The organism is Nocardia sp. NPDC050717 (assembly GCF_040654275.1).
Lineage (GTDB): Bacteria > Actinomycetota > Actinomycetes > Mycobacteriales > Mycobacteriaceae > Nocardia.
The window spans coordinates 970,085-1,027,755 of sequence record NZ_JBFAHR010000001.1; the positions used below are offsets into that span (position 1 = coordinate 970,085).

At 71.6% G+C, this 57,671-nt stretch carries 46 protein-coding genes (2 of these 46 running past the window's edge); 23 read left to right on the forward strand and 23 right to left on the reverse strand.

Translation table 11 applies throughout. The features are described from left to right. The 3 genes in view from AB0H56_RS04610 to AB0H56_RS04620 are tightly spaced (each overlapping or abutting the next) and all read right to left on the reverse strand, a layout consistent with a single transcriptional unit that may run on beyond the window. Positions 1 to 677 carry the 5' portion of an ABC transporter permease gene (locus AB0H56_RS04610; protein ID WP_357157064.1) on the reverse strand. The gene continues 109 nt to the left of window position 1, outside the view, so only the first 677 of its 786 coding nucleotides appear in the window; its start codon is at positions 675 to 677; its stop codon lies beyond the left edge, outside the window. Beyond that, complete coding sequence (locus tag AB0H56_RS04615) at positions 674 to 1,645, reverse strand: ATP-binding cassette domain-containing protein (RefSeq protein ID WP_357157067.1); 972 nt, start codon at positions 1,643 to 1,645, stop codon at positions 674 to 676. Before AB0H56_RS04615 ends, AB0H56_RS04610 begins: the two co-directional genes overlap by 4 nt. Continuing rightward, complete coding sequence (locus tag AB0H56_RS04620) at positions 1,642 to 2,361, reverse strand: hypothetical protein (RefSeq protein WP_357157070.1); 720 nt, start codon at positions 2,359 to 2,361, stop codon at positions 1,642 to 1,644. Before AB0H56_RS04620 ends, AB0H56_RS04615 begins: the two co-directional genes overlap by 4 nt. A 143-nt stretch (positions 2,362 to 2,504) precedes the next feature. Between AB0H56_RS04620 and AB0H56_RS04625 the strand changes: the two genes are divergently transcribed. Both AB0H56_RS04625 and AB0H56_RS04630 read left to right on the forward strand, forming a co-directional pair. After that, on the forward strand, positions 2,505 to 3,299 hold the full coding sequence (locus AB0H56_RS04625; protein WP_357157073.1) for an enoyl-CoA hydratase/isomerase family protein: 795 nt from the start codon (positions 2,505 to 2,507) through the stop codon (positions 3,297 to 3,299). Positions 3,300 to 3,382: 83 nt separating this feature from the next. Next, complete coding sequence (locus AB0H56_RS04630; RefSeq protein WP_357157076.1) at positions 3,383 to 4,642, forward strand: AMP-binding protein; 1,260 nt, start codon at positions 3,383 to 3,385, stop codon at positions 4,640 to 4,642. A gap of 1 nt (position 4,643) precedes the next feature. On the opposite strand, the gene AB0H56_RS04635 is transcribed toward AB0H56_RS04630, so the two are convergent. After that, the gene (locus AB0H56_RS04635) at positions 4,644 to 5,390 is read right to left on the reverse strand and encodes a tyrosine-protein phosphatase (RefSeq protein WP_357157079.1); all 747 of its coding nucleotides are present in this window, start codon (positions 5,388 to 5,390) and stop codon (positions 4,644 to 4,646) included. Positions 5,391 to 5,786: 396 nt separating this feature from the next. Here AB0H56_RS04635 and AB0H56_RS04640 point away from each other — a divergent pair, with 396 nt between their 5' ends. Continuing rightward, entirely contained in the window at positions 5,787 to 6,266 is a 480-nt protein-coding gene (locus AB0H56_RS04640; RefSeq protein WP_233000480.1) for a TetR family transcriptional regulator, read from the forward strand. Positions 6,267 to 6,313: 47 nt separating this feature from the next. Further along, positions 6,314 to 7,492, forward strand: coding sequence for an alanine racemase (locus AB0H56_RS04645; protein ID WP_357157083.1), 1,179 nt, complete (start codon positions 6,314 to 6,316; stop codon positions 7,490 to 7,492). 161 nt (positions 7,493 to 7,653) lie between these two features. Here AB0H56_RS04645 and AB0H56_RS04650 read toward each other — a convergent pair whose 3' ends face one another. Next, complete coding sequence (locus AB0H56_RS04650; RefSeq protein WP_357157086.1) at positions 7,654 to 8,274, reverse strand: phosphoribosyltransferase family protein; 621 nt, start codon at positions 8,272 to 8,274, stop codon at positions 7,654 to 7,656. A gap of 11 nt (positions 8,275 to 8,285) precedes the next feature. After that, a complete protein-coding gene (locus tag AB0H56_RS04655; RefSeq protein ID WP_357157089.1) occupies positions 8,286 to 9,155 on the reverse strand; it encodes a carbon-nitrogen hydrolase family protein in 870 nt (289 codons plus the stop codon). Positions 9,156 to 9,217: 62 nt separating this feature from the next. On the opposite strand from AB0H56_RS04655, the gene AB0H56_RS04660 reads away from it, so the two are divergent. Continuing rightward, on the forward strand, positions 9,218 to 11,020 hold the full coding sequence (locus AB0H56_RS04660; RefSeq protein ID WP_357157092.1) for a DEAD/DEAH box helicase: 1,803 nt from the start codon (positions 9,218 to 9,220) through the stop codon (positions 11,018 to 11,020). Positions 11,021 to 11,112: 92 nt separating this feature from the next. Then, a complete protein-coding gene (locus tag AB0H56_RS04665; RefSeq protein ID WP_357157095.1) occupies positions 11,113 to 15,123 on the forward strand; it encodes an AAA domain-containing protein in 4,011 nt (1,336 codons plus the stop codon). 7 nt (positions 15,124 to 15,130) lie between these two features. Here AB0H56_RS04665 and AB0H56_RS04670 read toward each other — a convergent pair whose 3' ends face one another. Further along, positions 15,131 to 16,060 (reverse strand): zinc-binding dehydrogenase, encoded by a 930-nt coding sequence (locus AB0H56_RS04670; RefSeq protein ID WP_357157098.1) that lies wholly within the window; start codon positions 16,058 to 16,060, stop codon positions 15,131 to 15,133. A gap of 108 nt (positions 16,061 to 16,168) precedes the next feature. Here AB0H56_RS04670 and AB0H56_RS04675 point away from each other — a divergent pair, with 108 nt between their 5' ends. Then, positions 16,169 to 16,813: a TetR family transcriptional regulator gene (locus AB0H56_RS04675; protein ID WP_357157101.1), complete on the forward strand. Its 645-nt coding sequence runs from the start codon at positions 16,169 to 16,171 to the stop codon at positions 16,811 to 16,813. A 180-nt stretch (positions 16,814 to 16,993) separates the two neighbouring features. On the opposite strand, the gene AB0H56_RS04680 is transcribed toward AB0H56_RS04675, so the two are convergent. Genes AB0H56_RS04680 through AB0H56_RS04695 form a run of 4 tightly spaced genes read right to left on the reverse strand, consistent with a single transcriptional unit; the run spans position 16,994 to position 20,416 of the window. Then, on the reverse strand, positions 16,994 to 17,698 hold the full coding sequence (locus tag AB0H56_RS04680) for an ESX secretion-associated protein EspG (RefSeq protein WP_357157104.1): 705 nt from the start codon (positions 17,696 to 17,698) through the stop codon (positions 16,994 to 16,996). Next, positions 17,695 to 19,404, reverse strand: a complete 1,710-nt coding sequence (locus AB0H56_RS04685) for a WXG100 family type VII secretion target (RefSeq protein WP_357157106.1) — start codon at positions 19,402 to 19,404, stop codon at positions 17,695 to 17,697. Before AB0H56_RS04685 ends, AB0H56_RS04680 begins: the two co-directional genes overlap by 4 nt. After that, complete coding sequence (locus AB0H56_RS04690; RefSeq protein ID WP_357157109.1) at positions 19,397 to 19,795, reverse strand: hypothetical protein; 399 nt, start codon at positions 19,793 to 19,795, stop codon at positions 19,397 to 19,399. Before AB0H56_RS04690 ends, AB0H56_RS04685 begins: the two co-directional genes overlap by 8 nt. 18 nt (positions 19,796 to 19,813) lie before the next feature. Further along, complete coding sequence (locus AB0H56_RS04695) at positions 19,814 to 20,416, reverse strand: alpha/beta fold hydrolase (protein ID WP_357157112.1); 603 nt, start codon at positions 20,414 to 20,416, stop codon at positions 19,814 to 19,816. Between the two features lie 171 nt (positions 20,417 to 20,587). On the opposite strand from AB0H56_RS04695, the gene AB0H56_RS04700 reads away from it, so the two are divergent. Next, the gene (locus AB0H56_RS04700) at positions 20,588 to 21,502 is read left to right on the forward strand and encodes a hypothetical protein (RefSeq protein ID WP_357157115.1); all 915 of its coding nucleotides are present in this window, start codon (positions 20,588 to 20,590) and stop codon (positions 21,500 to 21,502) included. 177 nt (positions 21,503 to 21,679) lie between these two features. On the opposite strand, the gene AB0H56_RS04705 is transcribed toward AB0H56_RS04700, so the two are convergent. Continuing rightward, positions 21,680 to 22,498 (reverse strand): hypothetical protein, encoded by an 819-nt coding sequence (locus AB0H56_RS04705; protein ID WP_357157118.1) that lies wholly within the window; start codon positions 22,496 to 22,498, stop codon positions 21,680 to 21,682. Between the two features lie 201 nt (positions 22,499 to 22,699). Between AB0H56_RS04705 and AB0H56_RS04710 the strand changes: the two genes are divergently transcribed. Both AB0H56_RS04710 and AB0H56_RS04715 read left to right on the forward strand, forming a co-directional pair. After that, entirely contained in the window at positions 22,700 to 23,872 is a 1,173-nt protein-coding gene (locus AB0H56_RS04710) for an acyl-CoA dehydrogenase family protein (protein ID WP_233000464.1), read from the forward strand. Positions 23,873 to 23,881: 9 nt separating this feature from the next. Beyond that, positions 23,882 to 25,009, forward strand: coding sequence for an acyl-CoA dehydrogenase family protein (locus tag AB0H56_RS04715; RefSeq protein WP_357157122.1), 1,128 nt, complete (start codon positions 23,882 to 23,884; stop codon positions 25,007 to 25,009). A gap of 51 nt (positions 25,010 to 25,060) precedes the next feature. Here the strand turns inward: AB0H56_RS04715 and AB0H56_RS04720 are convergent, their stop codons facing one another. Further along, positions 25,061 to 25,657, reverse strand: coding sequence for a hypothetical protein (locus AB0H56_RS04720; protein WP_357157125.1), 597 nt, complete (start codon positions 25,655 to 25,657; stop codon positions 25,061 to 25,063). A gap of 254 nt (positions 25,658 to 25,911) precedes the next feature. Between AB0H56_RS04720 and AB0H56_RS04725 the strand changes: the two genes are divergently transcribed. Together AB0H56_RS04725 and AB0H56_RS04730 are read left to right on the forward strand one after the other, a co-directional pair. After that, entirely contained in the window at positions 25,912 to 26,199 is a 288-nt protein-coding gene (locus AB0H56_RS04725; RefSeq protein WP_357157128.1) for a hypothetical protein, read from the forward strand. A gap of 53 nt (positions 26,200 to 26,252) precedes the next feature. Further along, on the forward strand, positions 26,253 to 27,089 hold the full coding sequence (locus AB0H56_RS04730) for a GNAT family N-acetyltransferase (RefSeq protein WP_357157131.1): 837 nt from the start codon (positions 26,253 to 26,255) through the stop codon (positions 27,087 to 27,089). On the opposite strand, the gene AB0H56_RS04735 is transcribed toward AB0H56_RS04730, so the two are convergent. From AB0H56_RS04735 to AB0H56_RS04745, 3 genes are all read right to left on the reverse strand, one after another. Next, a complete protein-coding gene (locus tag AB0H56_RS04735) occupies positions 27,086 to 29,128 on the reverse strand; it encodes a protein kinase (RefSeq protein ID WP_357157134.1) in 2,043 nt (680 codons plus the stop codon). The two genes, AB0H56_RS04730 and AB0H56_RS04735, sit on opposite strands and share 4 nt — an antisense overlap. A gap of 2 nt (positions 29,129 to 29,130) precedes the next feature. After that, a complete protein-coding gene (locus AB0H56_RS04740; protein WP_357157137.1) occupies positions 29,131 to 30,930 on the reverse strand; it encodes a serine/threonine-protein kinase in 1,800 nt (599 codons plus the stop codon). A gap of 161 nt (positions 30,931 to 31,091) precedes the next feature. Next, positions 31,092 to 32,231, reverse strand: coding sequence for a serine/threonine-protein kinase (locus AB0H56_RS04745; RefSeq protein ID WP_357157141.1), 1,140 nt, complete (start codon positions 32,229 to 32,231; stop codon positions 31,092 to 31,094). A gap of 119 nt (positions 32,232 to 32,350) precedes the next feature. Here AB0H56_RS04745 and AB0H56_RS04750 point away from each other — a divergent pair, with 119 nt between their 5' ends. From AB0H56_RS04750 to AB0H56_RS04775, 6 genes are all read left to right on the forward strand, one after another. Next, a complete protein-coding gene (locus AB0H56_RS04750) occupies positions 32,351 to 33,121 on the forward strand; it encodes a deoxyribonuclease IV (protein ID WP_357157143.1) in 771 nt (256 codons plus the stop codon). A gap of 99 nt (positions 33,122 to 33,220) precedes the next feature. Beyond that, entirely contained in the window at positions 33,221 to 34,153 is a 933-nt protein-coding gene (locus AB0H56_RS04755) for a TauD/TfdA family dioxygenase (protein ID WP_357157146.1), read from the forward strand. A gap of 154 nt (positions 34,154 to 34,307) precedes the next feature. Continuing rightward, positions 34,308 to 35,519: a CaiB/BaiF CoA-transferase family protein gene (locus AB0H56_RS04760; protein WP_357157149.1), complete on the forward strand. Its 1,212-nt coding sequence runs from the start codon at positions 34,308 to 34,310 to the stop codon at positions 35,517 to 35,519. A 160-nt stretch (positions 35,520 to 35,679) separates the two neighbouring features. Then, positions 35,680 to 36,600 carry a hydroxymethylglutaryl-CoA lyase gene (locus AB0H56_RS04765; RefSeq protein ID WP_357157152.1) on the forward strand — a complete coding sequence of 307 codons (921 nt, stop codon included), beginning with the start codon at positions 35,680 to 35,682 and terminating at the stop codon, positions 36,598 to 36,600. A gap of 49 nt (positions 36,601 to 36,649) precedes the next feature. Further along, positions 36,650 to 37,426, forward strand: a complete 777-nt coding sequence (locus AB0H56_RS04770) for an ABC transporter ATP-binding protein (protein ID WP_357157155.1) — start codon at positions 36,650 to 36,652, stop codon at positions 37,424 to 37,426. Beyond that, entirely contained in the window at positions 37,423 to 39,954 is a 2,532-nt protein-coding gene (locus tag AB0H56_RS04775; RefSeq protein WP_357157158.1) for an FtsX-like permease family protein, read from the forward strand. The genes AB0H56_RS04770 and AB0H56_RS04775 overlap by 4 nt, the downstream gene beginning before the upstream one ends. A gap of 154 nt (positions 39,955 to 40,108) precedes the next feature. Here the strand turns inward: AB0H56_RS04775 and AB0H56_RS04780 are convergent, their stop codons facing one another. The 5 genes from AB0H56_RS04780 to AB0H56_RS04800 all read right to left on the reverse strand — a co-directional run bounded on the left by AB0H56_RS04780 (position 40,109) and on the right by AB0H56_RS04800 (position 50,844). Continuing rightward, positions 40,109 to 42,736, reverse strand: coding sequence for an ADP-ribosylglycohydrolase family protein (locus AB0H56_RS04780; protein WP_357157161.1), 2,628 nt, complete (start codon positions 42,734 to 42,736; stop codon positions 40,109 to 40,111). A 55-nt stretch (positions 42,737 to 42,791) separates the two neighbouring features. After that, on the reverse strand, positions 42,792 to 43,955 hold the full coding sequence (locus AB0H56_RS04785; RefSeq protein ID WP_357157164.1) for a VWA domain-containing protein: 1,164 nt from the start codon (positions 43,953 to 43,955) through the stop codon (positions 42,792 to 42,794). A 187-nt stretch (positions 43,956 to 44,142) separates the two neighbouring features. Continuing rightward, complete coding sequence (locus AB0H56_RS04790) at positions 44,143 to 46,506, reverse strand: DUF5682 family protein (protein ID WP_357157167.1); 2,364 nt, start codon at positions 46,504 to 46,506, stop codon at positions 44,143 to 44,145. Positions 46,507 to 46,858: 352 nt separating this feature from the next. Continuing rightward, positions 46,859 to 47,959, reverse strand: a complete 1,101-nt coding sequence (locus AB0H56_RS04795; RefSeq protein ID WP_357157170.1) for an AAA family ATPase — start codon at positions 47,957 to 47,959, stop codon at positions 46,859 to 46,861. Further along, positions 47,956 to 50,844 carry an SWIM zinc finger family protein gene (locus tag AB0H56_RS04800; RefSeq protein ID WP_357157173.1) on the reverse strand — a complete coding sequence of 963 codons (2,889 nt, stop codon included), beginning with the start codon at positions 50,842 to 50,844 and terminating at the stop codon, positions 47,956 to 47,958. Before AB0H56_RS04800 ends, AB0H56_RS04795 begins: the two co-directional genes overlap by 4 nt. 423 nt (positions 50,845 to 51,267) lie before the next feature. Between AB0H56_RS04800 and AB0H56_RS04805 the strand changes: the two genes are divergently transcribed. The 4 genes from AB0H56_RS04805 (at position 51,268) to AB0H56_RS04820 (ending at position 55,241) form a co-directional block, all read left to right on the forward strand. Continuing rightward, entirely contained in the window at positions 51,268 to 53,841 is a 2,574-nt protein-coding gene (locus AB0H56_RS04805; RefSeq protein WP_357157176.1) for an AAA family ATPase, read from the forward strand. Positions 53,842 to 54,094: 253 nt separating this feature from the next. Next, positions 54,095 to 54,520 (forward strand): hypothetical protein, encoded by a 426-nt coding sequence (locus AB0H56_RS04810; RefSeq protein ID WP_357157179.1) that lies wholly within the window; start codon positions 54,095 to 54,097, stop codon positions 54,518 to 54,520. A gap of 34 nt (positions 54,521 to 54,554) precedes the next feature. Then, positions 54,555 to 54,953, forward strand: a complete 399-nt coding sequence (locus AB0H56_RS04815) for a YchJ family protein (RefSeq protein ID WP_357157182.1) — start codon at positions 54,555 to 54,557, stop codon at positions 54,951 to 54,953. 12 nt (positions 54,954 to 54,965) lie between these two features. Further along, a complete protein-coding gene (locus AB0H56_RS04820) occupies positions 54,966 to 55,241 on the forward strand; it encodes a SelT/SelW/SelH family protein (protein ID WP_357157185.1) in 276 nt (91 codons plus the stop codon). 9 nt (positions 55,242 to 55,250) lie between these two features. On the opposite strand, the gene AB0H56_RS04825 is transcribed toward AB0H56_RS04820, so the two are convergent. Then, complete coding sequence (locus tag AB0H56_RS04825) at positions 55,251 to 55,475, reverse strand: zinc ribbon domain-containing protein (protein WP_357157188.1); 225 nt, start codon at positions 55,473 to 55,475, stop codon at positions 55,251 to 55,253. Positions 55,476 to 55,821: 346 nt separating this feature from the next. On the opposite strand from AB0H56_RS04825, the gene AB0H56_RS04830 reads away from it, so the two are divergent. Beyond that, a complete protein-coding gene (locus AB0H56_RS04830) occupies positions 55,822 to 57,399 on the forward strand; it encodes a carboxylesterase/lipase family protein (protein ID WP_357157191.1) in 1,578 nt (525 codons plus the stop codon). A 32-nt stretch (positions 57,400 to 57,431) separates the two neighbouring features. Here the strand turns inward: AB0H56_RS04830 and AB0H56_RS04835 are convergent, their stop codons facing one another. Beyond that, positions 57,432 to 57,671, reverse strand: the end of a protein-coding gene (locus AB0H56_RS04835) for a cytochrome P450 (protein WP_357157194.1). The gene runs 1,089 nt beyond the window's last position; only the last 240 of its 1,329 coding nucleotides appear in the window; the start codon falls outside the window, past its right edge — the gene reads right to left on this strand; its stop codon occupies positions 57,432 to 57,434.

Genomic DNA, 57,671 nt, shown 5'->3' on the forward strand with positions numbered 1-57,671 from the left:
GCGAAGGAGCCGGCGCTCACCCCCGCGACGGTCGCCGCGACCGGCAGCACCGCGGCGAAGCCACCGGCCCCGGAGCCCTTGGCCACCAGCCAGACCAGCGGTTCCAGCACGAACGCCCAGCCGAGGATCAGCCACAGCGCACTGTTGACCGTGCGGGTGAGCAGCCCGATCCCGGCGCCGAGCACCGCCCAGCACATGGCCACCAACAGACCGGCGCCGAGCACCTCGAGCAGGGTCCAGCCGAATTCGAACTTGCCGCGGGCGGCGACGACGAGCGCCAGCAGGCTCGCCAGCTCGGCGGCCAGCGCGATCGCGAACGCGTACCCGGCGAGCGCGACGTATTTGGCGGTGACCAGACGATCGCGGTCCGGCGCGAACAGCACGGTCAGCGCCATGGTCTTGCGGCGGTACTCGCCGCCGGTTGCGGCGATGCCGAGCAGCGCGGACACCACGAAGGTCGCGATCAGGCCGAGGTAGAGCCCGATCGTCGCCGCGCCGGTGGCGGGCTGGCCCTTCGGATCGATCGGTCCGGCCATCAGCCCGGTGATCAGCGTCGCGACCAGTGCCAGCACGACGGGTGCGCCGAGCAGGAGCCGGGACTGGCGCACGGCGAGTACCTTGCGCGCCTCGGACTCGATGCCGGGGACGAGGTCGGCGGGCAGCACGGAGGAGGTCATCGTGGCATCCCGGGGGAGGTCGGGGCCGGGGCGAACACGGCGGGAGCCGCCGGTGTTGTCGGCCTGGTGTGCCGGTGGCGGCGCGGTTTGGTCAGCGAGGCGAGCACCCGGTCGGGGTGGATCGGGTCGGTGACGACGCTCGCGATGCGCACCTGCGCGGTCTCGGCGATGGAACGGATGGTCGCTTCGCTCGCCTCGGCGACCGCGAGGCGTCCGTCGGGCCGCATCACGGCGTCGGTGAAGCCGCGCGCTGCCAGCGCGGTGGCCAGCGCGATCGAGGGTGACGCCGCGACGACGAGCCGGTCGGGATGGCCGCGGCGCAGCTTCGTCGGGGTGCCCTGCCAGACGACAGCGCCCTCGCTCAGCACCACCAGTTGATCCGCGCTCGCCACCACATCGGCGAGCTTGTCCGAGCTCACCAGCACGGTGCCGCCGCGGGCGGTGTGGCGGCGCAGCAGGTCGTGCAGCCAGCCGCGTTCGAACGGCTCGGCGCCGACGAACGGATCGTCGAGCACCAGCAGCGGGGGATCGGCGAGCAGCGCGGTCGCCAGGGCGAGCCGGGTCTGCTGACCCGGCTGCAACCCGGCGATGACGGTGTCGGCCACCGCCGCGAGCCCGGTCTCGCCGAGCACCGCGTCGACGCGCCGCCGCGACACCCCGGCCACCGGCGCGTAGCACCGCAGATGGTCGTGGACGGTGCGCGCCGGATGCAGGCCACGTGGATTGAGGACCGCGCCGATCCGCCGCGGGCCCGAGCCGGGCAGGTCGATCTCGACGGTCCCGCTGCTCGGCCGCTGGAGGCCGAGGATCATCCGCAGCAGGGTCGACTTGCCCGCGCCGGTCGGGCCGACGAGCGCGGTCACCGTCCCGGCCGCCACGGCGAAGTCGACCGCGCGCACGGCGTCGACCAGGTCGAACTGCTTGCCGACGCCTCGCACCCGCACGGCGTCGCCGCGGCCCGCGCTCACGGCTTCTTCGCCGGGGCGGCGTCGATGGCGGGCAGCGGGTCGGCGTCGATCACCCGGTGCAGCGGCGTCGGCCAGACCGCGGGCGCGGGCCCGAAGGCCTTGCGCGCGTTGTCGATCGTCACCTTGCCCAGCGCGCGGTTGCCCGCGCCGCCGATGGCCGCGCCGATGCCCGCGGGCAGGATCTTGCCCGCCATCAGCGCGGCGCGCTTGGTGATGAAGCGCTTGATGAACTGCTGCAGCAGCCGGTTGTTGATCGCGGCCATGCCGGGGACCTTGTTGGCGAGGGCGCCCGCCCAGTTCTTGGACGAGGTGCCGAGGCCCTTCTGCACGATCGCCATGCCCGCGTCACCGAGGACGACGGCCAGCACCATCGCGCGCCTGGCCTCCTTGTCCTCCGGCTCGATGCCGTGCACATAGGCCTCGGCGAGGGTGAACAGGGCCGAGGCCTCCATGAAGAACGCCGTCTCGGCGCCGACCGCGCCGAGCGCGGCCAGGGTGCCGACACCGGGCACGGCGGCGGTCGCGCCGACCGCGGCGCCACTGCCGGTGACGGCGAGCAGGTACTGCTTCTCCAGCCGCTCCACGATCTGGGCCGGGTTCTCACCGGGATGACGCTCACGCAGGAATTCGACATAGCGCCGCACGGCGGGCGCCTGCAGTTTCGAACCGGTGTCGAGTACATCGACCACGGCCTTCTCGATCGCTTTGTTGAACACGGCGTCGTCCTCCTCATCGCCTGAGACGAAACGAACTGTAGGGCACCGTGGTCCCCGACAGCTCATCTTGCCAACGAGTACCGACACCTCTCTGGTTCCGCTGTGTGGGCGCGGTCTCGTTCCGCCGGTTCTAGGCTGACGGCATGAGTGAAACGAACCCGACCCGCCTCACCCGCGAGTTCACCGCCGCCGGTGCCGAGATCGCCACCATCACCCTCGCCCACCCGCCGCTGAACCTGTTCGACCGCGCGCTCATGGACTCGCTGATCGCCGATATCGCCGCCGTGAGCAAGCAGCCGCCGCGGGCCGTGCTGATCAAGGCCGAGGGCAAGGTGGTCTCCGGCGGCGTCGACGTCAACGTCTTCGACGGGCTCAGCGTCGAGCAGGGGGCGCAGCTGTGGCGTGACCTGTTCGGCCAGATCATCCACCCGCTCGAGGCGCTGCCGTGCCCGGTGGTGTTCGCCGCGCACGGGCTCACCCTCACCGCGGCCTTCGAAATCTCGCTGGCCTGCGACATCATCCTGGCCGCGCCGAAGGCCAAGTTCGGGCTGGTCGAGACGGTCGTCGGGCTGACGCCGTCGATGGGCGGCCCGCAGCGCCTGGCCGAGCGCGCCGGTTCCGGTCGCGCCCGCGAGTTCGTGATGACCGGCGACCTCTACGACGCCGCGACCATGGCCGAGTGGGGCGTGGTCAACGCCGTGCACGAGGACCTCGAGGCCGCGACCACCGCGCTGCTCACCCGCCTGGCCGAGGGCCCGACCCGCGCGCACGCCGCGACCAAGCAGATCATCGAGGCCTGGCGCTCCGGTGGTGTGGCGCACGCGGATTCGGTGACGCCCGAGGTCTCCGGCGAGCTGTTCGAGACCGCCGACCTGCGCGGCGCGGTGCGCAGTTTCCTCGAGGTCGGGCCCGGTAAGGCGACCTATCGCGGCGAATGACCCGCCCGAGTGACTGACAGCGCTGTGATCCACGTCATATAGTCGGTGGTGCGGTACCGCATCGACGTACGTGGAGGTCGGGGATGGGTCAGAACGAGAACGAGCAGGGCGCGACCATCATCGAGTTCCCCACCAAGGGTGCGGCCGGGCGGCTGACCAGGGGTTCCGACGGCATCCTGCGCTACGGCGATCTCAATCCGGCCCTGACCGAGCTGCTCGATCTGCGTGTCCACACGTTCACCGGCCGCGAGGCGGTGGTCGAGGTCGGCGGCCCGCGCCTGACCTACCGCGAACTGTGGCACAGCGCCTCGCGCATCGCGGGCGGCCTGCAGGATCACGGCATCGGCTACGGCGATCGGGTCGCGGTGCACATGCCGACGAGCGCGCGCTGGGTGCAGGCCTTCCTCGGCGCGCTGCTCTCCGGCGCCGTGCCGGTGCTCGTCCCCGATACGCTGCCCGCCGCGATCGCCGAGCGCGTGATCGCCGACAGCAGTGCCGATTTCGTGCTCGGCCCCGACGGGCCGCTGCCCGACAGCGCCGCCTACATCGACGACGGCGCGGCCCTGGCCGACCCCGCGCTGCTCTGCTACACCGGCACCGCGGTACGGCAGCCGGTGCCGACCGGTGTGGAGCTGACCAACGAGAACCTGCTCTCGGCGGTGTCTTCGGTGGTCGGCGCGCTGGATCTGCCCGCCGACGGTGTCCGCAATCTGATGCTGCTGCCCCTGGCGCACGCCAGCGGCTGCGTCGATCAGCTGCTGCCGACCTTCGCGGTCGGCGGCACCGTCGTGCTGGCGCCGCGCCCGCACCGCCTCGCCGATGTCCTCGCCGCCGAGCGGATCGACACCGTCTCGGCCACCCCGCGCATCCTGGCGGGGCTGCTGCCCGAACTCGTCGGCAGCGACGCCGGGCGCGGCGTCCGGCGGATCAGCAAGGCCTGTCATCGCTCCGAGCGGGCCGCCGCCGCGGCGCCCGCCTCGCTCACCGCGGCGCTGCGCGAGCAGTTCCCCGCCGCGCGGCAGTGGTCGGTGTGGGGTGCCACCGAGACCAGCGGCATCGGCCTGATGGTCGACGACACCGACCGGGCAGAATCCGGATCGACCCTCGGATTCGCCTTCGGCGGTACCGAATTGGCGCTCGCGGGGCCGCAGGCGCCGGCGGGTCGCGGCGAATTGCTGTGTCGCGGACCGAATGTCAGCAGGCGGTACTGGAACGATCCCGGCGCCTCGGCGGTGCGGTTCAGCGGAACGTGGTTCCACACCGGCAATCTGGTGAGCATCGACGCCGACGGACTGGTCAGCGCGGTGCTGCCGGTCCGTCAGCGCCGGGTCAGCGGGCTCTGACTCAGAGCAGCCGGGCGCGCAGGGCGGCGCGCAGCGCGCCGGTGAGCCCGATCGCGCGCAGGTACCCCTCGGTGTCGCCGTAGCTCTCGCGCACCGTGGTGTCGGCGGTGCGCAGGTAGTCGACCTGCACGCCGAGCAGGTCGTCGGAGAGTTCGGCGCCCGCCGCGATCTTGGGCTCGAGCATCGTGCGCAGCGGCTCGACGGCGGCGTTGCTGGCCAGGTAGTCGGTGTAGACGTCGTCCTCGGTGACGCCGACCGCGCGCAGCAGGGTGGCCACCGCCCAGCCGGTGCGGTCCTTGCCTGCCGCGCAGTGCACCAGCGCGGCGCCGTCACCCTCGACGAGGGAGTTCGCGAGCCGGATGATCGCCTCGCTCGCCTCCGGCATCACCGGGAAAGCCCGGTACACCTCGATCATGTGGTCGCGCGCGGAGACGGCCTCCTCGGCCTCGTGCGGCGGGGCCTCGCCCATCCTGGAGTCGAACGGGGTGACGTGCAGGCGCACGCCCTCGGGGAGCGAGTCGTGGCCGATGTGGTCGATCTCGGGCAGGCCGCGCAGGTCGTGCACATCGGTGACGCGCAGCGCGCGCAGGGTGTCGTGCCCCTTCGCGTCGAGACCGCTCAGCTGGGCCGAGCGCAACAGCACGCCGGATCGGGTGATCGCGCCGTCGGCGGCACGGAGTCCGCCCACATCGCGGAAATTGAAGGTGCCGCTCAGGGCGAACTGATCGGCGGGAGGCGAGAGAGTCACTCGACCAGGTTATCGGCGCGATTGTCGCCGCCGCGCCCGAGTTCGCCGTTCCGACACGCACTGTGTTGTGTCCGTTTCGCCGGGTGCCACTGTGCCTTCGCCCACAGGAAGTGGCCGGACCTGCGGTGACTTGTAGTATTGATCGGTAGTCCGACTGCGGCCTGGGGCGCCGAAGTCGCCGAATGGACAAATTCAAGCCGTATGGTCGGTTTTACATAAGGTCGCATTCGGGTAACAAAACAATCTTTCAGTCTGAAAAGGGCGGCTGAACCAGTTCGTGAATCCAGAAAACCTTCTAAGATCGAGCTTGTTGGATAGGTTGATCCGCATCCGGACGATCTCTCCGCGAAGCTCGCACCGCCGCGGGCAGCGAAATTTGTTGCCGAGGAGTTGTCGTTGAGCGCCAGTCGTGAACTTTCCGAAACCTCGCTGCGACCTGCTGTATGCCAGGCCGTCGAGGAGGCGGCCGCGAGCTCGGACGCCACCGGCGTACGGGCACTGCGGGTACTGCTGCATGCCGGGCTCAGTGCGTATTGGCCGCTGGTGAAGGCCGCGCCCGACCGTCAGGTCGCCGCCTACGAGGCCGCGCTGCAGACCCTGCGGCAGCGGTGGTCGCCCGGCGGCGAGACCATCGGCGATCCCACCGCCGCGACGATGTTCCAGCGGATGGACGACGAGGCCATCAGCTTCCTCGGGCTGTCCGCCCGGCTCTCCGGTACCGAGTGGCTCGAACCGCTGGATTCGGTTGCCACCTATATGGTTTCGGTCATCCACGGCGCGGTGCTGCGCTGGCTGGCCGACGGCAACGACGAGACCACCCTGGTCGTCATCGACGACCTGGTCGGCTGCTTGACGCTCAAGGCCGTCGAGGCCTGACCGCGCCAATGCTGGACGACTGACCAGATAGGTGGTTCAGTAGTCGGGTGACCCACACGACATCGCTGCCCGCTCTGCACGCGGCGACCGCCGAACTCGACCCGCCGCTGGCCGCGGTCGACCTCGCCGCGCTCGACGCCAACGCCGCCGACCTGGTCCGCCGCGCGAACGGGGTCGCGGTCCGGGTCGCCAGCAAGTCGGTGCGCTGCCGCGCGGTGCTCGAGCGGGTCCTCGGTACCGGGCTCACCGCCCAGGGCGGATTCGCCGGCATCATGGCGTACTCGCTGCGGGAGGCCATCTGGCTGGCCCGCCTCGGCGCCCGCGACATCCTGCTCGGCTATCCCGTCCTCGACCGGGCCGCGCTGGCCGAACTCGCGGCCGCGCCGAGCTTGCTCAGCGCGATCACCCTGATGATCGACGACGTCGCCCAGCTCGACCTCACCCGCGCCGCCCTCGGGACCGACACCGTCCACCCGCGCGTCTGCCTCGATGTCGACGCCGCGCTGCGCATCGGCCCGCTGCATCTGGGCACCCGCCGTTCGCCGGTGCGCACACCCGACCAGGCCGCGGTGCTGGCCACCGAGGCGCGCAAGCGCGGCTTCGAGGTGGTCGGCGTGATGACCTACGAGGCCCAGATCGCGGGCCTGCCCGACAGCAATCCCGCCGTGCGGGTGGTCAAGCGCCTGTCGGCGATCGAGATCGGCCGCAGGCGCACCCTGGTGCTCGACGCGGTCCGCATGGTGGCCGGGCCGCTCGAGATCGTCAACAGTGGCGGTACCGGGTCGATCGAGGTCTCCATCTCCGATCCGGACGTCACCGAGGTGACCGCGGGCTCGGGCCTGTACGTGCCGACCCTGTTCGACCACTACCGGTCCTTCACGCCGCGCCCGGCGCTGTTCTTCGCTACGCCGGTCCTGCGCAAGCCGACCCCGAGCATCGCCACGGTCTTCGCCGGCGGCTACATCGCCTCCGGCCCCGCCGGGCCGAGCCGGGTCCCGCTGCCGGTCTGGCCCGCGGGACTGAAGCTGCTCGGCGCCGAAGGAGCGGGCGAGGTGCAGACCCCGCTCGCGGGCGGGGCCGAACTCGAGATCGGCGACCGCGTCTGGTTCCGCCACGCCAAGGCGGGCGAGCTGTGCGAGCGCTTCGCCGAGATCCACCTCGTCGACGAATCCGGTTCGCGCACAACGGTCCCCACCTACCGCGGCGAAGGCCAATGCTTCGGCTGACCTTTCCCTGTCAGCCGCGAAGCCGGTCGACGGCGAGGACGTGACCGCTCGGCGGTGACAGCGCCAGCAGCGCCGCAGCCGCCGCGGCACCGAACACCGCGCTTCGACCCCGCCGCGCTCAACCGCCACACCCGGCGCTGTCACGTCGTGTACGAGGAGGACTAGGTCAGCAGCTGGGTGACCTCGTTGTCGCTGAGCTGGTGGAAGTCGGTGTAGGCCATGCCGACGCCGCCGAGTTCGGCCGGTGTCCACAGGCAGACGAGTTCGTCGCATTCGCGCCGGACGCGGCGGGCGGCCTCGGGGGAGGACACCGGCATCGCCACCACCAGGCGCTCGGGCCGCTGGGCGCGGGCGACGCGGCACGCGGCCACGACGGTCGCGCCGGTCGCCATGCCGTCGTCGACGATCACCACGGTGCGCCCGGTGAGCGGGATGGGCTCGGTGGTTCGCAGCGCGGCCTGGCGACGGGCCAATTCGGCGCGTTCGGCCCGTTCGACCTCGTCGAAGGCCGCCTCGGTGACGCCGCCACGCTCGATGACGTCCCGGTTGAGCACCAGCACGCCGGTCTCGCCGAGCGCGGCCATCGCCAGCTCGGGTTGCCAGGGCAGGCCCAGTTTCCGGACCAGCAGCACGTCCAGCTCACCGCCGATCTCGGCGGCGACCGCGGCCGCGACCGGCACACCGCCGCGCGGCAGCCCGAGCACCAGGGGACGCGTGTCCCGCAGGTGTTCGAGGGCCGTGCCGAGGACGCGGCCCGCCGCTGCGCGATCCGGATAGACCATCGCCTCGAACGCTACTCCGCCACGGGCAGCGGCGACACGCGCTCGGTGATCTCGAAACGGCGCAGGGCGAGGCTCGGATTGGCGGTGCGGACCCTGGCCACGTGCGCCGGGTCCACCGTCGCGGTGAGCACGCCCGGCTCGTCGCCGAGTTCGGCGAGCACGCTGCCCGCCGGGTCGACGATCATCGACGCGCCCGCACCGCGCGGCGCGCACTGATCGGCCGCCGCCACGTAGATCGTGTTCTCGATCGCGCGGGCGCGCAGCAGCGTCGTCCACTGGTCGACCTTGGCCGGGCCGGGAATCCACTGCGCGGGCAGCAGCAACACCTGGGCGCCCGCCGCGGCGACACGCCGACATCCCTCCGGGAAACGAAGATCGAAACAGGTCTGCATGCCGAAGATCACACCGTCGACGGTGAAAGTCGCGGGCGCGACGAGCGGCCCGGCCTCGACCACGTCCGATTCCTTGTGACCGAACGCGTCGTACAGGTGGACCTTGCGATAGACCGCGACGCGCGCGCCGTCGGGCCCGTGGGCGACGAGCGTGTTGCTGATCCTGGTCGCCTCCGGCGACGGCCGCTCGACGACGCCTGCCACCAGATACACCCCGAATTCGGCTGCGAGCGCGCTCAGTCCGCTGGTGAACGGGCCGTCGAGGGGTTCGGCGATCGCCACCACCCGCTCGTCGAGGCGGGTCACCGCGTACATCGAGTACTCGGGGGCGAGCACCACCCGCGCACCTGCCTCGGCGGCCCGGCGGAGGTGTTCGCGCAGCGTCGTCAGATTGGCCGCCGGATCGGTCTCCGGGGCGAACTGGACGACCGAGATGGGCACCTCGGCGGGCGCCGGTTCCTGATGTGCTGACCCGTTCTGCAGTTGCATAGGTCTCACCGTATTCACCCGGTGGCCGGGACAGCTACCGCCAGGCAGTAAACTGCTGGTCAATGAGTACCAATGAGGTCGACAGCGTTCCTGCCGACGACGACAGGCACGAAGAAGGCCCGACTTTCGCCGATCTCGGGATCGATGACCGCGTCCTCGCGGCCATCGCCGATGTGGGCTACGAGTCGCCGTCCCCGATCCAGGCGGCGACCATTCCTCCGTTGCTGTCCGGCGCCGATGTCGTCGGCCTCGCGCAGACCGGCACCGGCAAGACCGCGGCCTTCGCGATCCCGATCCTGATGGGTCTGGACACCGCGCAGAAGAAGCCGAGCGCGCTGGTGCTCGCGCCGACCCGTGAGCTCGCCATCCAGGTCGCCGAGGCCTTCGGCAAGTACTCCTCGCACATCCCCGGCCTGCACGTGCTGCCCATCTACGGCGGCCAGAGCTACGGCGTGCAGCTGTCGGGCCTGCGCCGCGGCGCGCACGTCGTCGTCGGCACGCCGGGTCGTGTGATCGACCACCTGGAGAAGGGCACGCTGGACCTGTCGCAGCTGCGCTACCTGGTGCTCGACGAGGCCGACGAGATGCTCAAGATGGGCTTCCAGGAAGACGTCGAGCGCATCCTGCGCGACACGCCGAACGACAAGCAGGTCGCGCTGTTCTCCGCGACCATGCCCGGCGCGATCCGCAAGATCTCCAAGCAGTACCTGAACGAGCCGGTCGAGATCACGGTCAAGTCGAAGACGCAGACCAACACCAACATCACCCAGCGCTACGTGCAGGTCTCGCACCAGCGCAAGCTCGACGCCCTGACCCGCGTGCTCGAGGTCGAGGACTTCGAGGCGATGATCATCTTCGTCCGCACCAAGCAGGCCACCGAGGAGCTGGCCGAGAAGCTGCGCTCGCGTGGTTTCTCCGCCGCGGCGATCAACGGTGACATCGCGCAGAACCAGCGTGAGCGCACCATCGGTCAGCTGAAGTCGGGCGCGCTCGACATCCTGGTCGCCACCGACGTGGCCGCGCGTGGTCTCGACGTGGAGCGCATCTCACACGTCGTCAACTACGACATCCCGCACGACACCGAGTCCTACGTGCACCGCATCGGCCGCACCGGCCGCGCGGGCCGCTCCGGTCAGGCGCTGCTGTTCGTCGCGCCGCGCGAGCGGCACCTGCTCAAGTCGATCGAGCGCGCCACCCGGCACCCGCTCATCGAGATGCAGCTGCCCAGCGTGGACGACGTGAACGCGACCCGCGTCACCAAGTTCGGCGACATGATCACCGAGAACCTGTCCTCGGACAATGTGGCGCTGTTCCGCAAGCTGATCGAGGATTACGAGGCCGAGCACAACACGCCGCTGGTCGACATCGCGGCCGCGCTGGCCGTCGGCGGCTTCGACGGCGACAACTTCTTCATGGAGCCCGAGCCGGAGCCCGCGCCGCGTCGCGAGCGCGACCGGGATCGGGACCGCGAGCGGGCCCCGCGCCGCTACGACGACGAGGACCGTGGCAGCCGCGGCCCCTCCTTCTCCCGGGAGACCGGCCAGGAGCTGGCGACCTACCGGATCAGCGTCGGCAAGCGGCACCGCGTGGTGCCGGGCGCGATCGTCGGCGCCATCGCCAACGAGGGCGGACTGCGCCGCAGCGACTTCGGGCACATCAGCATCCGGCCCGACTACAGCCTCGTCGAGCTGCCCGCCGACCTGCCGCACGAGACGCTGGAAGCGTTGCGCCGCACCAGGATCAGCGGCGTGCTGATCCAGCTGCAGCCCGATCAGGGCCCGCCGGCGCAGCGGCTGAACGCGCGCGGTCCGCGGCGGGATCGGGACTTCCGGCCGCGCACGGAGCGGCGCAAGCCGCGATCCTGAGCGCCGGGGCTGCTCGGCGTTTGCTCGACATGTTCGCCGGGCGCGCCCTGGACGCGCGCCGTGCTGGTTAAGGTGTTTGCCGTCGGGTGTGCGTGAACACAGCAGGAGGGCCGCGGTTGTTCGTCTCCGGTGATCGGGTGATCGGTGCCGTCGGCGACCTCGTGCGCGCGGCGGACTGCGAATTCGCGCTGCTGCGCGCCGTCGACGCCGCCCTCGGCAACCTGCCAGGCGTCGCCGAGACCGCGCTGCCGCTCGTTCGCGCGGCCGAGGTGTCCCCGGAGGTGCTCCGCCGGTACGGCGATGCCCTGGTCCGCATCGAGGCGCCGGACGCGCCCGGCGCCGTCCCCGCCGCGCGCATCGCCGCACTCACCGCGGCCGCCGAACAGACCATCGCCGCCGTGCGGGCGGGTGCCGCCGCCATCCATGGCGCGGTGTTCTTCGACGGTCGATTCGCCTGCGGGGTGGATCTTCTGGTCCGTGATGCGGCCACCGGTCGATACATGCTGTGCGCCGGGGCCGGTGGCCCTGTCGGCGTGCCCGCCGGTGATCGGCCGCGTGCGTACGGCGAGCCGGGTGATGCCGGGTACTCGCCGGAGGGTGAACAGCGTGCCGCCGCGCTGTCGACCGCCGCGCGCGCGTACCCCGCGGGGGAGACGGTCACCGCCGATCGGGACACCGAACGTGTCGGTGGGTTCGGGTCCGGGGACGTCGATCGGTCGGCGCAGGGGACGGCGGGGCAGTTTTCAGCCGACGTCGACGAGGCGGCGGCCGGTGGAGACGGTGCCGTGTCGGCTCCCAGCGCGGCGGAGGCCTGGGTCGACGGCGCCTCTTCGGCCGATCCGAGGGTGATGCGGCGTGAACTGGCGGCGGGCCGGACGCCGTTCGAGCGGGCGACCGCGTCGGTCGGTGTGCGCGAAGCCGATTCGGCGCGGATCGTGACGCGGGCGCGCCTCGGGATCGCCGCCTGCGCGCAGCTGCTCGCCGCCGCGGGCGTCGAGGTGGACGCGTGGGCGTCGCTGTCCACGGCGGCGGGGGAACAGCGCGTGCGGGCCGACGAGCTGGCGCCGGTGTATCTGGCGCGGCGGGGCCGGCTGGAGCGGATCGTCGAGGAGAAGTCGATCGAGCTGCTGCCGGTGCAGTGGGGTGACCCGCGGTATCTGGCGTGTGGCCGGTGCGCGCGGTGTCGCGACGCGGTGCGCACCGCGCGGGACCTGTTGCTGGTCGCGGGGATTCGGCCGACCCAGCGCGCCAGGCTGCGTGAGGCGGGCGTGCTGACCATCGACCGGCTCGCCACCACCACGACCCCCGTCACCGGTCTCACCCCGCGCACGGTGACCTCCCTGCGGCGCCAGGCCGAGATCCAGTTGCAGCGGGAGCGCACCGGCGCACCGGCTTTCGCCCTGCGCGACGCCACCGCGCTCGGCGCCCTGCCCGCACCGTCGGCGGGTGACCTCGCCCTGCTCGTCGACCTCGACGCCCGCGGTGCCGTCGCCACCGTGGAGCTGGCCGACGCGCGTTCGGTCGTCTACCAGCCTGTCCTGTCCGGCGCCGTCGAGACCGAGGTGCTCGACGAACTCCTCGACATCATCGGCGAGCACCGCGCGATCGACCCGAATGTGCGCGTGTACCACTACGGTTCGGGCGTGCGCACGGCCCTGCTCGACTGGGCGGGGCGCCTCGGCACCGGCGCCGACCTGCTCGACGAGCTCCTCGCCGACGGTGCCTTGGTCGACCTGGCCCCGATCGTGCGCACCGCCCTGTTGATCGGCGAACAGTCCTACGACCTCGACGGTCTCACCGCGCTCCTGCCCAGGTCCGCCGGCTCCACCGAGGCGGTTCCGGATGATTCGGCGCTCGGTCGGGTCGCGCCGACCGGGCACGCCCCTTCGCGCGAGGCCGCAGTCGGACCGGATGGAGCAACGGCATTCGAACTTGCGGCGAACGCTCTGGGCGACCCGGCCGGTCCGGCAGCGCTACCCGGCCCGGGTGGGTCAGCGGGGGCGGGTGTGTCATCCGGCCCGGTGGGCGTGGGAGCGGCGGCCGATGCGGGGGTGTCGTCCCGTTCTGTCCATGGTGCGGCAGCGCACGGGATTCCCGGGTCGGCGGAACCGACCGGCGCGATCACACCCGACGATCACTACCCGGCGGACTGGTCCGGGCGGGCCGGACGTGTACTCGCGCTGCGTGATTGGTTGCTCGAGCGGGCGGACGAGGCCGGGATCGAGGTGCCGGGCAGCCGGTTCGTGGTGGCCGAGTCGGATGTGCCGCCGTCGCTGCGGACCGGGTCGCTGGAAGCCGCGCTCGCCGAATTCGCGGCGGGCGCCACCGGCGAGGCCGCGCGAGCCGCCGCGGTGACGGCCGCGGTGCTCGGGTATCACCGCAGGGAGCGCCAGCCGCGGTGGTGGGCGCACATCGATCGGCTCGGACATCCGGTCGGGGAGTGGGCCGACTCGCCCGGCGTTCTCGTGGCCGAATGGGGCACCGTCGACACCAAATGGCATCGCACGCCGCAACTTCCGACGATGCGGCGGTATCTCACGCTCACCGGCAGGCTCGGCACCGGCGCCACGCTCACCCCGGGCACCCAGATGGTGACCATCTACGACGGCGCCGCCGCGGCGGGCATGACCCAGGCACTCGGCCGCCGCGCCACCGCCACGGCCACCGTGCTCGGCTGCGCGGTCGACGCGAACTTCGACGACACCGTCCGCCTCGAAGAGCTGCTGCCCGCGGGCTGCCCGCCCTACGACGACCTGCCCGCCGCCATCGCCCCCGGCCCGCCCGACGGCGAGGCCGAGATCGACGCGGCGCTGGAGTTCACGGCCCAGGACCTGCTGATGACGCTGCCCGGCGTCCCCGAGACCGCGGTCTTCGACCTGCTGCTGCGGCGCCCGCCCCGGCTGCGCGACGGTATGGCGCTGCCCGAGGTGCACGGTGACGTGGCGGCCGCGCTGGCAGGCGCGGTCGGCGCGCTCGACGCCTCGTACCTGGCCGTGCACGGCCCGCCCGGCACTGGCAAGACCGGCACCACCGGCCGCGCGATCGAGCGGCTCGTCACCCGGCACCGGTGGCGGATCGGCGTCGTCGCGCAGTCGCACGCGGTGATCGAGCGGATCTTCGACGCCGTCGTCGACGCCGGGCTGCTGCCCGAGCTGGTGGCCAAGAAGGATGTGGCCTCGGTGGGCCCGGAATGGTCGGCGATCGATGCCGAGCGGTATCCGCGCTTCCTCGACAACGCGGTCAACGGCTGCGTGATCGGTGGCACCACCGCCGATTTCGTCGACGAGAACCTCATCGCGCCCGGCGCGCTCGACCTGCTGGTGATCGCCGACGCGGGCGCGAGCTCGCTGGCCGACACCGTCGCCGTCGCGGTGAGCGCCCGCAACCTGCTGCTGATCGGTGACCCGGTTCCGGCGCGCGCGCAGGCCGCGCACCCCGAACCCGTCCAGGTGTCGGCGCTGGAATGGCTGTGCGACGGCGCCGCCACCCTGCCCGAGGAGCGCGGCTACTTCCTCGACCGCACCTGGCGGATGCACCCCGCGCTGTGTGACCCGGTGTCGGCGAGCTGCTACGACGGCCGCCTGCGATCCAGCGAAACCATCACGCTCGCACGGGATCTGGCCGGGATCGCGCCCGGGGTGAGCACCGTGCTGGTCGAGCACCGTGGCAGCGCCACCGAATCCGACGCCGAGGCGCGGGAGGTGGTGCGCCGGGTGCGCGCCCTGCTCGGCGAGACCTGGACCTCCGGTGGCCAGGCCAGAAGGCTGCACCCGCACGACGTGTTCGTCGTCGCGCCCTACGCAGCCCAGGTCGCCCGCATCCGAACCCTGTTGGCGCGCGCCAAGATCGAGGACGTGCTCGTCGGCACCCCCGATCGGTTCCGTGGGCGCGAGGCTGCCGTGGTCGTGCTGTCGATGACCACCTCCACCCCGGCCGATGCCCCCTTCGGCATGCGAACCCTGCTGTCGCGCACCATGATCCACGCGACCCTGTGCCGCGCCATGTGGAAGGCCATCGTCATCCGCTCGCCCCTGCTCACCGAATACCTGCCGGACACACCGGAAGAACTCGACGCCCTGGCCGCCTTCCTGCGGCTGAGCTAGCAGGCCCTCACCGCAGATCCAGCACGGCCTTTCCGTCCAGGCCGCCCGCCAGCAGCGCCTCGATCGCCTCGTCCGCGCGGGTCCAGTCGCCGCGCCAGGCGATGCTCGGGTCGAGCTCGCCGGTGGCGACACGGTCGGCCAGCCAGCTCAGATCGGGGCCGAGGTGGGCGCAGGAGAGCAGGAAGAACGTGGTGAGCGTGCGGTCGTGGCGGCCCTGGTCGCCGAACAGCGCACCGTACGGGAAGGTCTCGCCCGACTCGGCCGCGTGGCCGACCGCGACCAGCGTGCCGCCCTCGCTGAGTCGCGTATACCCCTCGACCAGCGTGGAACCGCCCACCATGTCGATGATCCCGTCGACCTCGGCGGACAGATCGGCCGGACCGGCGACGACCTCGTCGGCGCCCAGCGCGCGCAGCGCGGCACCGCGACCCTCGGGGTCCGCGCTCGTCGCGACGACGTGGGCGCCGCCACGCGCGGCCAGCTGCACGGCGTAGCGCCCGACGCCGCCACTCGCCCCGATGATCAGCACGCGCCGTCCCAGGATCGGGCCGAGCCGGTGCAGCGCGCGGAGCGCGGTCGCGCCGGCCACCGGGATGGTGCTGATGGCGCCGGGGTCGGCGCCCGCGGGCATCACGCCGAGCAGCTCGGTGTCCACCGCGCGCAGCCGCGCCCACCCGCCGCTCTCGCCGAGGGTGACGACCGGGGTGCCGACCGGAGGTCCTGACCCGTCGGCGGCCGCCCGCACGACGGTTCCCGCGGCGTCCCAGCCGAGGACCGCGCCGTCGGGGGCGGCGGCCAGACCGAAGCGCACCTCGCCGCTGTTGAGCGAGGTCGCCGACACCTCGACGAGGGCTTGATGAGGAGCCGGGACGGGGTCCGGCACCTCACCGAGCCGTAGCCCGGAGGGGGTGGAGTGGTCGACGACCAGTGCACGCATGGGACAACGCCTTTCAACGGAGGATCGCCCCAGAATCTGCCACTGAGTGGCAAATGGTGTCAAGGGGCGAAAGCCGCCGAAGGGCGATGTCCGGTTAGACTGGCCGACATGGTTGATGCCGAGGCACGCCCACTGCCGTTGCGCGAACGCAAGAAGCAGCGGACCAGGCAGGCGCTGGTCGACACCGCGCTGGAGCTGTTCACGGCGCGCGGATTCGACCACACGACCCTCGACGAACTCTGCGATGCCGTCGAAGTCTCCAAGCGCACGTTCTTCCGCACCTTCGCCAGCAAGGAAGACGTGGCCATGGCGCCGCTACAGGACCTGTGGACGGCCTTCCTCGACGAACTCGCCGGCGCCGATCCCGGCGCGGGCACCCTGCTGACCACGTTGCAGGACGCCGTGCTCACGGTCGTGGCCCGCATGCCCGCCGACGGCTGGGCCGAACGCGCCGTGCTGAGTCACCGTCTCGCGCACGACACCCCGTCGATGAGCGCGCACAATCTGCAGTTCTGCGACCGCACGGTCCGCACTGCCCTCGAACTCCTGCGCGAGCGATACGACCTCGACCCCGCCACCGACCAGCGCCCGCGGCTGGCATTGGACATCCTCATCGCCGCGTTCCACTGTGCCCTCGAAACATGGAGTGCGCGAAGCGCTCCCGCCGATGCCGCGATGCTCACCGCGGACCTGCGCGACGCCTTTGCTGCGATACCCGCTGCGCTCACCCTGACCCCGCGGGCGGCTCGCTGAGCGGTCCGCGGACTCCGGCGGCACGGAATTCGGGAGTGCGCGGCCCCGGCGACCGGCTCGGCGGCTGCTGAGCGACCGGCTGCCATCGAAACCGCGATGCTCCGTGGCAGCGCCGTCCGGACGTTCGCACTCTGCGGGGCGGCCGTATTCGCGGGGCGAGGCCGAGGCTGTCCGGGCTGGTCAGACGTTGCGGAGCAGTGTGCGCAGCCAGTCGGCCGCGCAGTCCGGGGTGGCGGGAGCGATGTCGACGCGGTGGGCCGAATGCACCAGGTATCGCCCGTCGCCGGTGACATCGATCCAGGACAGGACGCCGGTGGGTGATTCGCTCGTGCCGGCGCCGACGAGGATCTGGCCGATGCCGGTCCGCGCCCGCTGGAGCAGGCGCCGGATCCGGGCGGCGTCGGACGGGCCGGCGACCGGGGCGGTGACCAGGTCGCGGCTGTCCTCGCGCACCCTGGTCGCGAGTGCGGAGAGCCGGTCGCCCGTGCCCGGCCGGTGCGCCGGAATGCGCGAGAACACTTGGGCGGCGAAGCGTTTCGTACTGCCGACCTGGACGTGCACCGTGCCGCCCCGGTCCTCGGCGCTGCCCGGTTCCTGGACGGCGAGCACCGCCACGTCACCGGTGACCGCGCCGAGAATCCGGACGGGTGCGGCGGCCCGACCGCACACCTCCACCCGGATCTCCGGCTTGGCGAGCACCCGCAGGGCCGCCGAGAGGTCGGCGTCGAGCACCCGCGCGCACCAGGCGTCGAGTGCGGGTTGCTGGGCGGCGAGCTCGGCGGTGTCGCGAGCCGAGGCGCGGACCGCCAGCGGGTACGGGATCCGGTCGCCGTCGGTGCGCGCCCAGGACAGTGCGAACTGATCCGGGGTGAGGTGCCAGTTCACTCCCGGCCGGTCCACTCACCGAGCACGGCGGGGCTGGTCGGCTCCATCTTGCCGATCAGGGCGTTCACTTCGTCGGCGGGCTCGAGGTAGGTCGGCTCCTCGTCGAGGTAGCGCAGGAAGTCGTCATCGTCGTCTTCCTCGTCCTCGTCCTGCCTGGGCTGCGGACGCGGGCCACCGGGCGGCCTGGTGTGGTCGGCGGCCACCATCGCGCCGCCCATCATCCCGCCGATCGCCCCGGCGCTCATCCCCGCCGCTGCCTCCCCGCTCGCCCCGACCGCGTCCTGCCGACCTTCGGCGGCGGCCTGCGAGGTCTCCGTGCCGCCGGAGTTGGCGCTGCTCGTCTGGGGTGCGCCGAGTGTTCCCGAAGACGACCCGGCTGCCGCGGATTGCGTTGCCGCGCCGGACGCTTCGCTGCCGCTGCCGCTGCCGCTGCCGCTGCCGCTGCCGCTGCCGCTGCCGCTGCCGCTGCCGCTGCCGCTGCCGCTGGCGTTTCCGCTGCCGCTGGCGTTTCCGCTGCCGCTGCCGCTGCCGCTGCCGCTGGCGTTTCCGCTGCCGCTGCCGCTGCCGCTGCCGCTGCCGCTGCCGCTGCCGTTGGCGTTTCCGGTGTCGCCGGCGTTGCCGCTGCCGTGGGGGCTGGCGTTGACGCCGTCGTTGCCGCTGGTGGCGGCGCCGCCGGCGCCGTTGATGACGTTGACTGTTCCGTCGGTGTCGCCGTTCGGCGCGCCGGAAATCGGTGTCGTACTACCGGTTCCGGTGGACGATCGGTTGGTGGAAGTGCGGACGCGGCGGGCGTGTGGGTCCGTCGCGGGGAGGTGTTCCGCTGGAGCGATCGAGGTCGCGGCCGCCGGACCGCCGGTCTGTGCGACCGGTGCGGCGGCGCTCGGCATCGCGCCGGTGGGCAGGACCTGCGCGGCCGCTGCGGCGGCACTGCCCGGAGACGCGTGAACCGTCGCCGCGGTGGTGGCTCCGTCGGTCTGGATGCCCGCCGCTGCCGTCGCGTCGGCACCGATGTCCTCGGATGCGGTAGCGGCGGGGTTTCCCGCGACGGGAACGGCGTCGTCGGACGCGGACGCGCCCGCCACCGCGGCGGCGGCAGGAACGCCTGCCGTCACCCCGAGACCAGCGGTCGGCACACCCGCACCCCCGACTGTCGCGATGTCCGGAAACGCCGGTACCCCGGACCCGGTCGGCACGAAGGCCCCGGCGTAGATCGTCTCCATCGCCTGCACCGCGTCCAAGCGCGCGTTCTCGGCCTGCCGCACGATCGCGGCATTGGTGCCCGCTTGCTCGGCGTCGATCAGCGCGGCGGACGGGTCGGGCTGCGCCGCAGTGGGTTCGGCGACGGCGGCGCGCACCGATTCGGCCGCGTCGCCCGCCTGGCTCAGGCGCACACCGACCGCGGTCAGCACATCGGCGATCTTCCTGCCCGCCTGCTCGAAGTCGCGGACCGCGTCGACGGCCTGCTGGGCGGCGGCGCCGCGCCAGCCGTCGGCGATGGCGGCCCTGATCTCGCCGTGCGCGTTCTCCACCTCGTCGCCGAGCCCGGTGGACGTCGACAGGAACAGCTGACCCGCGTTGCTCAGCGCCGCCGGGTCGAGCTGCCGGACGGCCTGATAGATCTCGGCGTGCGAGAGGTTGTCGAAGACCTCGACGACGGGCACGTAGTCGGGATCGGTGCCGGGCGCGCGGCCGGAGATGCTACGCATGGCTCCCACCCGGCACCTCGAGCGCGGCGACCGAGTCCGACAGCGCGCGGTCGCCTTCCTGGTATGCCGCGCCCGCCGCGCGGAACACCGCGGCCAGCTCCCTGGCGGTGCTCGCGTAGGTGCGCAGCTGCGTCAGCGCGTCGGCCGCCTTGCCCTCGAAGCCGGTGCGCAGCGCGCTGCCCGAGGGGAGCCCGCCGAAGCCGGGAATCACCTCGGTGGCGCCGAGCGCGAGCAGCTGGGCGTCCACCGCGTCGGCGAGCCGCTCGTAGCGCTGGGCGCACCGTTCCGGCGCGCCGTCGGCGACCAGCAGGCCGTCGATCCACAGCCCGCCCTCGTCCACGGCCTGGCCGAGCGCCGCCGTATTCGGCAGTCCCGTTCGATTCGGTTGCACCGGTTCCCCCTTCATCGTTCATCGCACGGTGGCGACGACCCACTCCGCGATATCGGCCGCCACCCGCTGCTGCACCGGTTCGTGCAACAGGTCGTGCCCGGCGTCGGCGTACTCGCGCAAATCTACCGATCCGTGCCGCGCTGTCCATAGCCGGATCACATCGATGGGCGCCCGCCGATCGTCCACGCCGTGCACCGCGAGCACCGGCAGGCGCGGCGGCGGCGCGATCTCGGCGGCGCGGCGCGGCGTCCCGCAGACGACGAGTCCGCCCAGGTCATCGGGGTTCCCGGTGGCGACGGCGAGCGCGGTGACCGCGCCGAGCGAATGTCCCATCAGCACCGGCCGGGTGCCCGCACCGACCTCGGCGAGCAGCCCGCGCGCATCGGCGGCGAGCTCGTCGACGGTGCCGGGGGCGTCCGGGTCGCCCTCGCTCAGACCCTGCCCCGACGTGTCGAGGGTCAACAACTCGATCCGCGCTGTCCGCTCCAGCGCCGCGGCGAAGCGGTGGTAGTGCCCGCTGTGCTGACCCGTGCCCGGCAGCAGGACCACCGTGGCGGCCGGGGCATCGACCGACCAGCGCCGGTAGTGCAGCCGTCCGCGGGCGCTGTCGAAGTAGGGCACCCCCCGATTATTACCGCCGGCCGAATCGTCCTGCGCGACAAGGGCGCGACCGCACGCGATCGTTGTGGTCGCGGCCAGGCGGGGCGCCCGCGCATTCGGACAAACCACTACCCGGCGGTAGCCGTTAGACTTTCGCGCGTCGAGCCGGGTCAACAAGAGTCGAGGTCTTCCATGTCGTCGTTCCGCCGTTGCGTCGCCCACGTTGCCGTCGGCGCGGCCCTCGTCACCACCGTCTCCCTCGGCACCGGCACCGCGAACGCCGCCCCGGCCACGAATTGTGGGCGGGCGAGCCAGGATGTGGCGATCCGTTCCACCGTCCCGCTGCTGGACTGGTCGGAGAACTTCGGTATCGACGGCAACGGCGATCTCTGGGTCTCGCGGGTCCTGCGCGGCGAGATACAACGGTATGACCGCGACGGCCGCCTGACCGCCACGGTGGAGGTGGCTGCCCCCGGCGCGGTCCGGCTAGGGCCGGACGGGCTGCTCTATGTCGTCACCGGCAATTCGCCGCTGGCCGGTTCGGGCGGCATCGTCCGCTTCGACCCCGCCGCCGCGAATCCCACGCCGACGCCGTTCGCCACCGGCTTCCCTCAGCCCAACGGCGCCGCCTTCGACGACGACGGCAACCTCTACGTGACCACCGCCAACGGCGTGCATCGCCTGCGCCGCGACGGCAGCGAGGACATGGACTGGTGGGCGGCGGTATCCGTCGACGGCCCCAATGGTGTTGTCGTCTCCGGTGATTCGGTCTACGTGACCGCCAACTACGTCCCCGTCGGCGGTGCCCCCGTCGGCCGGGTGCTGCGCCTGTCGCGCACGAATCCGGCCGAGGCCACCCCGATCGCCGACCTGACCTCGTTCGGTGCCCTGTCCGATTTCGTCGACGACCTGGTGGTGCGCGACGGGGATCTGTACGTCACCACGCTGGCCGGGCACCTCGTGCGCGTCGACCCGAAGACCGGCGCCACCTGCACGGTGCTCGCGACCCAGCCGCTGACCGCGGTCGTCGCCGATCCCACCGATTCCTCGGCGCTGCTGGCGGGTTCGGAGGAAGGCACCGTCCTTCGTATCCGGCCGAGCAACTGATCCTGGGGCGCCCAGCGGACTTCGAGTGGGCGCCGTGGCATCGGGCTCGGCACGGAGTACGCGTGTCGGCGGCGGCCGTTCCCGCTGCGCACACGGCGGATCGGGGCATCCGGTTCGCCGATGCGGCCGGGGCCGGGCAGCGGCGCGCGGCCGTTACCGGTGCGCCGTGACGGTGCGTCAGCCGCCGACGGTGACCGCGGACGGCGCCGGCGGGGGAGCCGGCTGCGAGGTCTGCGCGGGCGCGGGCGCCGGAGCCGGTGCGGGAGCGGGGGTTTCGGGTGCGGCCGCCTTGGGCGCGCCACCGTTGGCCTCACCCGAGCCGGGGTTGGCGGCCTGCGGTTCGGGCGCGGGCGGAGCCGCCGGGGCCGGCGTGGCCTCGACGGGCAGGTCGGGGACGACGAAGGTGCCGACGGTCGGCGTCATCACGCAGCGCGCGCCCGGGTAGTCGATCGTGCCCCACATGGAGGCGACCACGGTGCCCGCGCCGCTGTGCACGGTCTTCGACAGCGAGGGCGAGCCGAACTCGGTCAGGTCGTCGAGCGGGACGATGCCGCTCTGCCCGGTGTTCACGTTCACCCAGGCCACGTTCAGGCCGGAGGACAGCGCGAAACCGGTGTGTCGCGGGCTCGCGCTGAAGCGGATGTCGCCGGGAGTCAGGCTCGTCTCGGTGCGCGGGCCGGGGCCCTCGAAGGTGGCGGCGGCGATGATCGTGGTGATCGGGCCGTTGCTGCCACAGCCGAACGTGGGGGCGGCGTAGGAGAACGGGATGAACTGCGCCGAGATGTCGCGCAGGGTGTCGGAGCCGACCATCTTCGTGAAGCTGTCGAGCGCGCCGACGCCCGCCTTGGCGGCGGTGTCCTCGCCGGCGACGTGCGTCAGGTGGGTGATGGCGTCATCGATCGGGGCCGCGCTCGCGGTCGTCGCCAGCAGTGCCAGCGCGCCCATGCTCGCCGCGGCGACCGCCGCTGCCCTGCCTGCGATGGATCTGCCGTTCACCCGTAACTCCTCGGTGGCTGCTCTCACGCCGGTGCCCCGGCCCGTCTGGGAAGGTACCAGGTCCGTGTCCGGGTCGCCGTGTCACCGGCGGGCGTGCCGTCGTGGGCACGGCGGCACGGACAAGTGTGATGTAGTCGACACTGCGGCTTACCCGGGGGTAGGTTTTTTGTCGACGGCTACCAACCACGCTGGGAGACCCGGATGAAGATAGCCCTTTCCCCTGAAGAGGTCGCCTTCCGCGACGAGCTCCGGCATTTCTACACGACCGAGATCCCGGTCGAGATCCGTGACCGCGTGAAGTACGGGCACGAGCTGTCCCGTGACGACATCGTCACCGCCAACAAGATCCTCAACGACCACGGCCTGGCCGTGCCCAACTGGCCGGTGGCCTGGGGCGGCAAGGACTGGACGCCGATGCAGCGCCACCTGTGGCTCGACGAGATGCAGCTGGCCTCGGTGCCGGAGCCGCTCACCTTCAACGCCTCCATGGTCGGCCCGGTGATCGCCCAGTTCGGTTCCGAGGAGCTCAAGCAGCGCTTCCTCCCGCCCACCGCCGCGCTCGACATCTGGTGGTGCCAGGGCTTCTCCGAGCCCGACGCCGGTTCCGACCTCGCCTCGCTGCGTACCACCGCGGTGCGCGACGGCGATTCCTACATCGTCAACGGCCAGAAGATCTGGACCACGCTCGGCCAGTACGCCGACTGGATCTTCTGCCTGGTGCGCACCGACCCGAACGCGCCCAAGAAGCAGGCGGGCATCTCCTTCCTGCTCTTCGACGTGAAGTCGCCCGGTGTCACCATGCGCCCGATCAAGCTGATCGACGGCAGCTACGAGGTGAACGAGGTGTTCTTCGAGAACGTCCGGGTACCCGCCGACCAGCTCGTCGGCGAGGAGAACCAGGGCTGGACCTACGCCAAGTTCCTGCTCGGCAACGAGCGCACCTCGATCACCGGCGTCGGCAAGACGAAGGTCAAGATCGGGCTCGCCAAGGACTACGCGCGCCAGACCAGGACGGGCCACGGCACCCTGATGGAGGACCCGGTGTTCGCCGCCAGGGTCGCCGAACTGGAGAACGAACTGCTCGCGCTGGAACTGACCCAGCTGCGCGTGGTCTCCAATTCCGCCGACGGTAAGCCGAATCCGGCCTCCTCGGTGCTCAAGCTCAAGGGCACCGAACTGCAGCAGGCGGCCACCGAACTGCTGCTCGAGATCGCGGGCGCCGACGCGCTCCCGGTCGAGGCCGACGGCATCGCCTCGCCCGGCTGGGCCCAGCACGCCGGACCCGGCTATCTGAACTATCGCAAGGTCACCATCTACGGAGGCTCGAGCGAGGTCCAGCGCTCGATCATTTCCTCCACGATCCTCGGATTGTGAGGCGCTGACATGGATCTCCAACTCACCGAAGAACAGACGATGCTGCGGGACACGGTGCGCGAACTGCTGCACCGGTCCTACGACAGCGAGGCGCTGACCAAGATCGGCGACACCGACCTCGGCTGGAACCGCACCGTCTGGAAGCAGCTGGCCGACCTCGGCGTGCTCGGCCTGACCATCGACGAGGACGACGGCGGGGTCGGCGCCGGCCCCGTCGAGGCGATGCTGGTGCAGGAGGAACTCGGCCGCGCCCTTGCCCCGGAACCGGTGCTCGACGCGGTCGTCGTCCCGGCCGAGCTGCTGCGGCTCACCGGCAGCGCGGAGCAGCGTTCCCGGCTGCTGCCCGCCCTGGCCGCCGGCGAGACGCTGCTGGCCTTCGCCCACGACGAACCAGGGCAGCGCTGGCCGTCCACCGAGGTCACCACGGCCGCGAACGCCCAGGGCGACGGTTACGCGCTCAGTGGGGTGAAGAACCCCGTTCTGCGCGGCGACTGCGCCGACGAGCTGATCGTCAGCGCGGTGCTGCCCGGCGGCGGGGTCGGCCTGCTGCTGGTCGATCCGAACGGGGCGGGCGTGCGCAAGACCACCTACCGCACCTTCGACGGCAGGCGCGCCGCCCAGTTCGAATTCGACGGCGCCGCAGGTGAACTGCTCGGCGACACCGTCGACGCCGCCGAGCAGATCGCCCTGGCCCAGGGCCACGCGCAGGTGGCGCTGTGCGCGGAGGCGGTGGGCGCGATGGAGATCGCGCTGACCCTGACCGCCGAATACCTCAGGACCCGCAAGCAGTTCGGGGTCACGCTGTCGAAGTTCCAGACGCTCACCCAGCGCGCGGCCGACTGCTACGTCTCACTCGAACTGGCCCGCAGCATGAGCCTTTTCGCGACGGCGGCGCTGGCCGACGGCGGCAACGATCCGGTGGTGGCTTCCCGCGCCCGGCTGCAGGTCGGCCGATCGGCCGATCACATCGAGCGCGAGGCGATCCAGATGCACGGCGGTATCGGCGTCACCGCGGAGTATCCGGTGAGCCACTACGTCGCCCGGCTCACCGCGATCGGGCAGACGCTCGGCGGTGCGCTGGAACATCGGCGGGTGCTCGCCGATCGCGTCGGCGATTACGACCTGCCGGAGCTGTAGGGCCGAGCGGTGATGGTGCGTGCCCCGGCGGGGGTGCGCACCATCGCTGTGTCAGCCGGCCTCGACGGTGGTCGGCGGCTCGGCGGTGGTCGGCTCGACCGGAGTGGTGGTCGGGACGGCGCGGTCGTGCGACTGCGTCGTCGGCAGGTCGGGCTCGGTGGTCTCGGTGGTTTCCTCGACCTCGGGGTCGACGGTGGGACGGGTGGTGCGCGGCGGGGTGGTGAACGTGGGCCGCGGCCGGGTGGTGGTCGTGCGCGGCGCTGTCGTCGTCGAGTGATCCTCGGTGGTCGTCTCGGCGGGGCGCGACTCGGTGGTGGCGGCCTCGGGCGGCGCGGACTCGGTGGACTCGCCCTCGGGCGGCCGTTCCGAGGGCGAGGTCTCGGTGGAGCTGAGGCTGAACGGTTTCCGCGGCGACATGTACGGCGCGATCCGCCAGGTGGGTGACGGCGGGATCGGCACCCGGGTCGTGGTCGATGTCGTCTCGTCGGCGACCGGGCTCGGCGCGGCGGCGAGATTCGCACGCAGGGGCGGTGGCGGGACATAGACATCCTGCTGTCCCACACCGCAGGCGCCGATGACGATCAAACCGAGCGACACCGCGCCAACAGCGATTGCCGGACCCACGATCTTGGCCCTGCTGTCATCCATCGCGTGCACTCCTCGTCGACTTCGAGTCGCCTCACAGTAGTGCAGGAGTGGCGAAAGATAGCATTTTAAATGCTCATGAGTCAGATATCGGATTGATTTCGTCAGCGTGTCGCGGGGACGTGTCGCGCGCGATCGGCGTCGCCGGGTCGTAGCGTGTGTGAGCAAAGTTACGCATGAGACGCCCGGAACGAGACCCCTGACGCGCGAAGTCTGCGCGACGCAAGAATCTGATCGGCGTCACCGAGGAGAATCTGATGGGAGCTTACTCGACACCCCGGCTGGAACCCGCAGCGGCGAACGGTGATTCGGTCGCGGCGGCAAATGTTCAGCACGCACTGTCGAACCCGCCGGGCAATCGCGCTGTCGCGGTCGTCGCGCGGGTCATGGGCTGGTTGTTCTTCGTCGGCGGACTCGTCGGCGCCGGGCTCGGTATCGCGGGCCTGCACGTGGAGGTCACTGTCGCGGGCCTGATCCTGGCCTGCACCGCGGGATTGATCCTGCTGAAGCTGCGCACCGACCGCGAGGCGCTCGGGAAGGGCTGAACCGCAGCACAATTCGAGTGCGATCCGCCCGTTCCGGGCCTACCGTCGATGCCATGCGGATCGATATCACCGGAGACGCGGCCGAGTTCCTGACCGCCGCCGAGGCCTTCCTGCGGCGCGACCCGTTGCGGCACACGGTGATCGCGACCGGCGTCGCCAACATGCTCGCCGGCCGAGCCGCCGGGATCAGGTACCTGACGGTGCGCGACGACAGCGGCACGGTCGTCGGCGCCGCCACCAGCGCCAACGGTGGCCGGATCTATCTCGGGGAGCTGCCGGCGGGCAGCGTCGACGCCGTGGCCGACGCCTTCACGGCCGAGACCGCCGGACCGACCAGTGTCGAAGGCGACCACGTCGACGCGGCGGCCTTCGCGCGCCGGTGGTCCAGCGGCACCGGCGGGTCCGCGTCGGCGCTGTACTCGGCGCGGCTGTTCCGGCTCGGCACCCTGACCGTGCCGCCCGCCGCGGGGAAGCCGCGCCTCGCCACCACCGACGACCTCGCGCTGTGCTGGTCTTTCGCCCAGGAGTTCTACCGCGAGATCGGCGACCCGCCGCACCTGGACGAGAACGCCATCCGGCAGCGCGTCGAGGCCGGGTTCTGGTGGCTGTGGGAGCACGGCGGCGAGGCGGTCGCGCTGGCCGCCCGGCAGGCGCAGGTCCTCGGGTGGGCCAGAATCGGGCCGGTGTACACGCCTCCGCAACACCGTGGCAACGGGTTCGCGAGCGCGCTGACGGCCGCCGTCTCCGGCGTCATCCGGGCCGAGGGCGGCGATGCCTGCCTGTTCACCGACCTGGCGAATCCGACCTCGAACAAGATCTACCAGGCCATCGGATACGAGGCGGTCCGCGACTTCACCTACTTCACCCTGACGCGGGCCGACGCGCGCTAGACCAGCGGCGCGCGCTGCCACCACTCGAGCATCTGCGCCTCGTCGGCGATGAAGCCGCGGCTGTACATGAGCACGGCCGCGCGGTCCGGGTCGGCGTCGAAGCGGGTGACCATGCGCGGCGAGAGCGGCTGGCTGTCGTGCAGCACGAAATTCGTGTAGCCGTGGCCGGTGTGGGTCGCCGCGCGGGCGTCGTTGGCGGGCAGGGCGTCGACGGCCCGCGCCGCCTCGGCCTGCGAGGGGTAGAGGAAGAACTCGTAGATCGCCTTGTTGCCGCCGCCGAAGCAGTGCCACATGACCAACCAGTCGCCCATGTCGGCGTCGTCGGTATCGCGGCTGGCGGTGGTGCGGTCGTAGGCGAAGCAGCCCGCGCCGTCCAGGCCCGAACCCGCGTGCACGAGGGTGCTCGCGGTGGTGGCGGGCAGCATGGCCGGGAACGCGGCGCTGAGGGTGGCCGCGTTGGCGCCGATGATCTGGCGATCGGTCGTCGGCTTGGTGGTGGTCGTCGGTCGCCGGGCGGCCGTGGTGGTGGGCGTGGGTGTTTCGCTCGTGGTCGCACCGGCGGCCATGGTGTCATCCGGGGTGGTCAGCTGGCCGAAGATCAGCCAGCCGACCATTCCGAACAGCACCAGCGCCGCCGCCCACCCCGCTGGCGTCGCCTTCCACCGCGAATGCCGGTCGCGCCCGAGATAGTCGTCGGCCACACTCGAGCGGCGCTCACCCCGATCCGCCGCGTCCCGCGGCCGTCCCGTCCCGATACCTGGACCCGGCCGCGGCACACTCCACGGCACCGGCGAGGGCTCGCCCCACGGATGCCGCGGCTCCCCGGGGACGAACGGCTGGGCGCCAACCCCTGCGGCCGCCGGCGCGTCGTCTCGCGATGCCCGCGGCATTTCGGGCGCCGCCGGCTGTCCCCAGGCGGCCTGCGATGCGCCCGGTGTCGGCGGCTGGCCTGATGCGGCCTGGGGTGTCCCCGGTGTCGACGGCTGTCCCCAGGCGGCCTGCGATGCGCCCGGTGTCGGCGGCTGACCTGATGCGGCCTGGGGTATGCCCGGTGCCGACGGTGAACCGGTGGTGAGCCAGGGATTCGGAGTTCGCTGGTCCGGGCCGGTGAGCGGCATCGCCGCGAGCGGATAGCCGGGGGCCGGGGTGTACGGGGAGTCGGAGGGGTAGGTCCTGGTGGGCGAGGACGGCGGGAACGGTTGCGCGGCAGTGGGATCCGTCAGGGCTCGCGCGGCGGCCGCGGCGAAGTCGGCGCACGTGGGGAAGCGCTCGGCCGGGCGCTTGGCCATGCCGCGCGCGATGACGGCGTCGAGGGCGGGCGGCAGGTCAGGGCGCAGGGCACTCGCGCGGGGTGGCGGCTGCTGGAGGTGGCCCTGGATGACCGCGACGGGGTTGCCCGCCTCGAACGGGGTGGCGCCGGTGAGCAGCCGGAACAGGGTGCAGGCCAGGGAGTACTGATCGGCCCGGCCGTCGAGGGCGATGCCGGACAGCTGCTCAGGGGACGCGAAAGCCAGGGTGGCCGTGAAGGTTCCGGTCTGGGTGAGCTTGGCGGCCTTGTCGTCGTGCAGCCGCGCGATACCGAAATCGGTGAGATACACCCGCTCGCCGCCGTCGACCGGTTCGAGCAGGATGTTCGCCGGTTTCACATCGCGGTGCAGCACGCCCCTGCTGTGCGCGAAGTCCAGCGCGGCCGCCGTCTCGGCGACGATGCGCACCGCTCTGGCCGCGTCGACGGGTGGCGTCAGCGAGGCCGCGTCGGAGCCGTCGATGTAGCGCATCGAGATCCACAGCTGCTCGTCCTCGACGCCGCGGTCGTACACGGTGACGATGTTCGGATGCTCCAGCTGCGCGACCAGGTCGGCCTCGCGTTCGAACCTGGCCCTGATCTCGGTGTCGAAGAACAGTTCCCGGTTCAGCAGCTTCATCGCGGTGCGCCGCGGCAGCCGGGGGTGCCGGGCCAGATACACCGAGCCCATGCCGCCGCGGCCGAGCAGCCGCTCGATGGTGTAGCCGGCGAAGACGCCGCTCTCGTCGATCATCCTCAGTTCAGCGGGGCGGAACGCCACCAGCGCAACAACTCGTCGGCCTCGCCGTAGCCGTCGGTGAACATCAGGAACTGGGCGCGGTCGGGATCGCCGGTGAACTGGGTGATGATCTTGTTGCCGTTGTCGGTGAACTTGTAGTTGGTGTACTGCTTGCCGCCGTTGGTGTCGACCGACTTGGTGTTGGTGGGCAGCCCGTTGATCACCGCCTGCACATCGGCGGCCGAGTTGTAGACGTAGATCCGGTAGAACGGGTCGTTGCCGTTGGCACCGCCACCGTCGTAGCAGCGCCACTGCCAGGCCCAGGCCCCGAAGTCGGGGTCGCCCTCGTTGGCCGAGGGTGTGTAGCTGGAATCGGTCTCCCAGCAGGAGGCGCCGTTGTAGCCGATGTCGCCGTCGGTGTTGGCGGGCACCATCCGGCTGAACTCGGCGCTGATCGCGTCGGCGTTCGGGGTGACGTGCTTGCCCGCGGCCGTCGACGTCGTCGTCGAGGTCCCGCCGCCACCGGAATCACCGCCGCTGAGCGCGACACCGACCACGACCAGCAGCACCACCACGACCAGGGCGACGATGATGCCGACGATCAGCCCGGTATTGGACTTCGACGGCGGGCGCGGCCCCTGCGGGTACTGCGCGAAGTTGCTCGACGGCGGACGTGGCGGCGACGGCGGAGTGGGGTACTGCGGTCGCGACTGCTGGGTATAGGGGTGCTGCGTCGCGGCGCCACCGGTGAGCTGCTGGTTCGGCATCGGACCCGCGGTCATCGGACCCTGGGTGCGCATCGGCCCACCGGTCATCGGACCCTGGGTGGCAGTGTGCATCGGGCCGCCCGTCATCGGGTTCTGGTTGGCCACGGGATACGGCGAGCCGGTCTGCGGGATCGCGCCGCCGGTCGTCGGGCGCTGGCCGCCGCCGGTGATCGGCATCGCGCCGCCGGTGCCCACGATCGGCAGCGCGGGGGCGCTGGGATTGTTCAGCGCGGCCAAGGCGGCGGCCGCGAAGTCCGAACAGGAGTCGAACCGGTCGTCGGGCCGCTTGGCCATCGCCTTGGCGAGCACGCCGTCCAGCGCGTACGACAGGCCGGGCCGCACGCTGCTCAGCGGCGGCGGCGGTTGCTGAAGGTGCCCCTGGATGACGGCGGCGGGGTTGGTCGCGGTGAACGGCCCCGAGCCGGTGAACAGCCAGAACAGCGTGCACGCCAGGGAGTACTGGTCGGAGCGGTGATCCAGGGACGCGCCGGTGAGCTGTTCGGGGGAGGCGTAGGCCAGGGTCGCGGTGAAGGTGCCGGTCTGGGTGAGATGACCGGTGTCGTCGCGCAGGCGGGCGATGCCGAAGTCGGTGAGGTAGACCCGTTCGCCGCGGCCGGCGCCGGAGCGGGCGAGCAGGATGTTGGCCGGCTTCACGTCGCGGTGCAGCACGCCCATGCCGTGCGCGTAGTCGAGCGCGTCGGCGGTCTCCTTGACGATCTGCAGCGCGCGGGCGGGCGGCAGCGTCTGCGGGTCCACCGAGGCGGCGTCGACACCGTCGATGAACTGCATGGAGATCCACAGCTGTTCGTCGTCGAGACCGCGGTCGTACACGGTGACGATGTTCGGGTGGTCCAGGCGCGAGACCAGGTCGGCCTCCCGTTCGAACCGCGCGCGCACCTCCGCGTCGAAGAACATCTCCCGGTTGAGCAACTTCAGCGCGGTCATCCTCGGCAAGCGCGGATGCTTGGCGAGGTAGACCGATCCCATGCCACCACGGCCGAGTTGCCGTTCGATGACGTAGCCGGCGAAGACATCTCCGTTGGCCAGCATTGTCTGCTCCACTTCCCGCCGTGCCCCGGGACCCACCAGCGCACGCGCGTACAGCAAGAAAGCCGCGGCCGGGTGGCCCGCCACGGGAAAATCAACGAAACCTTAGCAGTCGCCGACCGCGCGGATGGTTGCTCGCGCGGGTGCCGACCCGACGCCACCGGTCACGGCGGCCGCCGGGGCTGGGGCGGCACGATGTAGCCGGGATGATTACGGCCGCCGGGGAAGTCGATCGTGCCGCGGCGCTGGGTGCCCCGGCGGGGCGGGACGGCGGTGTTGCCCGTCGACGGTCGCGGCGGCGCCGATTGCGGATGCGGCTGCGCCGGGGTGACGTGAGTGGGCGGCGGTGCCTGCGGATACGGCTGCGGCGGCGTGGCCGGACGCGAATACTGATGCGGCGGATACGGTTCGCGCGCCCGCAGGACCACACCGGTCGAGGTGGGCTGCATCATCTGCTGCCACGGGCCCGGCACCGCGAACAACGCCGCCTTGGCCGCCTCGGCGAATTCGGCGCAGCTGTCGTAGCGCAGGTCGGCGCGCTTGGCGGTGCCCCTGGCCAGCACGGCGTCCAGCGTCGGCGGCAGATCGGGCCGCAGGCTGCGCAGTGGCGGCACCGGCCTGCTCAGGTGGGCCTGGATCACCGCGGCCGGATTGGGCCCGGCGAACGGTACCGAACCGGTGAGCATCCAGAACAGCGTGCAGGCCAGCGAGTACTGGTCGGCCCGGTGATCGAGTGGGGCGCCCGCCAGATGCTCCGGCGCGGCGTAGGCCAGGGTCGCGGTGATGCTGCCCGAGGAGGACAGCGTCGTCTCGCTGTCGCGAACGGCCGCGATGCCGAAGTCGGTGAGCACCACGCGTTCCGGGCGCCCGATAGGCGGTTTGGCCAGCAGGATGTTGGCCGGTTTCACATCACGGTGCAGCACACCGCTGGCGTGCGCGAAGTCCAGTGCCGTCGCGGTCTCGGCCACGATCTGCACGGCCCGGCCCGGGGTGAGCACGTTGACGTCGGCCGTGGCCACATCGGTGCCAGCCACGAACTGCATCGAGATCCAGAGCTGGTCGTCCTCGGTGCCCCGGTCGTAGACGTTGACGATGTTGGGATGCTCGAGCTGGGCGACGAGGTCGGCCTCGCGTTCGAAGCGGTGCCGGATCTCCTCGTCGGCGGACAGGTCGCGACTGAGCAGCTTGAGCGCGGTGAGCCGGGGCAATCGGGGATGACGGGCCAGGTAGACCACCCCCATCCCGCCGTGGCCGAGCACGCGCCGGATCGTGTACCCGGCGAACACGTCGCCTTTGCGCAACACCGCGAAGTCACCCCCTCCAGGGCAAGAGCACCCGTCGAAATTCTACCGATGTATCTCCCGAAGCCCCCGGTGCGCAACATCCGGCGATCGGTGTCGGTGCCGCGGATTAGGGTGGCGTCATGCGCATTGGAGCACACGTTCGTGACGAGAGCGATCCGATCGGCTTCGGGGAGAAGCTCGGCGCCGAGGTCATCCAGATGTTCGTGGTCGATCCACAGAGCTGGGACAAACCCCAGCCGCATCCGAAGACCGCCGAGATCCTGGCCAGTCCGATCGAGGTCGTCGTGCACTCGTCGTATCAGATCAATGTGGCCAGCCTCAACAACCGGCTGCGGATGCCCTCGCGCAACGCCGTCGCCCAGCAGGCGAAGGCCGCCGCCGAACTCGGCGCGTTCGGCCTGGTCGTGCACGGCGGGCACGTGCGCTCCGACGCCGAGCTCGACACCGGAATCGACAACTGGCGCAAGCTGTTCGAGCGTCAGCAGGACAAGGGCGGCTTCGCGGTGCCGATCCTGATCGAGAACACCGCGGGTGGCAATCACGCCATGGCCCGCCACTTCGACACCATCGCCCGCCTGTGGGACGCGGTCGGCGACTACGGCGCCGGGTTCTGCCTCGACACCTGTCACGCGTGGGCGGGCGGGGAGGATCTGGTCGGCATCGTCGAGCGGATCAAGGGCATCACCGGCCGGATCGACCTGGTGCACCTGAACTCCTCGCGCGACGAGTTCGATTCCGGCGCCGACCGGCACGCCAACTTCGCCGAGGGCACCATCGATCCGCAGCTGCTGGCCGAGGTGTGCCGCACCGCGGGCGCGCCGGTGATCCTGGAGACCCCCGTCGACGGTGTCGCCGACGACCTGGCCTACCTGCGGGAGAACCTCGGCTGAGCCGTTCCGATCACCCCGAGAGAAAACCTGTCAGTGGAACGGATTTCGCGGTGTGCTTGACGCGCATCAACCGTTCCACAACGACAGAGGTGATCCCCCATGACGGTCGACCACGCCACCCCAGCCACCGTGACGGTGACCAAGCTCGGCGCCCACATCGGCGCGCGGGTCGACGGCGTCCGCCTCGGCGGTGATCTCGACGCGGCGACCGTCGCGACCATCCGGCGCGCGCTCAACGAGCACAAGGTGATCTTCTTCCGCGGCCAGGACCACCTCACCGAGGACGGTCAGCACGAGTTCGCCCAGCTGCTCGGCAGCCCGACCACCCCGCACCCGACGGTGACCTCGCAGGGCGTGAAGAGCCTGGCCATCGACTCCGAGAACGGGCGGGCCAATTCCTGGCACACCGACGTCACCTTCGTCGACCGGGTGCCCAAGGCGTCGATCCTGCGCGCCGAATACCTGCCGACCTACGGCGGCTCGACCACCTGGGCCTCGACGGTCGCCGCGTACAACTCGCTGCCCGAGCCGCTCAAACTGCTCGCCGACAACCTGCGCGCCGTGCACACCAATGTCTACGACTACGCCGCCCGCAATGTGGAGCCGCTGCGCCCGAAGTCCGAGGAGTACCGGGCGGAGTTCCAGTCCACCTACTACGAGACCGAGCACCCGGTGGTGCGCGTGCATCCGGAGACGGGCGAGCGCGCGCTGCTGCTCGGGCACTTCGTGAAGAACTTCGTCGGCCTGTCCACCAGCGAGTCGCAGGCGCTGTTCCGCCTGTTCCAGGACCGGGTGACGCGGCTGGAGAACACCACCCGCTGGACCTGGGCCGACGGCGACGTCGCCATCTGGGACAACCGCGCCACCCAGCACTACGCGATCGACGACTACGACGACCAGCCCCGCCGCCTGACCCGCATCACCCTCGCGGGCGACATCCCGATCGGCGTCGACGGCCGCGCGAGCACCGTCATCCAGGGCAACGCCGAGCACTACTCGATCGTCGAGGAGCCCGAGCTCCTGGCCAGCTGAGACCTCTCCGGGTACCCCGCATCGATCTACGAACGGCGCGATCTGGTCTCGTACGAACATGGGTAACTCACCGACCACCTCCCAGCCGGGGCGCACATCATGTGAGCCCGACGGCCGACGATCGGGCTACCGGACGGCACGCTATAGTCCCGGGGTGGCGGAATTGCCGTTGGACGGAGTGCGGGTCCTGGAACTCGGCAACTATGTGGCCGCTCCCACCGCCGGACGCATTCTGGGCGATTTCGGCGCCGAGGTGATCAAGGTCGAACGGCCGGGAACGGGCGATGAGCTGCGCAATTGGCGGCTCTACGGCGGCGACACGTCCATGCTGTATCGCACCGTGAACCGCAACAAGAAGTCGATCGTGCTCGACCTGCGCACCGAGGCGGGCCGGGCGGTCGTGCTCGACCTGGTGCGGCACTGCGATGTGCTGCTGGAGAACTTCCGGCCCGGCATGCTCGAGAAGTGGGGGCTCGGGCCGGAGGTGCTCGAGGAGGCCAACCCGAAGCTGGTCATCACGCGCATCTCCGCCTACGGCCAGACCGGGCCGATGGCCGCGCGCCCCGGCTTCGCCGCGGTCGCGGAGGCGGTCGGTGGCCTGCGTGAACTGGTCGGTGACCCGGACCGGCCGCCGGTGCGCGTCGGTGTCTCGATCGGTGACTCGATCGCGGGCATCTACGCGGCCTTCGGCACCGTGATGGCGCTGTTCCAGCGGGAACGGGTCAGCGGACCGGTGCCGCAGGCGGAGCGGATCATCGACGTGGCGCTCAACGAGTCGATCCTGTCGGTGATGGAGTCGCTGGTTCCCGACCACCTGGCCTACGGGATCAATCGCGAGCGGGTGGGCGGCCGGATGGAGGGCATCGCGCCCAGCAACGCCTACCCGACCAGCGACGGCTACAGCATCATCATCGGCGGCAACGGTGACGCGATCTTCCAGCGGTACATGGGGCTCATCGGCCGCCCCGACCTTGCGGCCGACCCCGAGCTGGCCGACAATGCCGGACGCTGGCGGAACCGCGAACGGCTCGACGCCTCGATCGCCGAATGGACGATCCGGCACACCCGCGACGAGGCGCTGAAACTGCTCGACGACGCGGCGATCCCGTGCGGCCCGATCTACACCGCCGCCGACATCGTGGCCGACGAGCAGTACCGGGCACGGAATATGATCCAGACGTTCCCCGTCGACGTGGGCGAGCCCGAACTCAAGCTGGTGGGGTTCCCCGGCATCGTCCCGGTGATCGGGGAACAGTCGCTGCCGATCCGGAACGTCGGCCCCGACCTCGGCGAGCACACCAGAGCGGTGCTCGGCGAACTGCTCGGGATGAGTGACGACCAGATCGACGCGCTGGAGGCGAAGTGAGCAGGCGAGTACACGGCAGGCGCCGCCCACCGGTGCGCAGCAAGTGGGAGCAGCGCGGTCCCGGCCATGTGCGCCCGACCGTCCATCCGACCCCGGCCAGCGTCGGTGACAAGCCGTGCGGCGGGGTGATGTGCGTTCCCGCCCGGGAATCGGATCCGCGATGACGGCCCCGCTGCTGCGGGATGTGACGCTGCGCGACGGTCTGCAGCTCACCGGCAAGGTGCTCGGGACCGAGCGCAAGGTCGACATCGTGCGGCGGCTGCTGGCCGCCGGGGTGCCCGCGCTGGAGATCGGTTCGATGGCCAGGCCGGATCTCGTGCCGCCGATGGCCAACTCGCTCGAGTTGATCGCCGCGCTCACCCCCGATGATCTGGCGAAATGCTGGGTGTGGGTGGCCACGCCCCGGCATGTCGAGAAGGCGGCGGCGGCCGGGGCGCGCAATTTCCAGTACTGCTTCTCGGTGTCGGACGCGCACAACAGGGCCAATATCGGGCGCGACACGGAGGCCTCGGTCGCCGCGATGCCCGACGCGATCCGGCTGGCACGCGAGGCGGGCGGCGAGATCCAGCTGTGCCTGGCCACCACCTTCACCTGCCCGTTCGACGGCCGGGTCGACCCGGCCAGGGTGCTGGCCATCGCCAACGATCCGCGCACCGAGGGCGCGGTCGACATCGTCCTCGCCGACACACTGGGCCAGGCCCACCCCGGGCAGGTGAGCGCGCTGGTCGCGGCCGTGCGGGCGCAGACGCCGCCGCGCCGGATCGTCTTCCACGGCCACGACACCTGGGGGATGGGCGTGGCGAACACCCTCGCCGCCGTCGCGGCGGGCGCCGACATGGTCGACGGCGCGCTCGGTGGCCTCGGCGGGTGCCCGTTCGCGCCGGGCGCCAGCGGCAACACCGCCTCCGAGGACATCCTCTTCGCCACCCGCCCCGACTGGTTCACCCCCGACACGCTGGCGAGCCTGGTCGGCCTCACCGAGGAACTGCTCGCCGAGCTGGGTGAACCGAACCGGTCACGCACCGCCGAGGGCGCGCGCTCCAAGTCCGCGGCCTTCGAATGGGTTATCCCAGGGGACTAAGGGGAATCCCGGATGGCGCGGTGCGCGGTGGACAGACAGACTGGACACCATGACTTCGCACGCCATGGGCACCGAGGCCGCCGACGCGGCTGCCGGCACGGAGATCGCGGCCGCCGCGCACGATCTGGTCAAGCTGTACGGCTCGGGAGATACCCAGGTCAAGGCCCTGGACGGGGTGTCGGCCGAGTTCGCCAGGGGCGAGTTCACCGCCATCATGGGCCCCTCCGGCTCGGGCAAGTCCACGCTGATGCACTGCCTGGCCGGGCTCGACAGCGCGAGCGCGGGCGCGGTCCGCATCGGTGACACCGCGCTGACCGGCCTGTCCGACAAACAGATGACCGCCCTGCGCCGCGACCGGATCGGCTTCGTCTTCCAGGCGTTCAACCTGGTCCCGACGCTGACGGCGCTGGAGAACATCACCCTGCCGCTCGACATCGCGGGCCGCAAGCCCGATCAGGAGTGGCTCGACACGGTGGTCAAGCGGCTCGGCCTCGGCGACCGGCTCGAGCACCGGCCGAGCGAACTGTCCGGTGGTCAGCAGCAGCGTGTCGCCTGTGCCCGCGCGCTGGTCGGCAAGCCGGAGATCATCTTCGGCGACGAGCCGACGGGCAACCTGGATTCGCACTCCTCCGGTGAGGTGCTGTCGATCCTGCGCGCCTCGGTCGACGAGTTCGGGCAGACCGTGGTGATCGTGACACACGATCCGCGGGCCGCCGCCTACGCCGACCGGGTGGTCTTCCTCGCCGACGGCCGGATCGTGGACGAACTGCGCGATCCGACCCAGGATTCGATCCTCGACCGGATGAAGGCGCTGGAGACCCGATGAGCAACCCCATGCGCAAGGTGGCCTTGCGCAATCTCGCCGCGCACAAGGTGCGGCTGGCGTTGACGCTGCTGTCGGTGGTGCTCGGCACCGCCTTCATCTCCGGGTCGTTCGTCTTCACCGACACCCTGCAGCGCACCTTCGACGGCATCTTCGAGGGCCAGGCCCAGGGCGTGGACGTGCGCGTCGGCCCGAAGGAGCGGCAGTCGCTCGGCGTACCGACCAATATCGTCGACGCGCTGGCCAAAGCCGACGGTGTCGACCGTGTCGCGCCTGCCGTGAACGGGCCCGTCGTGCTGCTCGAGCCCGACGGTAAGAAGGCCGTGCAGACCGGTGGCGCACCGAGTTTCGGCCTGTCCTACCTGCCACCGGAGCAGGCGGTCGAGGATCCGGAGACCTTCGTCGCCGGTCGTCCGCCCGCCGAGGCGGGCGAGATCGCGCTCAACAGCAGCGGCGCCGAGAAGGCGGGCCTGCAGGTAGGGCAGCGGACGAAGGTGCTCATCCCGTCCAAGGGCGACCCGTTCGACGTGACGCTGACGGGCATCTACGAGATGCCGGGCGCCGAGAGCAGCGGTGTGGTCGCGGTGATGTTCACCGAGCAGCAGGGCCGCAAGCTGTTCACCGACGGCACGCACGTCGCCTACGCCGACATCGCCGCGAAACCGGGCGTCGACGCCGACGACCTGCGCGATCAGCTGGCCGCCGGACTGCCCAACTACAAGGTGCAGAACGCCGACGAGGTCCGCGAGGACATGAAGAAGGAGATCTCCGAGGCGCTCACCTTCATCAACTACTTCCTGCTCGCCTTCGGCGCGATCGCGCTGATCGTCGGCACCTTCATCATCTACAACACCTTCTCGATGATCGTGGCCCAGCGACTGCGCGAACTGGCGCTGCTGCGCGCGATCGGGGCGAGCCGGGAACAGGTCGGGCGGTCGGTGGTCGGTGAGGCCGTCGTGATCGGCCTGATCGGCAGCGTCATCGGTCTCGTCGCGGGCATCGGGTTGGCGTTCGGTTTGTCGGCGCTGCTCAACGCCTTCGATCTGGGCCTGCCCACCGGATCGCTGACGGTGCTGCCGCGCACGGCGATCGTCGCGCTGCTCGTCGGCCTGATCGTCACCGTGGCCAGCGCCTACGCGCCGGCGCGCAGGGCGGCCAAGGTGCCGCCGGTGGAGGCGATGCGTTCGGAATTCGCCAGCGCGGGTGACTCGTTGCGGATCCGCACCGTGGTCGGCGCGGTCATGGCGGTGGTCGGTGGTGTGCTGGTGTACCTCGGCGCGCAGGGCACCGGCAAGAGCGCGGCGGTGACCGTCGGCATCGGCGCGCTCGGGCTGATCCTGGCCGTGCTGCTGGCCGCGCCCGCGCTGTCCCGGCCGATGGTGCTGGTGCTCGGCGTGCTCACCCGGCCGTTCGGGCCGATCGGGCAGATGGCGCGCAACAACGCGGTCCGCAATCCGCGCCGCACCGCCGCCACCGCGTTCGCGCTGACCCTGGGCCTGATGCTGGTCTCCGCGATCGGCATTCTCGGCGCCTCGGCCAAGACCAGTGTCGGTGTGCTCATCGACAAGGGGGTGAAGGCCGAGTACGTGCTGGCGGGGCCGCAGATGATCGGCGCCCCGATCGGCGCGGTCGACGCCGTGCGCTCGGAGGTGCCAGGGGTCAGTGATGTCACCGGGATCCGGGTCGTCGCGTTCAAGGTCGACGGCGAGCAGATCGGCGCCACCTCCCCCGACGGGCCGATCGATCCGGTCATGGACATCGACGTGATCAGTGGTTCCACCACGATCGCGGCGAACGGGCTGCTCGTCGACGAGACCGCGGCCACCGAGCGCGGCTGGAAGGTCGGCGACAAGGTCACCGTGACCAGCCTCGACAACCAGAAGCTCGAGCTCACCGTCGGTGGCATCTACGCCAATTCGCCGCTGCTCGGGCCGATGGTCGTCGATCCCGGCGTCTACGAGAAGCTGATGCCGCAGAGTCTGCGCACCAACATCTTCGTGCTGGTGAAGGCGGAGCCGGGCACCGATCTCGCCGCGATGCGGACGAATCTGGAGAAGGCCACGGAGCCGTTCGTGGTGGTGCAGGTGCAGGACCACGAGGAGTTCAAGGGCGCGCAGGGCCAGCAGATCAACACCCTGCTCGCCATCCTCTACGGCCTGCTCGCGCTGGCAGTGGTGATCGCCGTGCTCGGCATCATCAACACCCTGGCCCTGTCGGTGGTGGAGCGGCGCAGGGAGATCGGCATGCTGCGCGCGGTCGGCACCCAACGCTCTCAGGTGCGCCGCACGATCTATCTGGAATCCATGCTGATCGCGATCTTCGGCGCCATCGTCGGCCTCGTTCTCGGCATCGCCCTCGGCGTCGGCTTCCTGCGCACCCTGCGTGACCTCGGCATCGACCAGATCACCATCCCGTGGTCGCAGCTGGTGGCGGTGCTGATCGCCTCGGGCGTGGTGGGTGTGCTGGCCGCGGTGTGGCCGGGTGTACGGGCTGCGCGCACGCCACCGCTGGCGGCGATCGCGGACCTGTAAGGCGGAACGAGCCCTCGGGCCCTGGCGGAACAGTCCGCCGGGGCCCGAGTGCGTGTGTGGCCGAGGGGCGATCGGCAGCGGTGTCGGTGGAATCGTTCGCTGGGCCGTGTGCGTGGCGGTCCGGGAGTGATCGCGCGTCGGCGCTGTCGAGGAGTCAGGCCTGGTAGCGGTCGAACCAGTCGCGGGTGGGGTGGCCGTGTTCGTCGCGGGGTGGGGTGAGGCCGAATTCGGTGCAGTAGTCGGTGGCGAGGCGGTCGAGGGCCGGGCGGGCGTCGACGGTGCGGGCCCAGCGGCGGGGCAGGGCGGTGTGGCCGTAGCGCGCGCCGAGGAGGCTGCCCGCGAGGGAGCCGGTGGCGTCGCTGTCGCCGGAGTGGTTGACCGACAGCAGGAGTCCGGTGCGGACGATGTCGTGCGGTGGGCCACCGAGGTTCTCGGCGGCGAGTACCGCGAAGACGGCGATGGCGAGGGCCTCCGGGCCGATCCAGCCCGCGCCGAGGGATTCGACGTCTTCCGGTGTCGGTGTGCGCTGTTCGCGCTCGATCCGAGCGGCCAGTGTGGCTGCGGCGGCGAGCGCGGTCGAGGTTTCCTCGTGGTCGGGGTAGCTCGCCAGCTCGGTGCGAGCGTGCGACAGCGCGGTGGGGGTGTCGTTTCCGCGGGCGAGGCGGTAGATCAGCGCGGACAGGGTGCCCGCGGGCAGCCAGCCGCTCGGGTGGCCGTGGGTGAGAGCGGCGGCGTCGCAGCCCAATTCGAAGATGGTGCCGGTCGCTGCGCCGGAACGGTCCGCCGCGTAGCCGAATCCGCAGGGCGCGGCCCGCATCACCGCGCCGCTGCCCTTGGAGTTGTTGATCGGGCGCTCGCGGGTGCCGAGCGGGTCCGTCGGTGCCTGCCGCTGGGCGGCCTGCCGCAGCGCCGTGTACACCGAATTGGCCACGCCCCGTTGCTCGATCAGCTCGGGGTGCCCGCTGAGCGAACTGAACAGCGTCACCCGCTGCGCGGGCACCTCGGCGACCTGGCCCCGCAACCACACCAGCATGCCCTGCTGCAACAGCCCCATGGTCGCCCCGCCGATGCCCTTGGCCCTGGCCCGCACCGAGCCGCGGATCAACGCCTCCACCGTGAAAGCGGTCAGCTGCGTCTCCTCGGAAATGCGCGGCTGGTCGACATCGGTGACACCGTCGCGGCCGTGGATCTCCCGGATCCGGTGTAGCGACAGCGCTTCCACCGGTGCGCCGAGCGCGTCTCCGATCGCGCCGCCGAGCAGACAGCCGTGCACCGCGTTGAGCCACACCGAGGCCGCGGTGGGTACCGCGTCACGGCTCCGATGCTCGCGTTCGAAGTGCGATGTCGCCGCGTGGTGCTGGTGCCGCTCGCGTTCGGAGACCGAGGCGGCCGGGGGCGCATCACCCGCGTGGGTACCGCCGTGGCGAAGGCCGGACGAGGGTGCGCCCGCGGACGGTCCGCTGGAACTGCGCTGGGCGGCACGGTCGTCGTCGGGCGAATCAGGACGCGCGGGATCGGAAGCTATTGCGCTCGAGGGTGTTACGGCGGAGTGCGGTGTGGCTTGGGCAGGTGTGACGACCGAGTGCGCCGGGTCGGAAGCCGGTGTTCCGGGCGGTCTTCCGGCGGAGCGGTGGGGGACAGGCGGGCCTGCCTCGGCGCCGGGGTGGCGATCCGGGTGCCGGGTGTCGATCCGGGGTCGGCCGTCGGCCGGGGTGGCCGGGCCCGGGGTTGTCGGGTCGAGGCGGCGGGCGAGATCATGCGCCGGCGTTCGCGGGGAATCCGCCCGGGCCGTGTCCGATCGGTGGCTGTGGCCGGGCGGGCCGCTCGTGGCGTGGGGGCGGCGGCGGTCGTCCGGGGGCGAGCCGGCGCGCGTCGCCGGTGACGCGCCGGTTCTGGGCTGGTCTCGGGTCAGTGGGAGTCCGCCCGTCGACGGCTGGGAGCGGCGACGCAGGGCGTCGGTGAGGGCGAGCGCGAAATCGGTGCAGGTGCCGAAGCGGTGCGCCGGGTCCTTGGCCATCGCCTTGGCGAGGACGGTGTCGACGGCGGGCGGCAGGGTGCCGCGCAGCGAGCTGGCCTGCGGCGGCGGGGCGTTGAGGTGACCGAGCATCACGGTGGCAGGGTTGGGAGCGTCGAACGGCCCGGTGCCGGTGAGCAGCCGGAAGACGGTGCAGGCCAGGGAGTACTGGTCACAGCGGTGGTCCAGCGGAGAGCTGGTGAGCTGTTCGGGGGAGGCGTAGGCGATGGTGGCGGTGAACTGGCCGGTGCGCGTCAGACCGCCGGTGTCGTCGAGCAGTTTCGCGATCCCGAAGTCGGTGAGCACGACCCGCTCGTCGAATCCGGCGCCGACACCGGCGGTCTGGGAGAGCAGGATGTTGGCGGGCTTCACATCGCGGTGCAGCACGCCGCGCCGATGCGCGTAGTCCAGCGCGCTCGCCGTCTGGGCGACGATCTGCGCGATCCGCTCCACCCCGAACCGCGCGGCCGGGACCGCCGAGGCGTCGACACCGTCGACGAACTGCATCGCGATCCACAGCCGATCCTCGTCGAGCCCACGGTCGTAGACGGTGATGATGTTCGGGTGGTCGAGCTGGGCGACCAGGTCGGCTTCCCGTTCGAACCGGGCGCGGACCTCCCGGTCGGTGAACAGGTCCCGGTGCATCAGTTTGAGCGCGGTCAGCCGCGGCAGTCGGCGGTCGCGGGCGGCGTACACCGCGCCCATGCCGCCGCGACCCAGCTCGCGTTCGATGACGAACCCGGCGAACACCTCCCCGCGCCGCAACATGGCCTGCCCCCGTTCACCGAAACCGATCGTTCGCAGCCTAGCGAACCTCGGGCCGTCACACGGCGGGAGCGTTGCGGTCCGCCCAGTGGGTGATATCGGCGCGGTCGAGCGCCGCGGCCAGCAGGTCGGGGAACTTGTCCGGGGTGCAGGCGAAGGCGGGGATGCCGAGCGCGGCCAGCGCGGCGGCGTTGTCGTGGTCGTAGGCGGGGGCGCCCTCGTCGGACAGTGCCAGCAGCACCACCACCTGCACGCCCGCCTCCTTCATCGCGTGGCAGCGCCGCAGCATCTCCTCGCGTACGCCGCCCTCGTACAGGTCGGAGATGAGGACGAACAGGCTGTCGGTGGGGCGGGTGATCAGCGACTGCGAGTACGCGATGGCGCGATTGATGTCGGTGCCGCCGCCGAGCTGGGTGCCGAACAGCACGTCGACGGGGTCGCTGAGCTGCTCGGTGAGGTCGACGATCTCGGTGTCGAACACCACCAGCGAGGTCTTCAACGACCGCATCGAGGCCAGCACGGCGCCGAAGACGGAGGCGTAGACGACGCTGGCCGCCATCGACCCGGACTGATCGATCGCCAGCACCACGTCCCGCTGGATCGACTGCGCCTTGCGTCCGTAACCGACCAGCCGTTCGGGGACAACGGTGCGGTGCTCGGGCAGGTAGTTGGCCAGATTCTTGCGGATGGTCCGGTCGAAATCGATGTCACGCAGCTTCGGCCGATGGGTGCGGGCGGCGCGATTGACGGCGCCGCTCACCGCGGCCACCGTCTTGGCGGCGATGCGGCGTTCGATTTCGCGCACCACCTTCTCGACCACCATCCGCGCGGTCGCCTTGGTGGTTTCCGGCATCACCCGATTGAGCCCGAGCAGCGTGCCGACCAGGTGTACATCGGGTTCTACCGATTCCAGCAGCTCCGGTTCGAGCAGCAGCTGGGTGAGGTTCAACCGCTGCACGGCATCGCGCTGCATCACCTCCACGACCGTCGCGGGGAAGTAGGTGCGGATGTCGCCGAGCCAGCGTGCCACCCGCGGCGCCGAACCACCCAGTCCGCCGGACCTTTTCGTGGAACCGCTGGACTCGCCGGTGTTGTACAGCGCGGCCAGCGCCTGGTCCATCGCCTGGTCGGGGCCGCTGGCGAGCCCGCCGAGCTGTTCCTCGGCGGCGGTGCCGAGCACGAGTCGCCAACGGCGCGCGTGGGATTCGTCGATGTCGGTCATCGGAGCTCCTCGGGAACGAACGGTGTGGCAGTCGAGCGAGGGGGCACGCGTCTGGTAACCCTCGGAAGTCCTGCGGGGTGGGTCCCGCGCTCCGGCGACCAATCCTCCGGTAGCGCGACGTGGCCCGGACTCCGGCGGCACTCCGACGGCCCGGTGCCGGTACCACGTGGTGTCGGTGCGGCCGGGTTCATCCCGTCGCTCCAAGGATCGTGGCGGCCGCCCGCAGCGCCACCTGTCCACGGGCCGGATCGACAGCGACGGCGGCTGCCGTGGTCGACCTGGTCGGACCCGTATCGCGCAGTGCCTGCCCGATCGCGCGGCGTTCCCCGGATTCGAAGGAGCCGAAGGTGCGGCGCAGCAGCGGGAGGGTGGCGACGAACTGGTCCTCGCCGAGTTCGCGCAGCCATTCGTCGATGCGGCGCAACAACTCCCGATCGTGCACGAGCAGCAGGCCGCGGCCGCCGAGGAAGCCGTCGATCCAGGCTGCCTTGGCGGCCGGGGTGTTGCCGACGGACAGGGCGGCGGCCAGCCGCCGGGCCGAATCGGCGTCGTCGATGCGCTCGGCGTCGCAGAGCAGCCGCACCGCGCGGCCCGCGATCGCGCCGTGCACGTCGTCGCGATCGGCGATGCGCTGCAGGGTCGAGAGCCATTCGGTGCTCGCGTGCTCGTCGTCGCGGGTGCTGATGGCGGTGTGCGCGGCGTCGATCTGGGCGCGCAGGGCCTCGGCCGCGTCGGTGTCGAGGCCGGTGACGGCGCCGGGCAGGCCGGCGCAGATCCGCACCAGCAGGCCGTCGGCGACGTGCGCCAGCGCCTTGGTGTCGGTGCCGCGGACGTCGCCGTAGCGCAGCGTCCGCGTCAGGCCGGGGAGCGCGCCGAGCAGGTGGGTGACGTCGTGATCCAGGGCAGCGGCCGCCTCGAGCCGGGTGATCAGGCCCTCGGTGGCGCCGCCGAGATCGGCGAGCAGCGCGGTCTCGAGCGCGTCGGCGAGCTCGGTGACCGAGACGGCGTCGCGGCTGGCGGTGTCGAGGATCTTGGCCTCGGCGGCGGTGCGCAGCGTGGTGCCCCAGACCGCGGCCTCGACGATGCGCACCGCGAATTCCGGTTCCCAGCGCAGCGCCCACGTCTCACGGAAGGTGCCGGTGTTGCGGACCTCGCCCACCGTCGGTGTGCCCCAGTCGATCCCGAGCAGGCGCAGCCGGTGCAGCAGGTGTGATCGTTCGACGTCGCGGTCCTTGCGCAGGTCCAGGTCGACGGTGCGGGTGAGGGCCTCCTGCTTGAGCCGGAGGGTCTTGATCCTGGCCCGCAGGTCGGCCGCCAGCGGAACGGTGGGGGTGTCCTCGGGCACGCTGCCGAGGGTCTCGCCGACCACCAGTTCGTCGATCACCAGCCGCAGCATCGTCTCGTCGCCCGCGCACATCACCGACCGCACGGCCTCGGTGACCTCGGACAAGCCGGGCAGCGGCCGGTCCCGCAGCGCCGCGAGGGTGTCGGCCAGCCGGACGGATTCGATGATGTGCGCGCTCGACACGGGCAGGTCGTGGGCCCGTAGGACCCCTGCCACCTTGGTCAGCCAGCGCGCCACCGGACGCTCGGTCTCGGTGAACAGGTGGTGGTACCAGCCCGGTGAGGTGACGCCGGCGCCGTACCCGGAGCTGGTGGCCAGGCGCGAATGCGTCCACGGCACCCACGTCAGCGCGGCTTTGGTCTTCGGCAGCCCTTTGAGCAGCCGGGCATCCGGCGCCGCGGGCCCGAGCGGACCGGTCAGCGCGGGCGCGTGCCACGCACCGCACACCACGGCGACCCGCCTGGCCCCGTCCTTGAGCGTCTGCCGCAGCACCTGCCGCATGTACGCCTCACGCCGCAACGTGTGCTCGTCGACCACCAGCGGCGCCCACCGATCCGGCTGTCCGGAAGGCGAATCCGAACCCGGCCACGCCGGTTCGGTCGGATCTCCCGTCGACGGGTCGCCGGGCCCGAGTGCGTCGGCTGCGTCCTGGTCGGCGGTGACCGGCGACGTCGCGTCGATCGGTGGGGTCACGGCGGGTGTGGCGCCGGGGGGTGCGTGGTCGGGAGCGTCCTCGCGCAGGGCGGCCATGGCCTCGGTGATGGCGTCGAAAGCGGCGCTGTCGGGGACGGATTCGACGACCGAGTCCCACCAGCGTTCGGCGTCGTCGTAGCCGGCGGCCGCGGCGAGAGTGCCGAGCGGGTCGGTGCGATCACCGCGGGTGTCCTCGTCGGCGGCGAGGACGTGCGCGGCGGGTAGGTCGCAGAACCGCACCGGCACCGCGTGCTCGACGCCGTAGCGCATGGCCTGCCACTCCGGGGAGAACACCGCGAACGGCCAGAAAGCTGCGCGGGCAGGCGAATCCGGCACATAGGCCAGCAGCGCCACCGGCGGGTGCATGGAGTCCGCCGCGACGTATCCGACCAGCGGGTCGGCGTCGGCGGGCCCCTCGATGAGAATGGCATCCGGCGCGAATTCCGCCAGTGCCTGCCGCAGGGATCGCGCCGACCCGGGACCGTGGTGCCGGATCCCGAAGACTTTGGTCACGGCACCCTCCTCGGTGCCCTGTCGCCGTGGCGAACTCGCAACGCCTGCCGTCGGCGCCGTCTCGACGTGCGCGGTGCCGGGGGAGGACAGTCCGCCGACTGTCGTGTTCGTCTCGTCGGCTACCTCCGCCGGATCGCAGGTAGCCTTCGGCATCTCCGTCCGGGCAGCACTGAGCAGGGGTCCCGCGCCGTTCCCGATTCCGGTCGCGCTGACGGAAGAAGCGGCGGAGCGGACGGCGTGCGCGACGGCCGTACCTGTGTACCGACTGGGCCGGGTTCCGCGGCCGCTGTGTTCACTCATCGAAAGCCCCATGTGCCCACCAGGTGTTTCGTTCCCCTCGTCCGTCGCGGATTCAGCCGGCGATCTCGCGGCAGGCACGGTAGAAGTCGGCCCAGTCCGGGCGTTCACGGACGACGGCCTCCAGATACTCGGTCCAGATGACCGAATCGGCGACCGGGTCCTTGATGACCGAACCGAGCACCGCCCCCGCGATGTCGGAGGCGCGCAGCACGCCGTCGCCGAAGTGCGCCGACAGCGCCAGGCCGTTGGTGATCACCGAGATGGCCTCGGCCGTGGACAGCGTGCCCGACGGGGTCTTCAGTTTGGTGCGGCCGTCGGCGGTGATGCCGGAGCGCAGCTCGCGGAACACGCGCACCACCCGGCGCACCTCCTCGGCGGCCGCGGGCACGGTCGGCAGTTCCAGTGCGGCGCCGAGCTGTTCGACCCGCCTGCTCACGATGGCCACCTCAGAGTCCTCGTCGGCGGGCAGCGGCAGCACCACGGTGTTGAAACGACGGCGCAGCGCCGAGGACAGATCGTTGACGCCACGGTCGCGATCATTCGCCGTGGCGATCACGTTGAAGCCCTTGGCCGCCTGCACCTCCGCGCCCAGCTCGGGCACCGGCAGCGTCTTCTCCGACAGGATGGTGATCAGCGCGTCCTGCACATCGGACGGGATGCGGGTGAGTTCCTCGATCCGCGCGATCGCGCCCGTGCGCATCGCCGTCATCACCGGCGAGGCCACCAGCGCCGCGTCGCTCGGCCCCTCGGCGAGCAGTCTGGCGTAGTTCCAGCCGTAACGGATCGCCTCCTCGGCGGTTCCCGAGGTGCCCTGCACCAGCAGCGTCGACTCGCCGCTGATGGCCGCCGAGAGATGTTCCGACACCCAGGTCTTGGCGGTGCCGGGCACGCCGAGCAGCAGCAGCGCGCGATCGGTGGCCAAGGTCGCGACCGCCACCTCCATCAACCGCCGCGGCCCCACGTACTTGGGCGTGATCACCGTCCCGTCGTCGAGCGTGCCGCCGAGCACATAGGTGACCACCGCCCACGGCGACAGCCGCCAGGACGGCGGTCGGGGCCGATCGTCGACGCGGGCCAGCGCGGCCAGCTCGTCGGCGAAGGCCTGTTCGGCGTGCGGCCGCAGCAGGGTGGTTGCCGGTTCGGTGGTGGTCATCGCAGCTCCTCGAGCATGGTCGCGCGGTCGGTGAGATCGTGGGCGAGTCGGTAGAAGGCCTGTTGCCAGGCGGGGTCGTCGGTGGTGTCGGCGAGGGCGGTGACGCGCGCGGCCAGGTCGACGGGCAGGTGCACGCCCGCCGCGGTGAGCAGCGCGCGGTCGGTGTAGACCCCCGCGCTGGCATGCGGTTGGCGGCCCGTGGTGCGCGCGCGTTCGCTCAGCAGCCGCAGCACGTGGTCGGCGACCGGGGCGGGCCAGGGATGGTCCAGCCCGGGCAGGACCGCGTGCAGTTCGGTGAGCTGATGCGCGTCGAGGTCGAGGACGTGCTCGATCCGGTCGGCGGCGGCGAGCAGGCCGAACAGTTCACGGCGGCGCAGCACGGCCTGCTCGGTCGGGGTCGCGTTGGCGAACAGCGCACGCGCCCAGGTGGTCTCGCGCTGGGCGATGGCGGCGTCGACCCAGCCGTCGACGATCGCCTTGGCATAGCGCGGCGGCAGCGTGAGCGCCATGGCCGCCTCGGCGGTCGCCGAGCCGGTGGCGCCGACCAGCGGCGCCCACGCCGTGAGCGGCGCCGCCGACACGGCCTGGTGCAGCGTCGTCACGGTCGAATCGGGAGTGTCCCAGCGCAATCTGGCCTGATCGGTGCCGTCGGTGATGCCGTCGCGCCGGGCCTGCGCGTCGACCTCGGTGGGCACGCTGACCTCCACGCCGCCGTCGGCGTCGACCCGCACCCACGCGGCCACCAGGGCGGCCATCCGTTGTCCGTACGCGGAGCCGGGCAGGCGGGCCAGCAGGTTCGCCGCCGTCCGCCGGACATCGCCGCGCCGATCGTCGAGCGCCCGCTCCAGCAAGGGTTCGTCGGCGCTGTTCAGGCCGTGTTCCAACAGCGCGAGCAGTTCGGCCTTGATCGGGCCGGACTCCTTCGCCCACGCGGCGCTCAGGGCCTCGCGCGCGGCGGCCGGATCGCTGCGCCGCAGCTGGGCCAACCAGTCCTTGCGTTCGCCCGGCGCGCCGAACAGCCAGACATCCTGGGTGACAACCGAAGTCTCGCCGTCGATGACCGCGTCGGCCGGATCCGCCGGGAACGCGTCGAGCAACGCCGACCACGCGGGATTGCGTGCCGCGAGCCAGCGCCCACGCCGTCCCGCCAGCCGCAACAGGGGACCGCGCAGTTGCACGTCGGAGGCGGCGGTGAGCGCCTGCACGCACAGCACATCCGGCAGCCGGAAATCGGACGGCGCCGCGGCGGCGAACCACTCGGGCAGGAAGGCCGACTTGTCCGCCAGCATCCGGCGCAGCCGTTCGGCCGCCTTGCGGGGCAGCAGCGGACGCGGATCGTCCGCGGCGGCTTCGGGTTTGGGTGCGGTGCCGGGGAGCCGGCCGCCGCGCAGGTACAGGTCCTGGAGCGCGGCGGTGTCGAGCAGCCGGACGGCCGGTTCCCCCGCGTGACGCGGCACCGCGTCCGTGACCGCCGCCGCCACCTCGAGGCCGTCGACGCCGCGTCGCGCGGTACCGAGCAGCGCGACCGAAACCAGTTCGGCCAGTTCGGGAGACGGGGCGGACCCGCTCGGGAACTCGGTCTCCAGATCGCTCACCTCGCCCGCGCTGAGCACCGAGATCGGGTCGAAACCGTCGGCGCGCCACTCGCCGGCGACCGTCACCGGATGACCACCCGACACGGCGATCAACCGCCACGGCCGCACCCCGGCGGGCAGGGGCAGGGCCGTGCCCTCGGCGTCGACCAGCTGCCAGCCGTGCTCGTCGAGCGCCGGGACGACCTCGGCCAGCACGGCGGGCCACGCCCGCAGCCAGGGATCGGCGCCCAGCGCGGCGGCGTAGGCGTCGAGCGCGTCGGCGATCGTGTGGCCGCCGAGCGCGGGCACGGTGGTGAACGGCTCAGGCACGCCGTGGCGGGTGCCCCACTGCACGCGCAGCGGCGCCGCGCCGGGATAGAAATGCACGTCGGCGTCCATCTCGTGGCCGGGTGCGGGCACCTCGCCGGTGAAATTCGGGGAGCCGAAGGAATGCTCGACCAGCACCGCCCAGCGCCCGCTCTCGCGGCCGCGCAGCCAGGTGCGCCGGGTGTGCAGCCGCTCCTCCTCGCTGACCCGCATGCCGAGCACCTGCCAGCGGTCACGCACCGCGGGCTCGGCCAGCACGGTCTCGGCGTTCGTCGGATAGCCGACATGCGTGCGCACGCCCGCCCGCAGCGGCTCTGGCAGGGCGTCGATACCGCGATGGGCCAGCACCAGCAGGTGCAGCCGGGCGTACTCGCGCAGCAGCAGCTCCGGCCAGTGCTCGGTCGACATCATCGCGGCGGGCAGCCGGCGCAGTGTGGCCGCGACCCCGGGCGCCTGGGCGTCGACCATCCGTGCCGCGATCGCCTCGTAGGCGGCGAACGACCTGTCGGTCTGGGCGAGGCCGGTGCGGATCTGGTCGGTGAGCCACACCTCCAGCTCGGTCAGTCCCGCCGACACCCGCGCCCGGCGTTGCTCGACGGTCGCCGGTGACGGGGTCGTCGACGCCTTGGCCTTGGCGGGCGCGGCGGCCTTGGCGGCCCGGCCCGCCAGCCATTCGGCCGCGAAATCGGCGGGCGCGTCCCGGTCCGGCACCGTGCCGCCCGACCAGGCGAGCAGCAGCGACAGGGCGTGCTTGCAGGGGAATTTCCGGCTCGGGCACGAGCATTTGTACGCGGGCCCGGCCAGATCGACGACGGTCTGATACGGCTTGGCGCCGCTGCCCTGGCACAGCCCCCACACGGCGTTCCCGTCGGCGCCGGTCTCGCGCCAGCGACCGGCCAGCTTGCGCGCGGCAGCCAGTGAGCTCGCGTCGGGCGCGAGTGCGCGGACCTGCTCCTCGGTCCACGGCGCCTGTCGGTCGGTCATCGCCTTCCCCCGTTCTGTGTCGCCGCAATATCTACCGCAGCGCACCGACAACTGCCGCGCACGTCGGTGAACCACCTGGAAAACGCTGTTACTGTGGCGGATTCACGTTTTCCCTCTTGCTGCCTGCGGCAAAGTCTGGCATTCTGACCTGTTCGGCTCGCCCGGACCGCCCACGCCGCTCAACGGAGCGTATCGCGGGTGTGAACACCTCATCGAGCTGCCCGCCGGGGTGGACGAGGGGTGGACATCGATGGGCCCGCCGCGGCTCAACGATGGCCATTCCACTCCCGCGGGCAGATTCGCTGGGGCACTGCGCATCCCCTGGGCGAACGCACCGCGATCAGGTAGCGTTTCCCGCGAGGATCTGGTCGGCCGTGCGCCGGCCGCCGTGGTGCGCACGGGCGCGAAGGGGGATGTCGCAGGGTGTGCTCGGATCGGATCGCCGAGGTGGTCGCGCGCGAGCTCGCGGCCGATCCGGCCGTGGACGCGCAGGTCGCCGACTGTGTGATGGCCGCGCTCGCCGAGGCCGACGACGACAGGGCCGAACCGGACGCCGGGGACACCGGCGTCTTCCTGCGCGCCATCTCGGTGCACGGCTTCCGCGGCATCGGGCCGACGGCGACGCTGCGGCTCGACCCAGGCCCCGGGCTCACCCTGGTCGTCGGCCGGAACGGCAGCGGCAAGTCGAGCTTCGCCGAGGCCGCCGAATTCGCGTTGACCGGCGGCAACCGGCGCTGGGACGGCCGGTCCACCGCGTGGCGCGAAGGATGGCGCAACCTGCACGAACCCGACCTCGCCCGGATCGAGGTCGACCTGCTCACCGCGGGCGCCGACACCGAACTCACCGTCGCCGCGCACTGGGCGCCCGGCGGTGACCTCGCCGACGCGCAATGGACCGAGCGGCGCGGCGCCGCGCCGTCGACCCCGGTGGATCCGCGCAGCAGCCGTCAGCGGCTCGACCTGTACCGCCCGTTCCTGTCCTACAGCGAACTCGGCGCCCTCGTCGACGGCAAGCCCAGCGACCTGTTCGACGCCCTGCACCGCCTGCTCGGCCTCGACGAACTCGCCGCCGCCGCCGAACGCATCCGCCTGCGCAAGCTGGAACTCGAACGGGCCGTGAAGGATTCGCGGCAGTCGCGGACCGACCTGCTGGCCGAACTGGTCGAGGTCGACGACGACCGCGCCCGTCGCGTCGCCGAGCTGCTGCGTGCGCCCGAACCCGACCTCGACGCGGTGGCCGCGGCCGTCGCCGGGTCGGTGCTCGACGTCGACGGGCCCGAGGGGCTGCGCGCGATCCTGCGCCTCGCCCTCCCCGGCGCCGCCGAGGTCGAGGCGGCGGTGGATCGGCTCGCCGACGCGACGGCGGAACTGTCACGCCACGCCACCGCCGACGCCGAGTCCGACCTGCGCGTCCTCGAATTGCTCACGCGCGCACGTGAACACGCGGCTCTCGCGGGCGCCTGCCCCTGCCCGGTCTGCGGCCGCGGCGACCTCGACGAGGCCTGGCTCGCCGCCGCCGATGCCGAGATCGCCGAGCGCGGAGCTCATCTCGCAGCCTTTCGCGCGGCCCGCGCCGAGTTCGAGTCCGCGCTGGCTGCCGTCCGGGCGTTGTCCTCCCGGGTTCCAGCCGAATTGATGCCACCTGTGCACGAGGGAAATGAGGAAGCCGGCGGAAGGCAGGGGAGTACCGGCAGTAGTCCGGTTAGCGGCGGAGGGCAGGCGACTACCGACGGTAGTCCGGTCACTGGCGGAGGGCAGGCGTCGACCGGAGGTAGTCCGGTGACCGGCGGTGGGACGTCTGTTCTCAGCGCTCGGCTCGCGAGCGTTCGGCGCTGCTGGGCGGCGTGGGCTGCCTTGCGAGAGGCCGACTTCGACGAGGGGATGCCGAAGCGGATCCGCGTGACGCACGCCGAACTCACCGCGGAGCTCGCGGCCCTGCACCGCGAGACCGGCGCCGAACTCGAGCGGCTCGACTCGGTGTGGTCGCCGCTGGTCCCGCGCATTCTCGACTGGCTCCGCCCGGCACGGACCGTCTCCGCCGACGCGGGCGAACTGCGGGTCGTGAAGAAGGCCGCCGACTGGCTCAAGTCCGCGACCGCGACGATCCGTGGCGAGCGGATGCGCCCGCTGGAGAGCACCGCCCGCTGGGTGTGGAGCACGCTGCGGCAGCAGAGCAATGTGGAACTCGGGGCGATCCGGTTGCAGGGCAGCGCGGGCACGGCGCGACGGGTACTGCTCGACGTCACGGTCGACGAGGTCGACGGCGCCGCGCTCGGCGTGATGAGCCAGGGCGAGCTGCACGCGCTCGGGCTGTCGCTGTTCCTGCCGCGAGCGACCATGGCGCACAGCCCCTTCCGCTTCGTCATGATCGACGACCCGGTGCAGGCCATGGATCCGGCGAAGGTGGACGGGCTGGCCAGGGTGCTCGCCGAGGTGGCGATCACCCGGCAGGTGGTGGTGTTCACCCACGACGAGCGCCTGGCCGAGGCGGTGCGGCGGATGCAGCTCGACGCCACCGTGCTCGAGGTGCAGCGCCGCGAACGTTCCGTCGTCGAGGTGCGGGTGACCGGCGATCCGGTCCGCCGCTACCTCGACGACGCGCGGTCGCTGCTGCGCACACCCCAGCTGCCGCCCGCCATCGCCGACGAGCTCGTCGCCACCTGCTGCCGCTCCGCGATCGAGGCCGCCGGGCTGGCCAAGGCCCGCCACGAACTGCTCGCCACCGGCCTCGACCACGCCGAAGTGGAACGGCGCGTGCGCAAGGCCCACACCACGCGCGCCATGCTCACCCTCGCGATCATGGGCACCGGCGCCCGCGTCGACGACCTCAACAAGCACCTCAGCGCCGTCGGCGGCCGCTGGCTGGTCGGTGTGCTGCGCGACGCCACCGCTGGCGCGCACGTCCCGATCGACCGCCCGATGCGCGAATTGATCAGCGACACGGAACGATTCATCGCGTGGCTGCGTGCTCATGAACCCGCCGCGGTGCGCTCATGAGCGGGGTGGGGCATGACCGTTCGGCAGAGCGGAACGATCGTCAGCCCGCGCGCCGAGGTCACCGCGCGCGACCAGCACGAGAAGTGGCCTCGCACCCCGTCGCGGGATCGAGCACCCCGGTGAGCGGTCGTGGCCGAACGCCGGTCGCGGTGCCGTGTTCGCGAGCGGTGGGCGGGGCACCGCCCGTGGGTCGGGGTCGTAAGCCGCGGGTGCTCGGTGCGCCACCCCGTGGCGGCCGCATGGTGGCGCTGTCGTGAACAGGCGTACTCGTCGCCGCGGCGTGACCTACACGCCGCGTCCCTCGGTGGCCGAGCGGCTCGAGGCGGCCGAGCATCTGCTGACCGGCTCCGTCTCGGATGCGGGTGGCGTGTGGTCGCGGGCGGTGGCGTGGATTCTGCGGCTCGCGCTCGAGCAGGCCGTCGACGAACTGTGGGCGCAGATCGCGCCGGAGCTCATGCGCTGTCCGATGCGGGCCCAGCTGCTGGCCCTGCGCGTGTACGCGGGGCCGGAGACCGCGGGGCAGGTGGGCGCGGTGTGGGCGGCGCTGTCGCGGGCCGCGCACCACCTCGACTACGAGATGGCGCCGAGCGTGACCGATCTGCGGCGCTGGCGGGATCAGACCGCCGAGCTGGCACGGGCGCTCGAGCTGGTCCCGCTGGCCCACCAGCCCTTCGCCTGACCACCTGCCCGCTCGCACCGGCCGACCGGGCAGGATGACCCGCATGGGTGAAGCGAAACCATGTCCGTGCCGGCGCGGCGAACCGTTCGACGCCTGCTGCGGCCCGATCCTGGCCGGCGCGAAACCGCCGCCGACCGCCGAGACCCTGATGCGCTCGCGCTACACCGCCTACGTCATCGGTGACGTGGACTACCTGCTGCGCTCCTGGCACCCGAACACCCGCCCCGCCGAGCTCGCGCTCGACCCGGCACAGCGATGGCTGTTCCTGGAGATCGTCGGCACCCAGCGCGGCGGCCCGTTCGACGACAACGGCACCGTCGAGTTCATCGCGCACTACAAGCTCGACGGCGTCCGCGACGCGATGCACGAGCTGAGCACGTTCGTGCGGGTCGACGGCGCGTGGGTGTATCTCGACGGCACCTTCCAGGCCTGACACACTGACCTCGTGCCCCGGATCGCGATCGAGTACTGCACCCAGTGCCGCTGGCTCCTGCGCGCCGGCTGGATGGCGCAGGAACTGCTCACCACCTTCGCCACCGACCTCGACGAGGTGGCGCTGATTCCCGGCCAGGGCGGTGTCTTCCGCATCACCCTCGACGACGAACAGCTGTGGGAACGCAAGGCCGACGGCGGTTTTCCCGACATCGCGAGCCTCAAACAGCGCGTGCGCGATCGCATCGACCCCGACCGCGACCTCGGCCACTCCGACCGCCGCGACTGAGCGCGCGGCTCAGCAGCAGCCGCCGCCCCCGCAGCAGCCGCCGCCGGCGGCGGGACGGGGTGCCGCGACCGGGGCCGGGGCGGCGCCGCGGCCGGTGGTCGCGAAGGTGGTCAGCAGTTTGACGGTGTCGTCGTGGCCCGCGGGGCAGGCGGCCGGGTCCGAGGCCTGTGCCATCGGGCGGTTCACGTCGAACGTGTCGCCGCAGGAGCGACACCGGAAGCTGTAGTTCGGCATCGGCACAGTGTATGCAGTCGGGACCGGACACAGAACGGCATTGTCAGCGTATTTCCAGCTACCGGGTGCGCGGCGGGATCGGCAGGCGCTGACGGCGGGAAGGGCACGCTCGGCCGGTGGGTCCCGGCGCCGGTTCGCGCGGCTGGAATCTCGGCGTGACCGCCCCGGCCGGTGCCGGAGCGCGGCTGACGTCTGTGTCCGCGGAGTAACCGTTACCTGCGGGAATGGTGCGTTGGCGGGCTGTCGGTGGCGGGTCGACGTACTCTCGTAGTGAGTCACCAGGTGCTGCGGCCTGCGGGAGCAAATACACAGGCACCCGTGGGTCGCGCCGGCTAGGAGGTGTGCGATGAGCATTCAGCCCGATCTCGACCCCGACCTGCGGACGCACGAGGCCGAGCCGCTGGCGCGCACGGAATACGGAATGGTCAGCGGTGTCTGGGACGGTCCGATCGCCGTCTGGCGCAGCGTCCCCTACGCCGCCGCGCCCGTCGGACCAGCGCGTTTCTCCCTGCCGAAGCCCCCGCTTCCGTGGGACGGCGTGCGCGACTGTGCCGTCTTCGGCGACATCGCCCCGCAGGCGATGGGCGCGATGGTGCCGGTCGACTCCGATCTGGCCATGGGCGAGGACTGCCTGTGGGTCAACGTCTGGTCACCGCGCCCCGAGCCCGGCGACGACGAGCCGCGACCGGTGATGGTGTGGCTGCACGGCGGCGCCTACTGTCTCGGCACGGCCGCGCAGAGCATCTACGACGGCCGCAAGCTGGCCGAGGCGGGCGATGTGGTGGTCGTCTCGGTGAACTACCGGCTCGGGGTGCTCGGTTTCCTCGACCTGTCCTCCTTCGGCGACCGGTTCGCCGCCAATCTCGGCCTGCACGACCAGCTGGCCGCGCTGGTCTGGGTGCGCGACAACATCGCCGCGTTCGGCGGCGATCCCGGCAATGTCACCGTCTTCGGCGAATCCTCGGGCGCCGGGTGCGTCACCGCGCTGCTCACCTCGCCCGCCGCGAGCGGGCTGTTCCACAAGGCGATCGCCCAGAGTCCTCCCGCCACCACGGTTTTCGGACAGGAACGGGCCGCCTTCGTCGCACAGCGCTATCTCGAACTGCTCGAACTCGGGCCGGGGGAGGCACAGCGGTTGCTCGAGCTGCCGATCGAGCAGCTCGTCGAGATCGGGGCCGTATTGCTGGACGAGGTGCCGATCAAGGAACCGGGCAGATTGGCGGCGGCGCCCGTGGTCGACGGTGACCTGCTGCCCGGCTATCCGATCGACCGGTTCCAGCAGGGCCTTTCCCATCAGGTGCCGCTGCTGATCGGCACCAACCGCGACGAGGCGTCCCTGTTCCGGGTGCTGCGCTCACCGATCATGCCGGTGACGCCCGACGCGGTGAACGCCATGCTGCGCGATGTCGCCGCCTCGCACCCGGAGATGTCACCCGAGCGGATCGCCGAGATCACCTCCGCCTACCCGGATCTGATGAAAACCCGTGGCGCGCTGGCGATGTCCACCGACGCGGCCTTCCGGATGCCTGCCGCCTGGGTCGCCGAAGGCCACGCCCAGCACTCACCGACCTGGATGTACCGCTTCGACTACGCCACCCCGATGTTGAAGGCGGCCCGGGTCGGTGCGGGCCACGCCACCGAATTGCCGTATGTCTTCGGCAATTTCGGCACCCTCAACCACGACCCCACCTTCTGGCTCGGCGGCCGCAAGGCCTCGATCGCGGTCTCCGGCCGCATGCAGCGCCGCTGGCTGGCCTTCGCCGAACACGGCGTCCCCGCCGCCCTCGACGGTTCCAAACACTGGCCGCACTACAAGCCCTCGGCCCGCACCACCCTGCTCATCGACACCATCGACCACGTCGTCGACAACCCCGACGCCGACCTCCACACCGCGTGGGGCGACCAGGCGGTCGGCTTTAGCTGACGACGCCACGGCCGAACGGAGCGCGCCGACGGTCAGGACCGCCGGGCCGCGTCGGCCAGTCCGTCCGGCGCCGCACTGCGCGCGACCGGCCCCAGGTCGACCGGCATGTGCTCGAAACCGTGCAGGGTGAACAGGTTCCGACGGATCGGCTCGCCGCGCAGGCGGAGGTCGGGGTAGCGGGTGTAGAGCGCGCGCAGGGCGTGCACCGCTTCCATCCGCGCCAGGCTCGCGCCGAGACAGGAGTGGACCCCACTGCTGAACGCGACGTGATC

Bases quoted from the DNA above. Each gene is read 5' to 3' on its own strand.
- AB0H56_RS04625 (WP_357157073.1), top strand. From the start codon at position 2,505: ATGAGTGAAACGAACCCGACCCGCCTCACCCGCGAGTTCACCGCCGCC.
- AB0H56_RS04630 (WP_357157076.1), top strand. From the start codon at position 3,383: ATGGGTCAGAACGAGAACGAGCAGGGCGCGACCATCATCGAGTTCCCC.
- AB0H56_RS04650 (WP_357157086.1), bottom strand. From the start codon at position 8,274: ATGGTCTATCCGGATCGCGCAGCGGCGGGCCGCGTCCTCGGCACGGCC.
- AB0H56_RS04655 (WP_357157089.1), bottom strand. From the start codon at position 9,155: ATGCAACTGCAGAACGGGTCAGCACATCAGGAACCGGCGCCCGCCGAG.
- AB0H56_RS04660 (WP_357157092.1), top strand. From the start codon at position 9,218: ATGAGTACCAATGAGGTCGACAGCGTTCCTGCCGACGACGACAGGCAC.
- AB0H56_RS04670 (WP_357157098.1), bottom strand. From the start codon at position 16,060: ATGCGTGCACTGGTCGTCGACCACTCCACCCCCTCCGGGCTACGGCTC.
- AB0H56_RS04675 (WP_357157101.1), top strand. From the start codon at position 16,169: ATGGTTGATGCCGAGGCACGCCCACTGCCGTTGCGCGAACGCAAGAAG.
- AB0H56_RS04685 (WP_357157106.1), bottom strand. From the start codon at position 19,404: ATGCGTAGCATCTCCGGCCGCGCGCCCGGCACCGATCCCGACTACGTG.
- AB0H56_RS04700 (WP_357157115.1), top strand. From the start codon at position 20,588: ATGTCGTCGTTCCGCCGTTGCGTCGCCCACGTTGCCGTCGGCGCGGCC.
- AB0H56_RS04710 (WP_233000464.1), top strand. From the start codon at position 22,700: ATGAAGATAGCCCTTTCCCCTGAAGAGGTCGCCTTCCGCGACGAGCTC.
- AB0H56_RS04715 (WP_357157122.1), top strand. From the start codon at position 23,882: ATGGATCTCCAACTCACCGAAGAACAGACGATGCTGCGGGACACGGTG.
- AB0H56_RS04720 (WP_357157125.1), bottom strand. From the start codon at position 25,657: ATGGATGACAGCAGGGCCAAGATCGTGGGTCCGGCAATCGCTGTTGGC.
- AB0H56_RS04725 (WP_357157128.1), top strand. From the start codon at position 25,912: ATGGGAGCTTACTCGACACCCCGGCTGGAACCCGCAGCGGCGAACGGT.
- AB0H56_RS04730 (WP_357157131.1), top strand. From the start codon at position 26,253: ATGCGGATCGATATCACCGGAGACGCGGCCGAGTTCCTGACCGCCGCC.
- AB0H56_RS04735 (WP_357157134.1), bottom strand. From the start codon at position 29,128: ATGATCGACGAGAGCGGCGTCTTCGCCGGCTACACCATCGAGCGGCTG.
- AB0H56_RS04740 (WP_357157137.1), bottom strand. From the start codon at position 30,930: ATGCTGGCCAACGGAGATGTCTTCGCCGGCTACGTCATCGAACGGCAA.
- AB0H56_RS04750 (WP_357157143.1), top strand. From the start codon at position 32,351: ATGCGCATTGGAGCACACGTTCGTGACGAGAGCGATCCGATCGGCTTC.
- AB0H56_RS04755 (WP_357157146.1), top strand. From the start codon at position 33,221: ATGACGGTCGACCACGCCACCCCAGCCACCGTGACGGTGACCAAGCTC.
- AB0H56_RS04765 (WP_357157152.1), top strand. From the start codon at position 35,680: ATGACGGCCCCGCTGCTGCGGGATGTGACGCTGCGCGACGGTCTGCAG.
- AB0H56_RS04770 (WP_357157155.1), top strand. From the start codon at position 36,650: ATGACTTCGCACGCCATGGGCACCGAGGCCGCCGACGCGGCTGCCGGC.
- AB0H56_RS04775 (WP_357157158.1), top strand. From the start codon at position 37,423: ATGAGCAACCCCATGCGCAAGGTGGCCTTGCGCAATCTCGCCGCGCAC.
- AB0H56_RS04780 (WP_357157161.1), bottom strand. From the start codon at position 42,736: ATGTTGCGGCGCGGGGAGGTGTTCGCCGGGTTCGTCATCGAACGCGAG.
- AB0H56_RS04785 (WP_357157164.1), bottom strand. From the start codon at position 43,955: ATGACCGACATCGACGAATCCCACGCGCGCCGTTGGCGACTCGTGCTC.
- AB0H56_RS04795 (WP_357157170.1), bottom strand. From the start codon at position 47,959: ATGACCACCACCGAACCGGCAACCACCCTGCTGCGGCCGCACGCCGAA.
- AB0H56_RS04800 (WP_357157173.1), bottom strand. From the start codon at position 50,844: ATGACCGACCGACAGGCGCCGTGGACCGAGGAGCAGGTCCGCGCACTC.
- AB0H56_RS04815 (WP_357157182.1), top strand. From the start codon at position 54,555: ATGACCCGCATGGGTGAAGCGAAACCATGTCCGTGCCGGCGCGGCGAA.
- AB0H56_RS04825 (WP_357157188.1), bottom strand. From the start codon at position 55,475: ATGCCGAACTACAGCTTCCGGTGTCGCTCCTGCGGCGACACGTTCGAC.
- AB0H56_RS04830 (WP_357157191.1), top strand. From the start codon at position 55,822: ATGAGCATTCAGCCCGATCTCGACCCCGACCTGCGGACGCACGAGGCC.